Source organism: Deinococcus depolymerans, assembly GCF_039522025.1.
GTDB classification, from domain to species: Bacteria; Deinococcota; Deinococci; order Deinococcales; family Deinococcaceae; genus Deinococcus; species Deinococcus depolymerans.
The window spans coordinates 1-56,335 of the sequence record NZ_BAAADB010000030.1; the positions used below are offsets into that span (position 1 = coordinate 1).

Sequence of the window (56,335 nt, forward strand, 5' to 3'; positions counted from 1 at the left end):
CGCACAACGGCAGGCAGCTCAGAATGCTGAAAAGTACGTCCTGACCGGGATGGAGCAGGACGGACTCCTGCTTAAGGCCGCGTGACACGACATCGGCAGGGAAGTGGAAACTCTTGATCCGAGCGGATGCGACTCGTAGAGCTGCTTCGCAGAGCAGGAGAAAAACGGGTTCCGGGCGTGGAGCTGGCAATCCGGTGAACTTCCGGATTGTCGGCGAAACAGACGGAATCCGTATGAACTGGTCCATCCGGGTTCTTTTCATGAGTCCCGCCGGCGTTCGGGGATGCGGGACGTGGTCTGTGCGGCTGCCGGGCCACCTGACCTGCCGCTCATCCGGGTAGCCCGGGGTGAATGAATATTCAGCGGGACCGCCCCGCCGGGTGACCGGGTCCGGCGCACGGGTATGTCAGGCGTGGGTCAGGCGGGCTGAGCCGCGTGAGAAGACCTGTTTACAGGTGAAACATTCCCCGCATCGCTGGGCGGTGACTGAAAGGTAAATTAAGAGTGTCTACCCGGGTACATGAAAAAAATGACGTCGGGTTTGTGTTTTTCTTGACCTGAACTAGGCCAGTCCATATATTGACCTCGCTGGAAACCCATTCAACCCAACGCGACGACCACGGCCCCCCAGCCGGATCGTTGCTGTTTTCCAGAACCACCCGGAGGAACCCATGAAGAAAGTCCTGACCCTTGCCCTTGCCCTGACGGTCGGTAGCGCCGCCGCCCAGACCGCCTTCGTCTGGCCCGCCGCCTGGACCGGCGAGCAGAACACCGCCAACAAGCGTGGCGGCGAACTGCGCCTGTCCGCCATCAGCGACTTCAAGACCATGAACCCCTTCACCAGCTCCGAGGCGGACAGCATTCCCACCCGCATGGGCACCGGCAGCGGCCTCTTCACCCAGGACCCCCGCAACGACGAGTTCATTCCCTACATGGCCGCCGGCCCCGCCGTGGTCAGCAACAACAACAAGCGCTTCGTGGTCAAGATCCGCCAGGGCATGAAGTTCAGCGACGGTCAGGCCATCACCGCCGACGACTGGGTCACCACCCACAAGATCCACACCGACGACAAGGTCGGCAGCAACAGCCGCGACACCTTCTTCCTGATCGGCAAGCCCATCACGGTCAAGAAGCTCGACACCTACACCCTGCAGTTCGACTTCCCCCAGCCCAGCGCCAGCGCCCTGAGCATCCTGAGCTACACCCCCTGGCCTGACCACGTGTTCGGCAAGGCCTACCGCGAAGGTGGCGCCGACGCCATCCGCAAGATGTGGGGCCTGGCCACCCCGGCCAGCCAGATCGTCACGCCCGGCATGTGGGTGCTCGACAGCTACCGCGCCGGCGAGCGCACCGTGTTCAAGAAGAACACCTACTGGGGCGACTGGAACAAGGACAGCCGCGGTCAGGAACTGCCCTACCTGAACAACCTCTCCGTGCGCATCGTCGCCGACGCCAACGCCTCGCTCGCCGCGTTCCTGGCCGGCCAGATCGACACGGTCCCCATGCGCAACGCCGACGACCTCGCCCAGACCAAGAAGGCCATCGACGCCGGCAACCTCAAGGCCTTCCTGAAGGCCAACGTGAGCCCCCAGGCCACCAGCCAGTGGATCACCTTCAACTGGAACAAGGCCAGCGACCCCGCCAAGCAGAAGCTGTTCCGTGACGTGCGCTTCCGCCGCGCCATGAGCCACATCGCCAACCGTCAGGCCATGGTGCAGCTCGCCCTGGGCGGCCTGGGCAGCGAGACGTACTTCAGCACCTACCCGATCTTCAAGCAGCAGATCGAAGCGGGCCTCGCCGCCGGCGCCCCCACCTACAAGTACAACCTCGCCGAGGCCAGCCGCCTGCTCGGCCAGCTCGGGTACACCAAGAAGAACGCCCAGGGTTACCTGGTCGACAAGGCCGGCAAGGTCCTCGAATTCAACCTGAGCACCAACGCCGGCAACACCGTCCGCGAGCAGCTCGGCCGCATCTTCACCGACGAGGCCAAGAAGGTCGGCGTGAAGGTCAACTTCACCCCCATCGACTTCAACTCCCTGGTCGGCCAGCTGACCTCCAAGGGCGAGAACCGTCCCTTCGACGCCATCCTGCTGGGCCTGTCCGGCGGCAGCAACATCTGGAGCTTCGGCAGCAACGTCGTGCCCTGCGGCACCAACCTGCACTCCTACAACAACCCCACCGACGGCAAGTGCGCCACCAGCCAGGAACAGCTGATGACCAAGCTGTACTACCAAGGCGACGCCGAACTGAACGACGCCAAGCGCCGCGCCATCGGCGGGCAGCTCATGAAGGTCGAGGGCGAACTGCAGCCCGTCATCTACCTCGTGGGCGGCAACTACCACGTGGCGTACAACGAGCGTCTCGGCGGCGAGTTCACGCCCAGCATGATGGACGCCTACTACGGTCACCGCTTCCAGGCCCTGACCTTCATCAAGTAAGGCCCGGAGTTCTTCCCTGCTCCCACCGGGGGGTGGTCCGCCCGCGCGGACTGCCCCCCACACCCATGACGCCCACGGAGTACCCGCATGATCCCATTCCTGCTGCGCCGCGTAGTGCAGTCCATTCCCACCCTGTTCCTGGCCAGCCTGCTGATCTTCTTCGTGATCCAGCTCGCCCCCGGTGACTTCCTGACCCCCGCCAAACTCAACCCGAACATCAGCCCCGAGCAGCTCGCCGCCCTGGAACGCAACTTCGGCCTGGACCGCCACCCTGTCGAGCAGTACCTGCTGTGGATGAAGAACATGATCTTCAACCAGGACTTCGGGCTGTCCTTCCAGTACCAGCAGCCCGTGCTGGACGTCGCCGTCCCCCGCGTCCTGAACTCGCTGTGGCTGGTGCTGCTGAACCTGATCTTCTTCTACGCCATCGCCATTCCGCTGGGCGTGTTCGGCGCGGTGCGGCAGAACTCGCTGGGCGACAAGGCCGTGAACGTGGTCCTGTACTTCCTGCTGGGGTTCCCCAGCTTCTTCCTGGCATTGATCGTCATCTACTTCATCCTGCAGATCCGCAACGCGACCGGCTGGGACATTCCCATCAACGGCATGACCAGCAACGACTTCGACACCATGGCCCCGCTGGAAAAGGTCTGGGACGTCCTCAAGCACCTGCTGATCCCCGCGCTGGTCCTGGCGATCAGTGACGCCGCCGGCCTGACCCGCGTCATCCGCGGCCTGATGCTGGAAGTCATGCGCTCGGACTACATCCGCACCGCACGCGCCAAGGGTGTCAGCGAACACAGCGCCATCTGGAAGCACACCTTCCGCAACGCCATCCTGCCCATCGTGGCCAGCATCGGCGGCCTGCTGCCGGCCGCCATCAGCGGCGCCGGCCTGACCGAGGTCGTGTTCGCGTACCCCGGCATCACGCCCATGATCTTGGACGCCATCAACGCGCAGGACCTCTACCTGATCGCCGGTTTCACGGTGCTGGGCACCGTCCTGCTGGTCATCGGCAACGCCCTGAGCGACATTCTCCTCGCGGTCGTTGATCCGCGCATCAAGGTCGGGTGACCCGCGTGACCACCGTTCCCACCTCCACCCCCGCCAAGACCTCCGCCCGCTCTCAGTCCCAGCTGTCCGTCGCGTGGGGGCAGTTCCGCAAGAACCGCCTCGCGCAGGTCGGCGGAACGATGATCATCCTGCTGTACCTGATGGCGATCTTCGCGCCGTTCCTGGCACCGGACGGCCTGTCGAACTACTCGACGAGCAACATCACCCGCTTCCACCCCCCCACGCCGCTCCACTTCCGCGACCCGGAAACCGGCGCCCTGGGGCGCCCCTTCGTGTTCAAGTACACCCAGCAGCTGAACATGGACACCTTCGTGAACGAGTTCAAACCCAGCGCCGAGAAGTGCCCCATCTACTTCGGCGTGCGCGGTGACAGCTACCGGCTCCTGGGCCTGATTCCCGGGAACCTGCACCTGTTCGGCACCGGCAAGGAAGACTGCCAGGCGTACCTGTTCGGCGGCGAGGACCTGGGGCGCGACCTGCTCAGCCGCACCCTGTACGCCTCGCAGATCAGCCTGACCATCGGCGTGGCCGCCGTGCTGATCAGCACCGTGATCGGCCTGTTCATGGGGGCCATGGCCGCCTACTTCGGCGGCATCGTGGACACCCTGATCATGCGTCTCGTCGAGGTGCTGGCCTCCATTCCCACGCTGTTCCTGCTGATCCTGCTGCGCTCGGTGTTCCCCAAGGAGATCAACCCCATCTTCGCGCTGTACGTGATCCTGGGCATTCTGGCCTTCATCAACTGGGGCGGCCTGGCCCGCGTCACCCGCGGGCAGCTGCTCAGCGTGCGTGAACAGGACTTCGTGTCGGCCGCCAAGAGCCTGGGCGCCAGCGACAACCGCATCATGATCCGGCACATGCTGCCCACCATGACCACCTACGTCATCGTGACCACCTCGCTCGCCATTCCCGCCACCATCCTCACCGAGTCCGGCCTGAGCTTCCTGGGCATCGGCGCGGTGGAACCCTACGCCTCCTGGGGCAGCCTGCTCAAGCAGGCGCAGGACGGCGGCCTGAGCAGCCTGAACTCCCGCCCGTGGGTGCTGATTCCCGGGTTCTTCATCGTGTTCACCGTCATGTGCTTCCAGCTACTCGGCGACGGCCTGCGCGACGCCTTCGACCCCAAAAAGCGCTCCTGAGCTGGCCCGGGCGCGCCGCCCCGTGTGGCCGGATTCCCTGGCCGCACCCACCCATCAGCCCGAACCCCGCATCCCTGAACGGTTGTATGATGCGCTACGTGTTTAAATCGGAGGAACCATGACCCATCAGGGTGAAGTCCTGCTGGCCGTGAACGGTCTCAAGACGTACTTCAGTACCGACGACGGTGTCGTCAAGAGCGTGGACGGCGTGACCTTCCACATCAACAAGGGCGAGACGCTGGCCGTCGTCGGCGAGTCCGGCTCGGGCAAGAGCGTCACCAGCCTGTCCGTCATGCGCCTGATTCCCACGCCGCCCGGCAAGATCGTCGAGGGCGAGATTCTGTTCACCGGCAAGGACGGCGTGCAGAAGGACATCGTGAAGATGAGCGAAGCCGAGATGCGCAAGATCCGCGGCAACGACATCAGCATGATCTTCCAGGAACCCATGACCAGCCTCAACCCGGTCTACACCGTCGGCGACCAGATCGCCGAGGCGGTCATGCTGCACCAGGGCAAGAACAAGAAAGAGGCCATGGGCGTCGCCACCGACATGCTGAAGTTCGTGGGCATCCCCGCCCCCGAAAAGCGCGTGAACGAATACCCGCACCAGATGTCCGGCGGGATGCGTCAGCGCGTCATGATCGCCATGGCGCTGTCGTGCAACCCCGCCCTGCTGATCGCCGACGAGCCCACCACCGCGCTCGACGTGACCATCCAGGCGCAGATCCTGGACCTGATGCGCAAACTGCAGAAGGACATCGGCATGAGCATCCTGTTCATCACGCACAACCTGGGCGTCGTGGCCGAGATGGCCGACCGCGTCGTCGTGATGTACGGCGGCCGCGTGGTCGAGGAAGGCGACGTCATCGAGATCTTCAAGGCGCCCCGCCACCCCTACACCATGGGCCTGCTCAACTCCATCCCACGCCCCGGCGAGGCGCACGAACCCGGCCAGCCCAAGGGCCGCCTGGAAGCCATTCCCGGCAACGTCCCCAACCCGCTGAACCTGCCGCCCGGCTGCGCCTTCGAGCCGCGCTGCAAGTTCGCCGTTCCCGACTGCACCAAAGCCGTCCCGGCCCTCGAGGACACCGGGCACGGCCACATGGCCCGTTGCATCCGCTGGCGTGACTTCGCGCAGGCCCAGACCGAGGTGACTGCATGACCGCCACCACCGCACAGACCCGCCGCACCATGCCCGCCACGGGCGACACGCTGCTCGAAGTCAACAACCTCGAGAAGTACTTCCCCATCCGCGGGGGCCTGCTCTCCCGCGTCGTCGGGAACGTCAAGGCCGTCAACGACGTGTCCTTCAAGATCGGCCGCGGCGAAGTGGTCGGCCTCGTGGGCGAATCCGGTTCCGGCAAGACCACCGCCGGCCGCGCCATCCTGCGCCTGATCGAACCGACCGGCGGCCAGGTGCTGTTCAACGGCACCGACATCACCAAGCTGTCCAAGGGGCAGATGCGTGACTACCGCCGCGAGATGCAGATCATCTTCCAGGATCCCTTCGCCAGCCTGAACCCCCGCATGACCGTCAGCGACATCATCGGCGAGGCCATGCAGATCCACAACCTGCACCCCGGCAAGGGCCGCATCGACCGCATCGCCGAACTGCTGCAGAAGGTCGGCCTGCGCCCCGAGCACATGCGCCGCTACCCGCACGAGTTCTCCGGCGGCCAGCGCCAGCGCATCGGGATCGCCCGCGCCCTCGCCGTGGACCCCGCGTTCATCGTGGCCGACGAGCCCGTCTCGGCGCTCGACGTGTCGATCCAGGCGCAGGTCGTGAACCTGCTGCAGGACCTGCAGGAAGAACTGGGCCTGACCGTGCTGTTCATCGCGCACGACCTCGCGGTCGTGGAGTACATCTGCGACCGGATCATCGTGATGTACCTGGGCCGCGTCATGGAGATCGCGCCCAGCCGCCAGCTGAACACCAACCCCAAGCACCCGTACACCGAGGCGCTCCTCTCGGCCGCGCCCGTGCCGGACCCCACCATCAAGCGCCAGCGCATCATCCTGGAAGGCGACATTCCCAGCCCGATCAACCCGCCCAGCGGTTGCGTGTTCCGCACCCGTTGCCGCTACGCGATCGCGGACTGCGCGAACATCGTCCCGGAACTGCGTGAAGTCAGCCCCGGCCACTTCAAGGCCTGCATCCGCGACGACATCCTGTAAGCGCCGCGCAGCACACCCGTCCGCGCAGAACGGACAGCCCGCCAACCCCACCGGGAAGGCGGGTTTTTCTGTTCCTATTCTGACGGGCACTCTCACATCTCATAATGAGTGCCGGGTCACCATGCAGGCATGACCAAAGCGTTCCCGGCCGTCCTGCCCACCCTCGCCGCCCTCGCCCTCGGGAGCGCCGGCGCCACCGACCTGCGCATCTACCCCAGCTTCACCGAGGTCCGCCAGCCCGTCACGGCCACCGGCACCAGCCTGAACGTCACGCTGCCCCAGTCCGCCTGGGAAAGCGTGCTGCCCGGCAGCCTCGACCTCGAAGGACTGCCGTTCAGCAGCGCCGCCCAGACCCTCCAGAGCAACTGGCTGAGCAGCCTCGAAGGCCAGACCGTGTTCCTGCGCCGCGGCGACACCACCGAACCCGTCACCCTCGTGCGCGCCCGCGACCTGCTCGTCCGGGACGCCCAGGGCCGCTTCTTCAACGTCCGCTTCGAGGACCTGTCCTTCAGCGCCGCGCCCCCCCTGAACCCCCAGAGCCCCAGCCAGACCCTGACCTACACCCTGCCCCGCGCCGGAACCGGCACCCTGACGTACCTGACCCGCGCCGTCAGCTGGAGCCCCCGCTACACCCTGAACGCCAGCACCGCCGGCGCGAACCTGAACGCCCTGGCCGACCTGCGCAACAGCACCGACCTCGCCTACGACGTGCAGAACACCGAACTGTACGCCGGAGACGTCACCGTGCAGGCCAACCCGCAGGCCGAGGCTGGATTCGCCGCCGACATGGTCATGCGCGCCGTCCCCTCCGCGGTCGCCCCCGCCCCCAAGATCCAGACCCAGGGTGAACTGCGCGGCCTGACCCGCTACGACCTGACCACGCCCTTCACGCTGCCCGCCAACTCCGTCATCACCCTGCCGTTCCTCACGCCCAAACTCAGCCGATTCGAACGTTACGCCGGCCTGAACACCTACTTCGGCACCGACACCCGCACCGGCACCCTCAACCGCTCGTACCGCCTGGAAGCCGACCAGCGCCTCCCCGCCGGCCCCCTCACCGTCCGCGAGGACGGCCGCCTCGTCGGCCAGACCACCCTTCCCGACACCCGCAAGGGCGGCACCATCGAACTGAGCCTCGGCGAGGACCCCGACATCGAGTACACCCGCACCGTCCAGCAGACCGCGCAGGTGAAAGACGCCAAGGGCAACGTCACCAAGACCACCTACCGCGTCACCTACGCCCTGGAAAGCAGCAAGGACCGCGCCGTCCGCGCCGAGGTCACCGAACGCATCGGCGGGCGCGTGATCATCATCGACACCGGCACCCCCGTCCGCAACCAGGGCGCCGCCAACCTGCGCGTGGACGTGCCCGCCAACGGCAAGGTCAGCAAGAGCTTCACCGTCGTGATCGACAACAGCTGAAGCCTTAGCGGAGTCTGGACCTTCGGGGTGTTCCTCGGGGGTCCTTTTCGTTGGCGGCCCCACCCCCCAGCCCCCTACCCCAGAGGGGCAGGGGGGGCTTACGTTGGCACTGGGCAAGAGTTTTGATTGGCGCGGCGTGTTTGTGTCGGGCGGTGACGTGTCCGGCTTCGACGCCATCCTCCGCCCCCTTCGCAGGCCCGCGCGCTGCGCGCACGACGGCCGGTGGCAGTCGGCGGTCAGGTGAGCGGTGGGACGCTTCGCGTCGCTGATCGACTTTCTTTGAGCCTTGCTCCTCCCCCTTGAGGGGGGAGGCCGGGTGGGGGTGGTTCACAGCCCACTCGTTCAGAGGATGCCGCCCAGGTACTCCAGCACGTTCACCTTCACGGGCATGAAGTACGCGTGCTGCTCCCGCTGACGGGCGAAGGCCAGGAGGTCACGGGCGAACGCGCGGTTGCAGTCCAGGGTGGGCGTGAACGTCCGGGGGAACACCGCGTGGTTCCGGGCACGCCAGTAGTTGAAACTGGCCTCCGTGAGGATGCTCGTCGCGCCCCACCACACGTCCGTGCCGTCCGGCAGGAGGTCCGCCCAGGTGTCCAGCAGGCGCAGGTCGAAGAACGGCTGCGTGAAGAACCCGGCCGCGCCCGCGTCCAGCTTGCGCTCCAGGTAATCACGTTCGCGCACGAACGACTGCCGGTAAGGGTCCAGCCCCGCGTACACGCGCAGGTGCGGCGCGTCGCGGTTCAGGCGGCGGATCAGGTCCACGGCGTCCTGGTCGTACACCCGCGCGCTCATGTCGATCGGGGCGTCCCCGGTCACGACGAGCACCTCGCGGATACCCTGCGCCTCCAGCAGCGGCAGGAACGGCAGCGGCTCACGCGGGTTGAAGTCCACGGCCCGCAGGTGCGGAATCGCCGCGAACCCCGGCCGGGCGAAGCCACACCCCACCCAGGACCGCAGCGAGTACCGCGTCAGGTCCGGCACGTTCACGGTATCCACGCCGCTCAACGCGCCCGCCACCTCCGCGATCTCCGCACGCAGACCCGAACGGGACCGCGGCACCAGCTCCACGGACACGCGGGTCACTGGCCGCCTCCGGCGGCAGTCGATGGTTGATGGGTGACGGTTGATCGGTGTTGTCTTTCAACCATCAACTGTTCACCATCAACACCCGCAGGGTCGTACGCGAGGATCGGCCCCAGCCAGCGTTCGGTCTCCTCGATGCTCTGGCCCTTGCGGCGGGCGTAGTCCAGGGTCTGGTCGCGGCCGATGCGACCCACGGCGAGGTAGCGGGCCTCGGGGTGCGCGAAGTACAGGCCGGACACGGCGGCGGCGGGCCACATGGCGCAGGATTCCGTGAGTTCCAGGCCGATCTCGGCGGCGTTCAGCAGGGCGAACAGGGTGCGTTTCTCGGTGTGGTCGGGCTGCGCGGGGTAGCCGGGTGCCGGGCGGATGCCCTGGTAGCGCTCGCGGATCAGGTCGTCGTTCCCCAGCGTTTCCTCGGGCGCGTACCCCCAGTGCCGCACGCGGACGTCCCGGTGGAGTTTCTCCGCGAAGGCCTCGGCCAGCCGGTCGGCGATCGCCTTGACCAGAATGGCGTTGTAATCGTCGTGCTGCGCCTCGAAGGCGGCCGCGAGCTCCTCCGCGCCGTGAATCGCCACCGCGAACGCGCCGATGTGATCCCCGTCCGGCAGGATGAAGTCCGCCAGCGCCGCGTTCGGCGTGGCCTGGTCGCGCTGCTGGCGCAGGGTGTGGAGGCGCGCGGCAGGCGGATGGCTGATCGCGGATGGCTGCCCACCTGCCATCTGCCATCTGCTATCTGCTGCAACCACGATGTCGTCCCCGTCGCGCGTGGCGGGCCACAGGCCGATCACGCCGCGTGCCGTCAGGAGGTTCTCGTCGATCACGCGGCGCAGCAGCTCCTGCGCGTCGGCGAACAACTTGCGGGCTTCCTCGCCGCGCAGGGGGTCGGTGAGGATGTTCGGGTAGATGCCCTTCATCTCCCAGGCGATGAAGAACGGTGTCCAGTCGATGAAGTCCAGCAGCTCGGCGATGGGCTGCTCGATGATCTGACGGCCCGGTTCGCGCGGGGCGGGGGCAGGGGTGGGGGAGACCTGGGGTGCGCGGGCGCGGGCCTCCCCGATGGGAATGAGGCGCACCTGCCGCCCGCCGTGCCGTTCGCGCAGCGCGTCGTACTCCTCGCGCACGCGGTCCTGCACGCCTGCCGGGTCGGCCAGCAGGTCGGCGGTGGTCGTCACGGCGCGGCTGGCGTCCAGCACGTGCACCACGGGGCCTGGGTAGGCGGGGTCGATCTTCACGGCGGTGTGCGCGCGGCTGGTGGTGGCCCCGCCGATCAGCAGGGGCAGGGTCAGGCCGCGTCGGGTCATCTCGCGGGCCACGGTGACCATCTCGTCCAGGCTGGGGGTGATCAGGCCGCTCAGGCCGATGACGTCCGCGCCGATCCGCTCGGCCTCGTCGAGGATCCTCTCGGTGGGGACCATCACGCCCAGGTCCGTGACCTGATAGCCGTTGCAGGCCAGCACCACCCCGACGATGTTCTTGCCGATGTCGTGCACGTCGCCCTTCACGGTCGCCAGCAGGACCTTGCCCTTGCCGCCGGCCTCCTGCTTCTCGGCCTCCATGTACGGCGTGAGGTACGCCACGGCGCGTTTCATCACGCGGGCGGACTTCACGACCTGCGGCAGGAACATCTTCCCGGCCCCGAACAGGTCGCCGACGACGTTCATGCCGTCCATCAGCGGCCCCTCGATGACCTTCAGCGGCGACCCGAGTTCCTGGTATGCCTCCTCGGCGTCCGCGTCGACGAAGTCCGCGATGCCCTGCACGAGCGCGTGCTTCAGGCGCTCCTGCACCGGCAGGTCCCGCCAGGGGCTGCCCGCGCCGACCTCACGCTTCACGCCCTTGTAGCGGTCGGCGAGTTCCAGCAGGCGTTCGGTGGCATCACTGCGGCGGGCCAGGATCACGTCCTCCACGGCGTCGCGCAGCTCGGGTTCGATGTCCTCGTACACGGCGAGCATCCCGGCGTTCACGATGCCCATGTCCAGCCCCGCACGGATCGCGTGGTACAGGAACACCGCGTGCATCGCCTCGCGCACGTGGTTGTTGCCCCGGAAGGAGAACGACACGTTGCTGATCCCGCCCGACACCAGCGCGCCCGGCAGGTTCGCCTTGATCCAGCGGGTCGCCTCGATGAAGTCGATGGCGTAGCGGTCGTGCTCCTCGATGCCGGTCGCGACCGTCAGGACGTTCGGGTCGAAGATGATGTCCTGAGGCGGGAAGCCCACCTGTTCGGTCAGCAGTCGGTAGGCGCGGGAGGTGATCTCGATGCGCCGCGCGAGGTTGTCCGCCTGCCCCTGCTCGTCGAAGGCCATCACGACCGCCGCCGCGCCGTAGCGCCGCAGCAGGCGGGCGCGTTCCAGGAACTTCGCCTCGCCGTCCTTCAGCGAGATCGAGTTCACGACCGCCTTGCCCTGCACGCGCTTGAGGCCCGCCTCCAGGATCTCCCACTTGGAGCTGTCGAGCATCAGCGGCACGCGGCTGATGTCGGGCTCCCCGGCCAGGAGGTTCAGGAACTTCACCATGGCGGCCTCGCCGTCCAGCATGCCCTCGTCGAAGTTCACGTCCACGATCTGCGCGCCGTTCTCGACCTGCTGCCGCGCGATCTTCAGGCCCGCGTCGAAATCCCCGGCCAGGATCGCCTTGGCGAACCTGGGGCTGCCGGTCACGTTGGTGCGCTCGCCGACGTTCACGAAGTTCAGTTCCGGCGTGACGTTCAGCGGCTCCAGGCCGCTCAGGCGCAGCACGGCAGGCTGCTCGGGGGCGGTGCGTGGTGTGATCCCGCGCACCGCCTCGGCAATCGCGCGGATGTGCTCGGGTGTGGTGCCGCAGCACCCACCCACGATGTTCACGAGGCCCTCGCGGGCGAAGTCGGCCAGCACGCTCGCCGTGTGCTCCGGCGTCTCGTCGTACTCGCCGAAGGCGTTCGGCAGACCGGCGTTCGGGTGGACGGACACCAGCGCGTCCGTGTTCGCGGCGATCTCGCGCAGGTGCGGGCGCAGCAGGTCGGCGCCCAGCGCGCAGTTCAGGCCCAGGCTGAACAGGTTCGCGTGACTGGTGCTGATCGCGAAGGCCTCCGGCGTCTGCCCGCTCAGCGTGCGCCCGGAGGCGTCCGTGATCGTGCCGGACAGCATGACCGGCAGGGTCTTGCCGGTGCGGGCGAAGGCCTCCTCACAGGCGAACAGCGCCGCCTTGGCGTTCAGCGTGTCGAACACCGTCTCCAGCAGCAGCAGGTCCGCGCCACCCGCGATCAGGCCCTCGGCGGCCTCCGTGTACGCCGCGACCAGATCGTCGTAGGTCACGTTGCGGAACTCCGGGCGTTCCACGTCCGGCGAGAGGGTCGCCGTGCGGTTCGTCGGGCCGATGCTCCCGGCCACCCAGCGGGGCCGCCCGTCGCGGGCCGTGAACCCGTCGGCCACCTCGCGGGCCAGCCGGGCGCCCTGCACGTTCATCTCGTAGGCCATGGCTTCCGTGCCGTAGTCCGCCTGACTGATCGTCGTGGAGTTGAAGGTGTTCGTGCTGGCGATGTCCGCGCCCGCCTCGAAGTACGCGCGGTGCACGGCGCGGATCACGTCGGGCTTCGTCAGTTGCAGCAGGTCGAAGTTCCCCCGGTACATCCGCAGCGGGTCCGCCCCGTCCCACCTGAAATCGGCCTCGGTCAGCCCGGCCTGCTGGAGCTGCGTGCCCCACGCCCCGTCCAGAATCAAGATCCGCTTGCGCGCCTCGGCGCGAATATCCGTGCTCATGGTCCACCCCTGTCTCAAAACAGAGGCCGCCCGGCGGCGGCCTCGAAAGTCGTTTCACGCGCGAATGCTGCGCCGCTCCTGGGCCATCGTCCCCGCTCGCGCCATCGTCGGCGCACCCACGCAGGTCTTCTCTGAAAGCACCGCTGCCGCAATGAGGGCCGGTTGCCACGCCATCACAGGGCAGAAAATTCCCTCCGGCGACTCTGGATGACCACGCCCGGCGGGCGCGGTTCCCGGCAGGATACCGCACCCCCACCACCGGAAAAGGGGGGTGGGGTGGACAGGCCCACACGCCGGCCGGCGCTACCCGACCGTGCCCTGCGCCGCCGGGTACGACCCGATGATCTTCGCGTAACTCGCCTTGCGCAGCACCCCCGCCAGCGCCTGCGCCACCCGCGGATCACGGGCGTCCCCCTCGATGTCCACGTACATCAGGTAACTCCAGGCGCGGTCGCGGCGCGGGCGGCTCTCGATGCGGCTCAGGTTCAGGCCGCGCAGCTCGTTCAGCGTCTCCACCAGGAAGCCCGGCGTGTGCCGCACCGCGAACACCAGACTCGTCTTGTGCGGCGCGTCGCTCGGCGTGGGCTCGGCGCGCGACAGCACCATGAAGCGCGTGAAGTTGTACGGCTCGTCCTCGATCTCGCGTTGCAGCACGTTCAGGCCGTACAGTTCCGCCGCGCGGCTGCTGGCGATCGCCGCGAGGTCCCGCTCGCCGCTCTGCGCGAGGTTCTTGGCGCTGCCGGCCGTGTCGTGCGCCGCGACCGGCTGCCACCCGTGCCGGCGGATCAGGACCGTGCACTGGTCCAGCGCCGGCTGCTGGCTCGCCACGCGCCGGATGTCCTCGAGCGCCACGCCGGGCAGCGCCATCAGGCAGTGAGACACCCTCACCACGACCTCGCCGGACACGTGCAGGTCCGTTTCGGTCAGCACGTCGATCGCCTGGTGAATGGCGCCCATCAGGCTGTTCTCGACCGGCAGCACCCCGAAGTCCGCCTCGCCCGTCTCGACGGCCCGCGCGACCTCATGGAAGGTGGGATACCCGCGCGTCTCCACGTCACGGCCCTCGCCCAGGGCGTTCAGCGCGGCGATCTCACCGTAGGAACCGGGGTTTCCCTGAAAGGCGACGGTCAGGCGGGCAGCGTGGTCACTCATGCGCCCGAGGCTACCGCACCGCGTCCCAACCTACCCTCCGGGCCGATAGACGTGGATACAGTGAAGGGCGTGACCCTGACCATGCCCGACCCGATCCTCGATCTGGACGCCTGCTCCCTGGCCGCCGCGACCCGCCGCGGCGACCTGACCGCCAGCGAGGTGACGCAGACGTACCTGACCCGCCTGCACGCCCTGAACCCGCGCCTGCGGGCCGTCATCACCGTGAACGGGGCCGCGCAGCGTGACGCGGACACCCTGGACGCCCTGCCGGTCGAGCGGCGCGGCCCGCTGCACGGCGTGCCCCTGCTGATCAAGGACAACATCGACGTGGCGGGCCTGCCCACCACCGCCGGCAGCCTGCTGCTGCGCCAGCACGTGCCGGAGCGGGACGCGCCGCTCGTCGCGCGGTTACGCGCGGCCGGCGCCGTGATCCTGGGCAAGGCGAACATGACCGAATGGGCGAACTTCATGACGCTCGGCATGACCAACGGGTACTCCAGCGCCGGCGGTCAGACCGTCAACCCCTGGGAGGACGGACGCGACACGGGCGGCAGCAGCAGCGGCAGCGGCGTGGCCGTCGCCGCGCGCCTGTGCGCCGCCGCGATCGGCACCGAGACCAGCGGCAGCATCGTCAGCCCCGCCCACCAGAACGGCGTGATCGGCCTGAAACCCACCCTGGGCCTCGTGCCCCGCACCGGCATCGTGCCCATCAGCCACAGCCAGGACACCGCCGGACCCATCACCCGCAGCGCCCGCGACGCCGCACTGATCCTGGGCGTGATCGCCGGACCCGACCCGCAGGACGAGGCCAGCCGGCGACTGCCGGTCCCGGACCTGCGCCTGCGCGACGGCGTGCTCGGAGACGCGCACGTCGGCATCATCCGTGACGAACCGCACGTCAGCCCGGCCGAGCAGGCGGCCCTCGCCCACCTGTGCGGGCGACTGGAAACCCTGGGCGTCACCCGGCGCGACGTGACCTTCCCCACCCGTCCGGAACTCACGGCGGGCGGCTGGACCATGGAAGTGCTGGAGTACGAGTTCAAGGGCGACCTGAACGCCTACCTGAGCGGGGTCACGGACGGCCCGCGGTCCCTGCAGGACGTCATTGAGGCGAACGACCGCGACCCGGACCGCCTGCTGCGCTACGGCCAGACCCTGCTGCACGCCGCGCAGGGCACCCGCGGGGACGCCGGCGAACAGAATTACCGCCGCGCCCGCCAGCGAGACCTGGACCTGACGCGCACGCGCGGCTTCGACCAGCTGTTCGCGCGGGGCCTGGACCTGCTGGTCTTCCCGGGCATTCACGGCTGCGGCCTGGCTGCCAAGGCCGGGTATCCCAGCCTCGCGCTGCCCGTCACGCCGCCCGACCAGGACGGCGCACCCGGAGGCGTCCTGCTGGTCGCGCCGGCCGGTCAGGACGGCCGTCTGCTGTCCCTGGCAGCCGCGATCAACCGCGAACTGGGCGGCGTGCGCTTCCCGGCGGTGTAGAGCCCTTCTCCGGATGGAGGCCTCGGAAGTCTGTTTCTCCGAGGCCTCCATTCCCTGCTTCGCCGCTGTGCCAGTCCGTCCGGCCCGTCCACACCCGCCATCCGCCATCCGCCTACTTCTGGGTGTCGATCTGGATGACCCCGCCGTGCAGGCGGGCGATCTCGGCGGTGGGCTGATCGTCCCGGTGGCGCATGTTGCTCAGGCTGCTGCCTTCGGGCGCGCGGGCGACGGCCTCACCGATGCGGATCTGGGTGCTGGCAATCGGCCGCGCCCACACGATGGCGTCCCCGTGCCCGCCGCTGCCGGCATGTGCCACTCCGCGCAGCGCCCCGATCACGATCACGTCGCCGCCCGCCACGATTTCCGCGCCGGGATTCACGTCCCCCAGCACGATCACGCTGCCCGGATACTCCCCCCGGAACCCGGCGCGCAGGGTGTTCGGGACGATCACGGTCCGCGCTGGCGGCAGGGGTGGCCGGGCGGCCTCCGCGGCGGGCGCGGGGGCGGTCACGGTCACGCGCGGCGCACGCACCCGGCCCGGCGTGCCGCCCGCCGCGCGAATCCGGTTCAGCGCGGCTTCCAGCGCCTGCGGGTCGGCGTCGCCCTGCACTTCCAGCGTGACGTTCGTGGCCAGCAGTTCGGCGCGCACGGCCAGCGCCTCGTTCACGGCGTCGGCCGTGTCACCGGGTTCAAGCAGGAGGTTCATGCCGCCAAGCGTGCCGCGCAACTTCATGAGACCCAATCTAGAGCATGTGCGTGGACCGGTCCGTGGGAGCGGCGGGGACCCTGCACGGCACCGGCGCCGGCCACAAGGCGCGGATGGCGTGCAGGCCGCGCCGGGCCACCCCTTCCTGAGAGGCAGGCAGGGGCGTTCCTTCACGCTTGCGGCCGTGAGGTGGGCGGGGGCGGCGCACGGGTGCGGGGGATGGTGTACCATGAGCCTCATGCTTTTCAAGGAGAACACCTTTGGTGCAGCTTGATTCCGGCGCGGTCGTGGAGGGCCGCGTGACGCGCGTGACCGACTTCGGCGCGTTCATTCAGTTCGAGAACGGCGAGACGGGCCTCGTGCACATCTCGCAGATCGCTCACTCGTTCGTGCGCAACATTCACGACCACGTCCGCGAAGGCGAGAACGTGGAAGTGAAGGTTCTCGGACGGGACGAGCGGGGCCGACTCGATCTTTCGATCAAGGAACTGCTCGAGGAGCCCGAGGAGGTGCCCCGCCCCCGCGCCATCGGACGGCAGAGCCCTCAGTTCGAGGCCAAGCTCCGTTCCTTCATGCGTGACGCCAAGGAACGCACCACCGCAGGTGGTGGCAAGAAACCCGCCGGCAAACGCAAGAAGTAACCCGCATCCCGGCCCCCCGCCGGACACCCCGCAGAGGCCGCCCCTGTCCACCCGGACGGGAGGCGGCTTTCGCTGACCGGTCTTCCAGGGAACGCCAGGGCCCTTTTTTAACCGGCCTGTAACCACCTGCCGGCACAATGCGCGCATGAAACGCTCCCTGTCCATGCTGGCCCTGACCGGAACCCTCGCCGTCGGTGGATTGATCGGGTACGAACTGAACGCCCGCACGGCCCCCGCCCCGGTGGTCACGCAGGCCGCGCCGGACGCCAACCTCAGCGCCGGCAGCCGCACGCAGGGCCAGATGGTGCCCGCCGCCAGCAGCACCTACGACGGGGGCCGCGCCCGCACGGAATCCGAGGCGAACACCGTGCAGGTCGTCAAGGACCGCCAGGCCGGCCTGGTGTACGTGAGCGTCAGGGAAAGCAGTGCCAGCAGCGCCCAGGCGCAACTGCGGCAGCGCCTGCAACAGCAGTTGCCGTTCAGTCTCCCCGACGACGGCAGCGGTCAGGCGCAGACCGGCACCGGCAGCGGCTTCTTCGTGACCGGCAGCGGCGACATCATCACCAACAACCACGTCGTGGAGGGTGCCAGCGAGATCACCGTCCGCCTGCACGGCGACAAGACCGAGTACCGGGCGAAAGTGGTGGCCCGCGCCCCGGACTTCGACCTGGCCCTGATCCGCGCCGAGGGCCTGCCCGCCGGGGCCGCCAGACCCATCCCGCTGGGCGACAGCGACAACCTCGACGTGGGCCTGAAAGCCGTCGCGATGGGCGCTCCCTTCGGCCTGGAGTTCAGTGTGTCCGAGGGAATCATCAGCAGCCTGGAACGCCGCGTGCCGGTCGGCACCAGGGGCGTGCAGCAGAGCGTCATCCAGACCGACGCCGCCATCAACCCCGGTAACAGCGGCGGGCCGCTGCTGGACAGCGCCGGGCAGGTCATCGGCGTGAACACCCAGATCCTGACCGGCGGCACCGGCCAGAGCGCCGGGGTGGGCTTCGCGATTCCCGTGAACACCGTCAAGAAACTCCTCCCGCAGCTGCAGGCTGGCAAGGGCGGCGTGATCCAGACCCCCACCCTGGGCGTGCAGTTCACGGACCTGAGCGTCCTGAGCGCCGCGCAGCGTAAACAGGCGGGCCTCCCCGCCCAGGGCGCCCTGATCCAGGAGGTCGCGCCGGACAGCCCCGCCGCCGCCGCCGGACTCCGGGGCGGCACCACCTCGAAGCTGCAACTGGACGGACCGTCCGGCACGCAGGGCAACGCGGACACCCTGAACACCGACGGGGACATCATCACCGCCGTGGACGGCCAGCCCATCAGCGAGGGCGACGACCTGCGCCGCGCCATCATCGGCAAACGCATCGGCGACCGCGTGAACCTCACCGTGCAGCGCGCCGGGAAGACCCGCAGCGTCGACGTGACCCTCAGCGCCTTCAGCTTCCCCACCAGCAACCAGTAAGCGGCGCGTGGACCGGGACGCGGCCCACTCCTGTCATGGGGGTGGGCCGCGCCGGTTCGCTGTCCTGCCTGCGTTACCCGAACAGGGGGCCGAGGTCGGTCATCACGCCGGTCGCCTGGGCGGGCGTGAACACGTACGATCCGAACACCGCGTGGAATTCGTCGTGGGTCAGGTGACGGGTCTGGCCGCTGGGGCCGGTCGCCTGCACCTGTTCGCCACGCGCGGTCAGGCGGTACTCGCCGAGTTCGCGGACGCTGGCTTTCTTGCCGCGCCCGGCGCGGAGCAGGGCGGTCACGCGGTGCTCGCAGCCGCCTTTGACGCTCAGGAATTCCAGGAGTTCGGCCGGGGTCAACATCGGCTGGGAAGCATAGCACCCCCGCCCGCTCAGGCGGGAGAGGGTGCTATGGGAGAAATCCGGTTTACGAGACGACGGTGCCCGCTCCGCCGAGCGCGGCGCTGACGGGTTCCCCGGCGCGGGCGTCGCCGAAGATCACGCGCTTCACGCCGCCCTGCACGGCTTCGGCGGCGCCCAGGACTTTCTTCTTCATGCGGTCCTGCGCGAATTCCAGGTAGGACTCCACGTCGGCGGCGGGAATCTCGCGGATCAGGCTGCTCTCGTCTGGGTAGGCGCGCAGCAGGCCCGGCACGTTCGAGAGCAGCAGCAGCGCGTCGGCTTTCAGGGCGACGGCCAGCGCGGCGGCGGCGCGGTCGCCGTCCACGTTGATGGCCACGCCCTCGTAGGAACTGGCGGGGGGCGTGAGGACCGGCAGGTAGCCCGCGCCGAGCAGCAGGTCGATCAGGCCGGTGTTCACTTTCTCGACGGTGCCGGTGTGGTCGCCGCGCAGGATCTTCGTCTTGCCGTCCTCGACGATCCGGACGGAGTCCTTGTGGCGGCCCTCGAAGATGCGGCCGTCGAGGCCGGACAGGCCGACGGCGTTCACGCCGAGGCGTTGCAGGCGTTCCACGATGCCCTTGTTCATCTTGCCGCAGTACACCATCTCGAAGATTTCGAGGGTCTGGCGGTCCGTGAAGCGACTGGTGTACCCGCTGGGGCTGGTGACGAAGCGGGGGGGGTGGCCCAGGGCCTCGGCGACGCGGTTGGTCTCGCCGCTGCCGCCGTGCACGAGGATCAGTTTCTCTCCGGCTTTCCAGCGCCGGGCGAGGTCCGCGCAGACGGCGTCGTAATCGATTCCGGCGCTTCCGCCGACCTTCACTACTATCATGCCGGGTATCCTAGCGCATGACAGGAATGAAGGTCAAATGATTTTCAATTGATAGGGGGAGGGTGGAGGCGGCTCAGATCCAGACGACCAGCGCCAGCAGCGCCGCCCACGCTGCAGCCCACCACAGGCAGATTCCCCGGAAGACCCGCTGGTACGCCACCTTACGGGTCTTGTGCCGGAAGACCTGCTGCGCCGCCCACGATCCGGCCCAGCCGCCCAGCCGCTCGAAACGGTGCAGCGTCGCCTCCGGCAGGCGGCCCTCGCGGGACTGCGCCAGTTGCTTGTCCCGCCACACCGCCACGAACGCCACCAGCCCCCACACGACCTGCCACGCCACGAAGACCCGGAACAGCGTATCCAGCAGGGCCGGGACGTTCAGCGGCCAGTCACTGCCCACCCGGCCTCCACGCGGCAGGGCCGCCCGTCGCCGCGCCCCGCATGACCGCGCCCCTCACTGCAGGGTGCGGGGCAGCGCCTGCGTGGGCAGGATCTTCTTCGGCTCGCGGAACTCGATGTTCTCCCACTCGCCCTCCTCGATGACCTGCAGCGCCGGGTTCAGCGCCCGGAAGTGCGCCACGACCGCCTGCACCAGATCGTCCGGCGTGCTGGCCGCGCTCGTGATCCCCACCGAGCGTACGCCCGCAAAGTCCACGCCCGCGAGGTCCGCCGCCGTTTCCAGCCGCACGGAACGCCCGCACTCGGCCTCCGCGAGTTCCAGCAGGCGCATGCCGTTGCTGGAATGCGTGCTGGTCAGCACCAGGAACAGGTCCACCTGCGGCGCAATTGATTTCACGGCGTCCTGGCGGTTCTTGGTGGCGTAGCACAGGTCCTCGCTGGGCGGCACCACCAGCGCCGGGAAGCGCCCACGCAGGATCTCCACCGTGCGGCGCGTGTCGTCCACGCTGAGGGTCGTCTGGGTCAGCACCACCAGCTTCTGCGGGTCCGGCACCTGCACCGTGTGCGGGTCGTGCAGGCCCTCGCCGGTCTTGCCGAGCACGCCCACCAGGATGGTGCTGTCCGGCGCCTCGCCCTGCGTGCCGATGACCTCCTGATGCCGGGCGCTGTCCCCGATCAGCAGGATCGTGTAGCCCTCACGGGCGTACTTCTTCGCCTCGGTGTGCACCTTGGTCACCAGCGGGCAGGTCGCGTCGATGGTCGCCAGTCCCAGCGCCCGCGCCCGCTCGCGCACCGCCGGGCTGATGCCGTGCGCGCTGAACACGACCGTCTCGCCCCCCTGCGGAAGGGCGTCCACGCCGTCCAGGTCCTCCACGAAATGCACGCCGTACCCGGCCTGCAGGCGGTCCACGACCGTGTGGTTGTGCACGATGGAGTGGTACACCGTCACCGGTTTCGACTCGGTCTGCGCGGCCTTCTCGACCGCCTGGATCGCCATGACGACCCCCGCGCAGAACCCGCGCGGCTTGGCAAGGTGAAGGCGCTCAACCACGCGCGACCACCGGAGGGACACAGGAGACGGAAGGAACGAACGACGTCATGCCCGACAGTGTAATGCCCGCCTGCCGCGCAGACCGTGCCCCAGCCGGCACCCTGCCGCCCGGTCAGGGGGCGCCCACCGGGATGCGCCCGAGCCACCACTCGGGCGGCACCGACCGGCTCGACGACCGCCACGCCGCCTCGAAGACCTGCGTCTGCTCGGCCACGGCCTGCCCATCCGACGTCGCGAGCGCCGCCTCCGCCAGCCCCCACAGCCCCCACGCGCTGAAATGAAAGTTCATGCTGCCCGCCACGACCACCGACCCGTCCACGACCAGCGCCTTGGTGTGCATGGGGAACGTCGTGTACCGCGCCTCGAAACGGTCCTCCAGCCCGCGCCGCCGCAACTCACGGCGCAGCAACGCCACCGCCGAGCGGTTCGGAACGGCCCCCACCCCGTAGTCCACCAGCAGGAGCCGCACGCGCACGCCCCGCTCCAGCGCCGCGAGGACCGCCCCGAAGTACGGCGGCTGATCCTCCGCCCGGCAGGGATCGGGCCGCAGGAACGCGAACCAGCAGCCCAGCGACGGCCCGAAATCCGCCTGCATCAGGTCCAGTGATGTCCGCGCCGCGCCGATCAGCGCCAGGTGCGCCCGGTCCGCCTGGGACTCCCCGCCGGGCCGCCGGTACAGCAGGAACGCCCGCGCCCCGCCTGCCCGGACGGCCTCCCGCGCCGCCGGCGGGTGGGTCACCGGGTCCGCCTCGCCCCGCACGCACGCGGCGTTCACGGCGTCCGGCGCGACCAGCGGCGGGCAGCGCAACTGCCACGAGTGCCGCCACAGGTCATCGAAGGCCGCCACGCCCGCCTGCGCCACCGGCCCCCGCAGCCGCAGGCCCTGATCCCGCAGCGACCAGGCGCCCGGCACCGGGTCCGGCCCGTCTTCCGGCAGGTGCCAGGGCGAGAAGTTGAAGCCCGCCACCGTCAGGTCCGTTCCGTCGATCACGTGAAGTTTCACGTGACTGTGCGGCAGGAACCGGAAATTCAGGACCGACACCCGCCAGCCCAGGCCCGCGTCTTCCAGCGGCACGCCCAGCACGCGCAGGTCCCGCACCAGCGCCCGCGCCTGCCCGGTGCCGTCCGGGTCCAGCGGGTCCGGGTAGCCGCCCAGCAGTACCCGCACCGCTACGCCCTGCGGGTACTCGCCCGGCGCGGCCCGCACCCGCGCGTGCAGGTCCCGCACAGCCCGCGCGAACGTCCAGCCCGGCATGCCCGGCCCGGCCCGCCACTCCATGGAGGTCAGCAGCACCTCCGAGCGCGCCCCGACCACCTGCTGCGCGATCCGGTCGAAGGCGTCCACCGGCGTGTCCTGGTCACGGGGCGTGCGCAGGAACTCCACGAACGCGTTCCCGCACGACAGGTCCGAGCCGCCCGGCGTGCGTGTCGCCTCCCACAGCGCCCGTTCCAGCCGGTCCACCGGGGCTGCACACGCGCCCGCCGCTGCGGCCGGGGGCCAGCCCGCCACCGCCGCCGGCCGCGCCGGTCCCAGCCACAGCGGCAGCTCGGCCGCCCGTCCCCCGGCCCCGAGGAAGGCCAGCAGGACCAGCCCCCGCCGCCACACCCTCCCCCCGGCACGCCGCATCTGCCCCGCAGCATAGGGCGCGGCCCGCCCGGTTTCCTGCCGACCTGCAGGCCCGCGCCTCCATCAATCGTTCAGGGACGGCCCATGCAGGAGGGGCCGGCCCCCCCAGGCCGGAACGCGGCCGGTCAGTCGACAACCTCGAAGCCCAGTTTCGCGGCCTGATCCACGAAGAAGTTGATGTTCTCGGTCAGCGTCTGCGGCCCCAGGCTCTTGCGCCAGTGCTCGCCGGTCGCGGCGATGATCAGCGTCTCGGCCAGGCAGGCGGGCACCTGACCCTCCCCGAACTGCAGGTCGATGTTGCTGGTCATGCCGCCGGGGGGCCGCACCACGCCGCCGGGAATGACGCGCACGCCGGGAATGGCGGCCACGCTCTCGTCCACGTCGGCGGGGCGGCCCTCGTCGAAGATCCACGCGCCGCTCTTCACGTGCTGCGGGAAGATCACGGGGTTCGGGTCGCTGGTCGCCGTGAAGATCAGGTCCGCTTCCTTCAGGGTGTCGTAACTGGTCGTCGTGACGATCTCGGTGTCCTTCGACGCGCGGCGCAGCGTGGCGGCGCTGCGGTCCAGGCGTTCCAGGTCACGGCCCACCATGATGACTTTGCCCACCTGCGGCGCGATGGTCCGCGCGATGCCGAACGCGACCACGCCGTTGGCCCCCACCACGGCCGCCGTCGCCCGTTTCAGGTCGCGGCCCTCGGCGGCGAAGTGCGCCAGGATGCCCGGAATGGCCGCCTTGATGGTCCCGGACGTGTACGCGCCGCCGTTCGTGATGGTGATGTCCGGCACGGCGGCCTGCACGTCCACACCCTTGTTGCCCACCACGGACCAGAACGCGCCCAGCCCGAACACCTCCGCGCCCAGTTCCTGCGCGAGCCGCGCGCCCTCGATGGCGCGGCGCGTGGCGAGCTCCGGGTTGTCACGGAACACGTCCGGCAGCAGCGGACTGGACAGCAGGTAACAGCGGATGCTCTTGCCGTCCGTGGTGCGGATGCCCTGCAACTCCCCGACCTTCATGGGCCGCAGGCTCTCGGCCATCTGCCGCACGCCCGCCTCGCTGATCAGCCCCTTTTCCACCAGGGGACGCAGCCACGCGAAGCGCCGCGCACTCCAGAAGTTCTCCAGGGTCATGGGGTGAATCATGAACGCCGCGACCACCTCGTCCTGCCGGCGTCCCGCCAGCGGCACCGCCTCGCCCAGGCGCGGCTCGGTGCCGTCCAGCATGCGGCCCAGGTTCTCCTTGAAACGCCAGCCGGCCGCGACCAGCAGCGCCAGCGCCCCCAGTTTCGCGGCCGGACCGAGCGGCAGGCCCGCGACGGCCAGCGCGAAGGCCAGCAGCCCTGCCAGGGTCGCGGCCGTCACGTACCCCCAGAAGCCCGCCACGCCCGCGTACACCACGACCGGCAGGGCCGCCACCCACAGCGGCGCGGCGCCCGTCACGGCCAGTCCCGCCATGACGCCCAGCAGGACCAGGTTCCCGCGGCCGCGCGGCGGCGTCTGCCCGTACAGCGCCCGCGGCGGATTCAGGTGCCCCAGGTACGCGGCGAGGCCCGACAGGACCGTCACCTCGGGCGCGCCCAGGCTGGAGGCCATCAGGACAGCCAGGAATCCCTTGGTGGCGTCCAGCGCGGCGGTCGCGGCGGCCAGACCCGGCCCGACCCGGTACAGGACGTTCTCGACCCCCAGGTTGTGCGCGTTCGTGACGCGCACGTTCACGCCCGAGCGCGACAGGACCGCGTGCCCGATCGGGACACTGCCCACCAGGAACGCCACGAGCAACAGCAGGGCCGACAGAAACAACATGCCGGTCATTCTAGAGCAGAGCCCGCATCCTGACGGAGCGGCCGGTCAGCGAGCGGCGGCAGGGGACGGAACCGGGCGTTCAGGGCAGGTGCTTCTGCTCCCAGACCAGATCCCGCAGCACCCAGCCGCTGCCCGGAAAACGCAGTCCCAGCCGCAGTTCTCCCAGCAGGTAGTCCCGCACGTCGTTCAGGGGCGTGCCGACCGACACGGCGTCCCCCAGGGTCCGTTCACCGTCCAGGACGCGCGCCACCGGGTGCAGCGCGGCCCGCTGCCGGGTCGGCATCAGCCGCAGGCGGAACCACTCGAACCGGTCCTGCGGCTGCAGACGCCCGTCCCGGACGGCCTGCGCGACCATCTGCGCCACCTGGAACAGCGGCACCTCCGCCTCACGCGCCGCCGCCCGCACCGAGCGGCCCTCCGGCACGTCGAACAGCGGCAGCTGCCCCCGGAACACCCGGCTGGGACTGCCGATCACCTCGCACACCTGCCCCCACTCGTCACTGATGCGCGCCCAGTCGGTCGAGAAGTGCCCGTACGCGCCCAGCGGCGTGCCCGTCACGGCGCGCGGCTCGAAGGTGAACATGCCGGATTCCGGCAGCATCGGACTGGCGTGCAGCGCCTCGCTGCCCAGCCAGTCGAGAATGCCGCCCGACACGATCTCGCCGTTCAGGAACGCGACCGTGAACGGCACGTCCGCCTGAACCTCCAGCACCCCCGTCTGGCGGGTCGTGTGAATCAGTTCCAGTACTCCCAGCAGGGGGAGGTCACTCAGCAGGCCTTGCATGGATGCAAGCACCGTATCACCTCCGGGCACACGAACAGTCAGGGAAAATTCACGCCGGACGGGTGGGATCAGGGGGGGGTGACAGCGCCCCCTGCAGGTCCAGCCAGGCCTGACCGAGTTCCAGCGCGGTGTCCGAGGCACTCAGGCCGTACCCGTGCCGTGCGGCGGCCCGCTCACCCGCCCGGGCGTGCAGGCGCACGCCAGCCACCGCCGCGTCCGGCGCCGCGAGACCCTGACCGAGCAGCGCGGCCAGCACGCCCGACAGGGTGTCGCCCATGCCGCCGCTGGCCATGCCCGGATGCCCGCCGCGCGACACGCTGAGCCCCCCCGCGTGCGCCACGACGCTCGGACCGCCCTTCAGGACCACCACGCCACCCAGCCGCTCCTGCAGGGCGCCGGCAGCCCCCAGCGGATCGCGGGTCACGTCCCGGGCGCTGGTGCCCAGCAGCCGCGCGGCCTCGCCGGGATGCGGCGTCCAGATGCAGGCGTCGTGCCCGCACCCGGCCAGTTCAGGCTGCAGGGCGTCGGCGTCCAGCACCGTCGGGATCTGCCAGCGCAGCAGCCCGCGGGCCAGCGCGGCGGCGTCCGGCCCCAGGCCCATGCCGACCGCCACGGCGTCCGGCCGCCCCGACGCTGGCGTGCCAGACAGCGCCGCGCCCAGGTCCGCGTGCCGGTGAACCATCAGTTCCGGCATCAGCAGCGGCACCTCCGCCGCCGAGTGCACCGTGACCAGACCCGCCCCGGCCCGCAGCGCCCCCACGCCCGCCATGCCCGCCGCGCCCACCGTGCCGGGATGCCCGCCCACGATCCACACGCGGCCCGCCACGCCCTTGTGCGCGTCCGCGCGCCGCGCCGGCAGCAGCGCAGCCACCTGCGCGTCGGTCGGCTGCTCCGCGACGGCCTGCGCCTGCACCCAGTCGCCAGGCACCCGCAGCGGCACCAGCTGCACCCGCCCCGAGTGCCCGGCCGCCGCCCCGAACAGCAGCGCGGCCTTCAGGCCCATGAACGTCACGGTCAGGTCCGCCCCGGCCGTGCCCGGCAGGCCGTCCGGGCCGTCCGGCACCCACGCCGAACCCTCGACCAGTCCGCTGGGCAGGTCGATCGCCACGACCGGCGTACCGCGCGAGCGCACCGCCGCCAGCGCCGCGATCACCCCGCCCAGCGCGGGTCGCAGCGGCGGCCGGAATCCGGTGCCCAGCAGGCCGTCCACGACCACGCCCGCCCCCGGCGCGCGGTGAGACAGGGCGCCGGCACTCAGGGGCCGGGTCACGCCGCCCACCGCCCGCCAGCGCCGCCGGTTCAGGCGCGTCAGCGGATGCCGGGACGGCAGGGCCAGCACCAGCGCCTCGCGCCCCAGCGCCCGCAGGTGCCGGGCCGCCACGAAGGCGTCCCCGCCGTTCGCGCCGCCGCCCGCCAGCAGCAGCGCCACCCCCCGCGGCGCCAGGGCCTGCGCGGCGTCCGCCACGGCCCGCCCGGCTTCTTCCATCGCCAGGTCCAGCAGTCCCGCCCCGTCCAGCCGCGCGTCGACTGCCCGCGCACCCTCGCCGTTCAGGACCCAGGGCATCTCAGCCGACGCCGCGCACGGCCAGGAACACGATCAGCGCGGCCACCGCCAGCAGCACCCAGCGCAGGTTCCGCATCGCCGGACTCCGCGCGAACTGCTCTTTCATCTCGGCCTCCGTGTCGGTCTTTGAGCGTTTCATGCTCAGCCGCTGACCCTGCCGGATGGAGCGGACCCCCTCGGCCACCCGGCCCTGACGCCGCAACGCCACACCCAGGTTGTGATGCCCGCCGTCGTACTCGGGGTTCAGGATCAGCACCCGCCGGTAGATCGCCTCGGCCTGCGCGTACCGTCCGGCCTCCATGTCCAGGTTGCCCAGGTTCGTCAGGGCGCGGTAATGACCGGGATCGGCCTGCAGCGCCGCTTCCAGCACCTCCCGCGCCCGGTCCGGTTCGCCCAGCACCGCCAGCAGCACGCCCTGCTGGTTCAGCGCCTCGGCGCGGGTGGCCGGCAGGGCCAGCGCGCCGGCCAGCGCGGCGGCCATGGCGTCCGGTTCCGTGATCTTCTGGGAGCGTTCAAGCGCCTCCACCGCCACCGACAGCGCCGGCGCGTCCAGCGCCGCCCGCAGGGCCACGCCCTCCTCGCCGGTCAGCAGCGGCAGCAGCCTCGTCAGGTCGGCCAGGGCGCGCCGCACCGCCGGGTAGCGCCGCGCCCGCAACTCGTCCCGGAAGGCCAGCGCGGCGTCCAGCGCCTCCTCCAGGTCCAGCGGCGCGCCCTGGGCGCGTGCCGCGCCGCGCGCCCGCGACCAGTCACCCGCCCCGATCAGTTCCACGAGCGAGACCGGCCGGTCGGTGGGCACCGCCGGGCCGCTCACGCGGCACTCCCGGCGCGGGAGCGTGCAGGCAGGGGCCGTTCACGCAGGCGGGTGACACTCGGACGGGACGAAACACTCACCCGACGAGTATACTGACGCGTTGCAGACCCCGTCTCCGGCCCGCGTGCCCCGCTCCGTGCGGGCGCGCGGGCCGGGAACGCGGGGTTCAGCCCCCCCCGCCGGCCCCCTCCCAGACGCCCGCCCCTGCCCCGCGCAGGACCGGCCCCGCCCCAGCCGTCACCGCCCCCCGCGACGACCCGCCGGACGCGGCTTGCGCCACGCACCCCGCCGCCGGCGCCGGCAGCCCCCACCGGAGTAACCTTGAACGACCCAGCCCCCCACCCCCACGCCGGCACGCCCACCGCCCCGCTGTACTCACCGGCCCGCGTGCGCGAACTCCTGACCCGCCACGGCCTGAAACCCACCAAGAGCCTCGGGCAGAACTTCCTGATCGACGGGAACATCCTGCGCGCCATCGCCGAGGCCGGCGGGGCCGCGCCCGGCGTGCCCGTCCTGGAAATCGGCCCCGGCCTGGGCGTCCTGACCCGCGAGATCCACTCGCGCGGCGCGCAGGTCACCACCCTGGAAAAGGACGAGCGGCTGCGCGCCGTGCTGGCCGAGACGCTGGGCGACACCGACGTGCAGATCATCTGGGGCGACGCCCTGGACTTCGATTACGCTGGCCTGCCGGCCGGCACGCGCGTGATCGCCAACCTGCCGTACTACATCACGGGCCTGCTGCTCTCACGCTTCATGCGCGCCCCGGGCATCGTGTCCGCAACCGTGCTGGTGCAGAAGGAGGTCGGGCAGCGCCTCGCCGCGAAACCCGGCACCGACAACTACGGCTTCCTGAGCGCCATCGCCGCGCTGTACGGCAGCGTCCGGCACGTGCGTGACGTGCCCAAGGGCGCGTTCCTGCCCGCCCCGGACGTCACCAGCAGCGTCATCCGCCTGGACTTCGACCGCACCCGCCCCGCCCCGGAACCCGAATTCCTGAAGTTCATCGAGGCGGCCCTGCACCACCGCCGCAAGACGCTGCGCAACAACCTGCGCATGATCGGCCACGACGGCGGGGCCATCGACGCCGCGCTCGCCGCCCTGAACATCCGCCCCGACGTGCGCGCCGAGGACGTCGCGCTGGGTGACCTGCGTGACATGGCTGTGAAACTCGGCGTGATACGGTAAGCGCAGCGTTTCCGCACCCCCAAGCCCCACCCGAATGTCCACTGACAAGGGCCGCCCGTACGCCCTGGAGGTACCCCCGTGAAGTTCTACGTTATCGGCGACGTGACCGTTGACCACCTCTACCACCTTGACCGCCTGCCCGTCCCGGGCGAGGAAGTCACGCCGAAACAGGCCAGCATGAAACCCGGCGGGGCCGGCGGCACCATCAGCGTCACCCTGGCCCGCCTGGGCCACAGCGTGACCCTGGCCGCCCGCGTCGGGGACGATCCCTTCGCCGAGTACGCCCTGAGCCGCGTGCGCGAGAGCGGCGTCAGCGAGAGCGCCATCCAGCGCGACCCGGAACGCCTGACCAGCACCATCACGGTCATGCAGACCGGCGCGGGCGAACGCGCCATGATCAGCGACGGCGCCGCCAACCGCCAGCTCGACCCGGCCAAGCTGAAGGCCAAGGACATCGAGTCGGCCGACGCGCTGATCATCAACGCCTACGCCATGATCGAGGGCCCCCAGCGCGAGTACGCCCTGAAGGCCATCGAGGCCGCCCGCGGCGCCAAGACCCGCGTGCCGGTCTTCATCGACCTCGGCACCGGCGCCGTGAACAAGGCCGGCACCAGCCTGAAAGCCGACGTGCTGGGCGCCGACTACCTGATGCTCAACCAGCACGAACTGCAGGCCCTCACCGGCACGAGTTCCATCAGCGCCGCCCTGGCGCAGCTCGGCGAGGCCGGCGCGCAGCAGGTCGTCGTGAAGGTCGGCAAGATGGGCTCGATCACCTGGACGCCCACCGAGACCGAACTCGTCGACGCCGTGCGTCCCGAGGGCAAGGTCATCGACTCGACCGGCGCGGGCGACACCTTCACCGCCGCCTTCGCGCACGCCATCCTGGGCGGCGCGAGCATGGCCGGCGCCGCCCGCGCCGCCAACGCCGCCGGGGCGCTCGCCGCGACCGGCATCGGCGCGCAGGAACGCCCGATCACGGCCGCCGACCTTGCCGGCGTGGTGCCGGGCATGGCCGCCCCCACGCCCGACGCCCCCGCCCCGACCCCCGCCGCGCCGGCGCGCACCACCCGCGCCCGCAAGTCCAGCGCCAGCTGATACGGACTCGGATTGAAGGGGCTGCAAAGATCCTTCGATCCGAGTCCGTATGAGAGCTCTGCCCCGCCTGCTCACCCCCGCGCGGCCCGCCTGTCCAGACTGGACGGCGGGCCGCGCCCTATGCTGGGGGCATGACCGAGCGCCCCCCCACTGCCCCCGACCGGCCCCTGACCCGCGCGCTGCACGCGGCGGCAGCCAGACGGGGCCTGCGAGGAGGCGACACCCTACCGGACGTGCCGGAACTGTTCGCGCTCGTGCGGGACATGCCGTACGCCCGCGCCGACACGCACGAACCGGCCGGGATCATCGCCGGGTGGCGCGGCACCTGCTCGACCAAACACGAACTGCTGGCCGCGCTGCTGGCCGAGGCGGGCCTGCGCAGCACCGTCATGGCCTGCACGCAGGAGATCCGCCCGCCCGCAGGCGCCCCGGCCGAACTGCTGGCCCTGAGCGGCGGGCAGGCCGTCGTGGACGTCCACACCTACCTCGTGGTGCACGCCCCGCAGGGCGACATGACCGTGGACGCCACCTGGCCGCTCGCGGCCGCCGCCGCCGGCCTGCCCGTGAACGCCGCGTGGGAGTGGGGGCAGGATCAGGGGATCGCCTGCACCCCCCTGGAGACCTGGGCCGTGCCGGAAGGGGAGAGCGTGGCGGCCTTCAAGGACCGCGCGTTGCGTGCCCGCTACACCCCGCAGGAACTCGAGCGGCGCGAGGCGTTCATCCAGGGCGTGGGCCGCCTGTTCCTCGCGCAGTCCCGGTAACCTCCCCGGTAGTTTCCCCGGCAGTCTCCAGCGCGGCGCCCCCGGATGCGTTAGCCTGCGGGCCGTGACATACAACCCCGATTTCCCCACCGTGCGCCGCCCCGTGTACGCCCGGCGCGGCATGGTGGCCACCAGTCAGCCGCTCGCCGCGCAGGCCGGACTGCGCGTCCTTCAGGAGGGTGGGAACGCCGTGGACGCCGCCATCGCGACCGCCGCCGCCCTGACGGTCGTGGAACCCACCAGCAACGGCATCGGCGGGGACCTGTTCGCGCTGGTATGGGCCGGCGGAGAGCTGCACGGCCTGAACGCCAGCGGCGCCGCGCCCGCCGCCCTGAGCCTGGACGCCCTGCACGGGCGGCACGCGGGCGAGATGCCCCGCCACGGCTGGACGCCCGTCACGGTGCCCGGCGCGGTGCGCGGCTGGGCCGACCTGCACGCCCGCTTCGGACGGTTGGACTTCGCGCAGGTGCTCGCGCCGGCCATCGCCTACGCCGCGGAGGGCTACCCGCTCTCGCCGGTCCTCGCGGCGAACTGGGCGCGGGCCACTCAGATCTACCGCCGCCTGAACCTGCCGGAGATGGACGAATGGTTCCGCACCTTCGCCCCGGACGGCTTCACGCCCCGCCCCGGCGCCCTGTGGCGCAGCGAGGGGCACGCCCGCACCCTGCGCGACATCGCCGCCACGCAGGGCCGCTCGTTCTACGAAGGTGACCTCGCCGCACGCATCGACGCGCACGCGCGGGCCGGCGGGGGGCTGCTGCGCGCCGACGATCTGGCCGCGCACCGCAGCGAGTGGGTCACGCCCATCCACACCGACCACGCCGGCCACCGCGTGTACGAGATCCCCCCGAACGGGCAGGGCGTCGCCGCGCTGATCGCCCTGAACGTCCTGCGCGGCCAGCCGCTCCCGGAACGCCGCGACGACCCGCTCGGCCTGCACCTCCAGATCGAGGCCATGAAACGCGGCTTCCACGACGCGCACGCCTTCGTCGCGGACCCGCGCCACACCCCGGTGGACGTGACCCACCTGCTGTCCGAGGCGAACGCGCAGGCGCACCGCGCTCGCCTGGGCGAACGCGCCCACGACCCGCAGACCCGCGCGCCCAGCACCGGCGGCACCGTGTACCTCGCGGCCGCCGACGACGGGGGGCAGATGGTCAGCCTGATCCAGAGCAACTACATGGGCTTCGGCAGCGGCGTGGTCGTGCCCGGCACCGGCGTCGCGCTGCACAACCGCGGGCACAACTTCCACACGGACCCCGCCCACCCGAACGCCCTGGCGCCCGGCAAACGCCCGTACCACACCATCATCCCCGGCTTCCTGGGCCGCACGGACGGCACCCCGGTCGGCCCCTTCGGCGTGATGGGCGGTTTCATGCAGCCGCAGGGTCACCTGCAGGTCGTGCTGAACACCGTCACGCACGGCATGAATCCCCAGCAGGCGCTCGACGCGCCGCGCTGGCAGTGGCTGGACGGCACCCGCATCGAGGTCGAGGCCAGCCTGGGCGCCGACCTGACCCGCGAACTGATCCGCCTGGGCCACTCGGTCACGCTGCAGACCGACCCCGGCTCCTTCGGGCGCGGCCAGATGATCCGCCGCGACCCCGCGACCGGCGTGCTGGAGGGCGGCACCGAGAGCCGCACCGACGGTCACATCGCCGTGTGGTGAGGGGCGGTCTGCCCGGCCGGGCGGTTACAGCGCCCGCGTGCTGAACACCATCACGTCGCTGCCGGCCTCCAGCGGGCCGCCCTGGAACGAGCCGGTCACGCGCGGACTCTCGAAGCCCGCGAAGCGCAGCAGCCACTCGACCTCGTACCGGGTGTAGTAGCGCTGCGTCAGGGTGTAGTGGCGGCGTTTCAGGGTGCCGTCCGCGTGCGTGGTGTCCACGTGGTACTCGGTCGTGATGTGCTGCCGGGGCCGGTCGTGCCGCTGGACCAGGAACACGTCGGTGCGGCTTCCGTCCGGTGCGTGGAAGGTCTCGCCCTCGTGCCGCACGGTGTTCGCCTTCCCGAAGCGCGGCACGTACAGGTCGAACACGAAACTGCCGCCGGTCTTCAGGTGCGCGTGGATGTTCTCCAGGCCCTGCAACTGCTCGTTCGGGGTGTACAGGTGCATCAGCGCGTTGAACGGCGCGATCACCGTCTCGAAGCGTTCATCCAGGCGGAAGGTCCGCACGTCGCCCTGCACGAAGCGCATGGTCAGGCCGTCCTTCGCGGCGCGTTCCCGGGCGCGTTCGATCATGCGGGCGCTGGGTTCCAGACCCGTGACGGTCACGCCGCGCCGCGCCAGGAACGACGTGACCCGCCCGGTGCCCGCCCCGACTTCCAGCACCGGGCCGCCCGCGCGTTCCCCCACCCCGCCGTAGAAGTGCAGGTCGTCGCGGTACACGTCGTACTGGTGGTCGTACAGGTCGGCGAACTCGTCGTAATTCACGCCGCCCAGCGTAGCGCGGGCCTGGCAATCACGTCGCCTGCGGTGGCGCGTGCCGGTGCCTGCGGCGTTACTGCGGCGCCTCGCCGTACCGCCGCAGGAAGTCCTCGCGGCTCAGGACGCTCAGTTTCGGTTCCTGCGCCGGCGCGCGGCTGCCGTACGCGCGGCGCAGCACGTTCGCCCAGACACGCAGGCGGCGGCCCGTGGCGGGCGGCAGGTCGTGCGTCTCGAACCCCAGCCGCTCCAGGATGGGCGTGACCGCCGACTGGCAGTACACGGCCTGCGCCCCGCGCAGTTCCGGGCGGCGCTGCAGGTCGGCCGCCACCCGCCGGAAGTCCTGCCGGGCCACCCGCACCGTGCCGACCGGACCCAGCTGCGACATCAGCGCGTTGTTCGCGTGGTACTCGGCCGCCGGGACGCCCGCGCGCAGGGTCAGGCCGCCGCCCGGTGCAGGGCCGCGCAGCGTCAGGTCCGGCCCCGGAAAACGGGTGGGGGAGACCCGCAGGATCGAGTCCCTCAGGCCCCCGGCCGGCTCGGTGCGGGTGAGGCGGTCCAGCAGGCGGTCCAGGGCGCCCATCAGGCGGGGCGGGAGGTCGGCGGGCCGTTCCGCACGCAGGCCCTCCAGCCGCGCGAGGCTGGTCGCGGCGTACCCACGCGCCTTCAGGTCCGCCAGCACGCCGGGCAGGGCCGGCACGGTGACGCGCGCGCCGGGCCCCGCGTCGTGCAGCACGATGACCGCGCCCGGTTGCAGCGCGCGGCGCAGGTGGGCGCGCAGGCCCGCCGGGGTCTGCCCGGCCCGCCAGTCCTGCCCTTCCAGGCTCCAGTGCGCGCCGGTCAGCCCGGCGGCCCGCTGACCCAGCCACGTGAACAGGCTGTACGCGCCGTGCGGCGGGCGGTGCAGCGTCACGGGCTGCGTGCCGCCCACCTGCCGGATGACCGCGCCGATGCGTGCGGCCGCGTCTCCCGGATCACGGTACGCGCCCCAGGGGGTTCGCAGCCACGCGTGCCGGTGCTGCACGGCGTGCGCCTGCACCTCGTGCCCCTCGCGCAGCATCCGCGCGATCAGGTGCGGATGCGCCCCCGCCTGCGCGGCCAGCACGAAGAACGTGGCGTGCGCGCCCGCCGCGCCCAGGGCGTCCAGCACCGCCGGGGTGCTGCGGGGGTCCGGGCCGTCGTCGAAGGTCAGGGCCACCACCCGGCGCGTCTGCGGCCCGGCGCGCAGCAGGCCCAGGTTCGCGCGCTGCCACAGCAGGAACGGCCCGCCGATCACCAGCAGGCCCGCCGCCGCGACGCCCAGCGCCGCGCGGTTCAGGGTGGACTTCACGCGCGCCCCAGGCGACCCAGCACCGCCTGCGCCACCCGGTCGGCGGCGTCCGGGATGCCCAGGCGGCGCGCGGCGGCGCTCATGGCGGCGTGCGTGTCGGGATCCAGGGCGCGCAGCACGGCGGGGCGCACCTCACGCAGTTGCCGCGCCCAGATCGCCGCGCCGTGGCGCTGGAGCAGGTCGGCGTTGTGTTCCTCCTGCCCCGGAATGGGTTCGTGAATGACCATCGGGACGCCCAGCGTGGTCGCCTCGGCCACCGTCAGCCCGCCCGCCTTGCCGACCACCAGATCGGAGGCGGCCAGCAGTTCCGGAAAGTCGGTCGTGAAGCCCAGCCGGTGAACGGTCGCGCCCCCCACCCGCTCCACGCCCTGCCCGTCCGCGCCGGCCAGCACGAGGACCTGCACGGGCCGCCCCAGGTTCGACAGTTCGTTCAGGACGCCACGCAGCGCCCGGAACGTGCCGGTCCCGCCGCCCGAGATCAGGATCACCGGCTGGTCGGGCCGCAGGCCGTGGCGTTCCCGCAGCGCCGCCCGGTCCGCGCCGATCAGGGTGCGGAACACCGGCGCGATGGGAATGCCGGTCACGACCACCCGCTCCGGCGGGATCTTCCAGTCGGCCATCTGTCCGGCCGCCTCGGGCGTCGCGACCATCAGCAGGTCCGCCTCGGGCCGCGCCCAGTGGTGATGCACGCGGTAGTCCGTGACGATCAGGGCGTTCAGGAAGTCCAGCCGCAGGCGCGTCCGGGCCGCCGCCGCCGCCGCCACCGGAATCGGGTAGGAACTCACGACCGCCTCGGGGTTCACGGCGCGCACGTCGCGCAGGGTGCCGCGCAGCCCCATGTGGTGAAAGGTGCCCACCACGGCGCGCGGTTCGCTCTCGCGGTCCGTCCAGTTGTAGAACGCCCGGTAGATGCCCGGCGCGTACCGCAGCCACAGGTCGTACGTGCCGGCCGTGACGGTCCGCTCGACCGGGTTCAGGTACGTCAGGAAATCCGCGTGCCGGGCGTGCAGGTTCACGCCGCGCGCCCGCAGCGCCGTGTCCAGCGCCCGGTTCGCCTGATGGTGCCCGCGCCCGAAACCGGTGGACATGATCAGCGTCCGCAGGACCGGCCCGGCCGGGGGGACGGGCGGCGGGGTGGGTGCGTTCAAGTGCGCCTCAGCTGCCACAGGCCCGCCCCGGCGAACAGCACGTTCGCCAGCCACACGCCCGCCTCGGGGAAGGCCGGGATCAGGCCCGCCACGGTCAGGCCCACGAAGAACAGCAGGTAGTACGCCACGGCGATCATCAGCGCGACGCCCAGACTGACGCCCAGCGTCCGCCCGAAGCGCAGCGCGAACGGCAGGGCCGCCAGGACCAGCACCAGGTTCGCGAACGGCAGCGCCAGCTTGCGGTTCAGGTTCACGCGGGCCCCGGCGCGGTCGGCGGCGCTCACGCCCGGCGCGGTCAGCTTGGTGATCAGTTCGGGCCAGCCCTCGGCGTCCGCGCCGATCGCGTCGGCGTACTGCGCGAGCGTCTGCTTGCGGCTCAGGCCGGTATCCACGTTCAGGGTGTCCGTGCTCTTCTCGGGCACGACCACGCTGGGGAACACGTCCTGCACCGCCGCGCGGAAGGCGGCCGGGTCATTCTCGGGCACGCGGGTCAGGGCGGCGACCGCGCCGTAATTCACCACGAACGTCGAGTACCCGCTGAGGCTCAGGCGGTTGTTCTCGAAGGTGCCGCGCTCGGCCAGGATGACCGTTCCGCGCCCCGCCGGGCCCGGCTGCCACTTCTGCACGCGCACGTCCCGCAATTCCCTTTTCGCGGCGTCGTAGCCGCCCATGGAGAGCGTCAGGTTGTTGCCCAGGTCCACGGTCTTGCCGACCAGCTGCGACAGGCCCGCGCCGGTCAGGGCGTCCCAGTACAGGCCGCGCGTCTCCACGTTCGCGCGCGGCGCCACCCACAGGCTCAGCCACACCGACAGCGCCGTGACGAGCAGCGCCAGGGCCGCCGCCGGACGCGCCACGCGGCCCAGGCTGATCCCGCCGCCCTGCACCGCCACGAGTTCCCGCTCGGTGCTCATGCGGCCGAACGCCACGACCGTCATCAGCACCACCGCCATCGGGAAGACCTTCACCAGCGTGTCCGGCATCTGGTACCCGATCCAGCGGGCGATCAGGCCCACCGGCACCCCACTGAGCCACTGACTGGAGATGAAGAAGTACCCGAAGCTCAGGACCGCCGTGAACAGCAGCGTGCCGGCCAGCAGCGGCGGCAGCAGTTCCGCCGTCACGTAGCGGGTCAGGCGCGTCACGCCGCGCTCCCCTGAGGCGCGCGCGCCACGCTCACCCCTGCGCGACCGCGAACAGGATGGTCGCCTCGGCCACCACCACGCCGTCCACCTCGGCGCGGCAGGTGGTCTTGCCCAGGCCCCGGCGCAGGAACTCCAGTTTCGCGTGCAGGTGCAGCTGATCGCCGGGAATCACCTTGCGCCTGAAGCGCGCGCCCTCGATCCCGGCGAGGTACCCGACCGTGCCGGGTTCCAGCTGCCCGTGCAGGCAGAACATGCTGGCCTGCGCCAGCGCCTCGGTGATCAGCACGCCGGGCATCACGGGTTCCTGAGGAAAGTGACCGGGGAAGAACGGTTCGTTGACGGTCACGTTCTTGATGGCGTGCACCGCGCCGCCTTCGATGGACAGCACGCGGTCCACCATCACGAACGGAAAGCGGTGCGGCAGGGTCTTCAGAACGTCCTGGATCAGGATGGGGTCCATGGGGGTCTCCTTGAGGGGGAAAGGCAGGAAGGAAAGAGGATGGGAGAGGCTTTGCCGTCTCCCATCCATTCCCGGAAAAGCGCCACGCGCCGGGCGTCCCGAATGTGTCAGCGGCGCAGGTAGTTGTCGCTGGACACCAGCGAGTCGCCCAGCACCGGGATCATTTCGAGCGCCATGCCGGTGCCGACCGCGACGGCCTCGACGGCGTTCTCGGCCACCGCGACCGGAATGCCGGTCGTCTGGCGCAGCAGTTCGTCGAAGTTGCGCAGCAGCGACCCGCCGCCGGTCATCACGATGCCCCGGTCGATGATGTCGCTCACCAGTTCTGGCGGGGTGATTTCCAGCACGCGCTTGACGCCGTCCACGATCTTCGTGACGGGCTCCGAGAGGGCCTCGACCACGTCGGTGCTGTCCAGGCTGATGGTCTTGGGCAGGCCGTTCACGAGGTCACGGCCGCGCACCTCGGCGGTCAGGTTCTCGGCGTCGTCGAGCAGCATGGCCGCCCCGACCTTCACCTTGATCTCCTCGGCGGTGCGTTCACCGATCAGCACGTTGTGCTTGCGCCGCACGTACCGGATGATGCTCTCGTCGAATTCGTTGCCAGCCACGCGCATGCTCTCGCTGACGACGATGCCGCCCAGCGAGATCACGGCCACGTCCGTGCTGCCCCCGCCGATGTCCACGACCATCGACCCGATGGGTTCGGCGATCTTCAGGCCGGCCCCGATCGCGGCGGCCAGCGGTTCCTCGATCAGGAAGGCGCGCTTGGCGTTGCTGTTCAGCGCGGCGCGCAGCACGGCGCGTTTTTCCACGTCGCTGACGTTGCTGGGCACGCCCACCATCAGCTGCGGTTTGAAGCCGAACAGGCGACCCGCGCTGCCCTGCACCTTCTGCAGGAACATGGTGATCATCTTCTCGGTCAGGCCCTCGTCGGCGATCACGCCGTCCTTGATGGGCCGCACCGCGACGATCCCGCCGGGGGTGCGCCCGATCATGCGGTAGGCTTCCTCGCCGACCGCCTTCACCTGTTTGCTGTCGCGGGCCATGGCGATCACGCTGGGTTCCTGGAGTACCAGGCCGCGGCTCTTGCTGTAAATCAGGAACGTCGCCGTTCCAAGGTCAATTCCAATGTCTTCTGACAGCCTCACACTCACCCTCCGGTCAAAACGTCCCAATCGTAGCACGGTGCATGAGGCGCGCTTAAACCATTCCTCATGCGCGCGGCGTTCAGGCGCGTGGTTTCAGGAAGGTGGCGAGCGCCGCGCACAGACTCGTGAGGACCATCAGGGACAGCGCCTGCCCCACGCCACTCAAACTCCGGAGACCGGTCACCCCGGCCAGGGTGCTCTCCAGGCCTCCCAGGGACCGCAGCCACAGCGGGCCGCTGCCCGCCAGTGAGGCAAACGTGCCCAGCGACAGCAGCGCCAGGCCCAGCGTCACGGCAAACAGCAGCAGGCTCAGCAGCCAGCCAAGGACTCTCAAGGTCGTCCTCCGCAGGGGTCCGGGCGTGGCCGCGCGGCCCGGCGGGGAACGGGGGATCGTGACGGGGCGGTCATCCGGCGCATTCTAGTGATGCCTGCGCCACGCGCCGTGAGGATTTTCACATCCGGCAGGACCGGGCGGCGCCCAGGGCCGGGGCGGGACGCTATGCTGCGCCCGTGAACCTGCCTGCCCGCGTGAGAGTGACCCGCCCCCTCCTGCCCCTGGCCCCGGCCCTGCGCGCCGCCGCCGAGCGCCTGTGCCCGGACGCGCCGCACGGCGCCCTGAGCGGCGCGGCGCTCGCGATTGCCGGTGGCAGCGTGATCGGCGCGCACCTGCGCTGGGACGGGGGAGAGGTCGCGAACGTCGAGACCGGCTGGCGCGGGCGCGGCATCGAGGAAGCGCTGGCGCAGGCCGTCTCGGCCTGACCTGCCCGGGGGGCCGGTCCGCCACGCAGGACGCCCGCCTAACAACCGTTTGGTAGCCTGAGTCCATGACCGCCACCGCCGACCCCGCCACCGGCCTCTCCTTCGCCCTCAGCGACGAGCAGCGCATGATCGTGCAGCACGTCCGCGAGTACGCCCGCGCCGAGATCGCCCCCCACGCCGCCGCCTTCGACCGCAGCGGCGAGTACCCCCGCGCGCAGCTGCGCGGCCTGGCCGAACTGGGCCTGATGGGCGCCACCGTCCCCGAACAGTGGGGCGGCGCGGGTCTCGACTCGGTCACGTACGCCCTGTGCCTCGAGGAGATCGCCGCCGCCGACGCCAGCGTCGCCGTGATCGTCAGCGTGCAGAACGGCCTGCCCGAACAGATGATCCTGCGCTACGGCACCGACGACCAGAAGGCCACGTTCCTGCGGCCCCTCGCCAGCGGCGAACACATCGGCGCGTTCTGCCTCACCGAGGCGCAGGCCGGCAGTGACGCCGCCAGCCTCACCCTGAAAGCCACCCGCGACGGCGACCACTGGGTCCTGAACGGCACCAAGGCCTGGATCACCAGCGGCGGACAGGCCGACACGTACCTCGTCATGGCCCGCACGGGCGGACCCGGGGCGCGCGGCGTCAGCTGCTTCATCGTGCCCGCCGCCACGCCGGGCCTGAGCTGCGGCCGCCCCGAGGAGAAACTCGGCCTGCACGCCAGCCACACCACCACCGTCACCTTCGAGGACGTCCGCGTGCCGCAGGCGAACATGGTCGGCGAGGAAGGCCAGGGCCTGATCATCGCCCTGGCCAGCCTGGACGCCGGGCGCATCGGCATCGCCATGCAGGCCCTCGGCATCGCCCGCGCCGCCCTGGAACACGCCACCCGCTACGCCAGCGAACGCGAGCAGTTCGGCAAGAAACTCCGCGAATTCGAGGGCGTGTCCTTCAAGGTCGCCCGCATGGCCGCCCGCATCGAGAGCACCCGCCTGGTCGCCCTGAAGGCCGCGTGGCTCAAGGACCAGGGCCAGCCGTACGGCAAGGAGGCCAGCATCGCCAAACTCCTGGCCAGCGAGGCGGCCGTGGACGCCACCCGCGACGCCATCCAGATCTTCGGTGGCAACGGCTACAGCCGAGAGTACCCGGTCGAGCGCCTCTACCGCGACGCCAAGGTCACGGAGATCTACGAGGGCACCAGCGAAATCCAGCAGCTCGTGATCAGCCGCGCCGTGTTCAGCGAACTGACCTGATACGGACTGGCGTTTGTTTCGTTAACAGATCGGAACACCACTGATACGGATTCCGTTTGTTTCGCCAACAATCCGCACCTTCACCGGATTGCCGGCTCCACGCCCGGAACCCGTTTTTCTCCCACTCACCTCGCTCGGATGGAACGGTTGACCAACCCCGTTCCATCCGGGCGGAAACGCCTCGGAGACCTGCCCCGCAGAGGAGAAGCCGGGCGGACGGACAGCCGTGGCGTTGGCCACCCGGTGGTGTTCCGGGGCGCCAACGAGACAGACGGCCGTCCGTGGGAGCGCCCGCCCCCCCACGCGCCACAACCCTTCAGGGACCCGCAAGGCCGCCTGCCGGCACGCCGGCCAGCGGGCCACCACAATACGGAACGATGATCCGGCAACTGTTGTGGATACCCGGGGCCCTGCTGGTACTCGCCGTGCTCGGCGACCTGATCGTCACCTGCCTGCAGTCCGGGGAGGGCCGCCTCAGCCGCGCCGTCCACCGACCGCTGTACGCGCTGCTCACGGCCCTCACGCGCGCCACCGGGCACCGCCCGCTGCTGTCATGGAGTACCCCGCTGCTGATCATGGGCACCCTGACCACCTGGACGGTCCTGTGCTGGCTCGGCTGGACCCTCGTGTTCTGGTCGGAGCCCGGCAGCCTGCTGGGCTCCGACAGCGGGCAGCCCGCCACCTTCGCCGGCACCCTGTACTTCGTCGGGTACACCATCAGCACCCTGGGCCTCGGCGAGATCACCGCCCCACAGCCCTTCTGGCGGATCCTGACCGCCGTGGCGTCCATCAACGGCTTCTTCCTGCTGACCTTCGCCATCACCTTCGTCGTGCCGATCGCGCAGGCCCGCGGGGACCGGCGCCGCCTCGCGCTGCACCTGCACCGCGCCGGTCCGGGCGCGCAGGCCCTGATCCTGAACGCCCACACCGACCACGACCGCGGCCTGCTGAGCCTCACGACCGACCTGCACAGCATGCTCAACGACGTGGACGCCGCGCACCTGACCTCCCCGTACCTGCACCGCTTCCACGACCACGACCGGCAGGACGCCCTGGACCTGCACCTGCCGGCGCTGGGCGAGGCCCTGCTGATCCTGCAGGGCACCCTGAGCGGCCCCTGCCCCCAGGGACTGGGGCGCGCCCTGGCCAGCATCGACTCGCTGAGCCGCACCTTCGGGCAGGTCCACCGGCACCCCGACCCACCCACCCCGCCGCCCCCGGACCTGACACGCCTGCGGGACGCCGGGCTGAACCTGAAACCCGAAGCGGAATTCCTCGCGTTCCTGCACACCCACGCCGCCCTGCGCCGCCGCCTGCAGGCCATGGCGCACGCCGGCCAGTGGCGCTGGGATCAGGTGGCCGAGCCGACGGAGCATTGACCGGCCGCACGGCCGCCCGGGTCTGGCGCATGGGCGGGTGGAGGGCGAAACGCACGGAATCCGTCAGCTCACCTGATGGTGGCCGAACACGTGCCCACCACGTCGTCACGGACCATCAGCCTGCCGCTGAACACCGTTCCATCCGGATCGAATGGTCGCACGAGGCACATGTACGGAACGCCTGCACCCTCCGCGTCCTGGCCCCGCCACACGAAACGCAACACCTTCTCGCTGCTGTTCAGGGTCACGGCCGGGTCACGCGAGCCATTCAAGGCACCCAGGATCCCCAGAACGTCCGAACTGCTGTACACACCCGGATTCGGGTTGAGGAGACCTTTCACCATGACCTGAGCGGTCGTCCGGGCCGTCCCGGCGACACCCGTCACGTCCCACACCTGCCCCGCTACCAGCGGAAGGGCGTCGGACGACGACAGGCTGGGCGCACAGCCCGCGAGAACGGCAAGGCACGGAAGACTCCAGATGCGGTGTTTCATGAAGGTGCACTCTAGCCTGCCCGGACCACCGTCCGCGGCGCACATGCCGCTCCGGGCCTCCGTGACAGCACCCGTCCCTCACCTCCACACGTCCTGCCGGGGCAGGGGCCGCTCACTGGTGTGCCGCGTGACCACCGGGTCCTGCCACAGCTCCACGCAGGCATCCAGGTCGTCGGCCCGGTGCGGGCGCAGGGTCAGGCGCGGGGTGGTCAGAATGGGGGCGTGCATGACGTCACCGTACCGCACCGCCCAGATGGCACAGGGGCCGCCCACCCCGAGGTGCAGCGGCCCTGGTCGTTCACGCCCGGAGAGGCGGAAGGCGGCGGGTCGTTCAGTCGGTGTACGCGCCCACCGACGCGCTGCTGACCAGCTTGGCGTACTTGGCGAGCACGCCGCGCCTGTAGCGCGGTTCGGGTTGCACCCAGGCGGCGCGGCGGCGGGCCAGTTCGGTTTCCGGGACGTGCAGGGTGAGCTTCAGGGTTTCGGCGTCCAGTTCGATGGTGTCACCCTCGTGCACCAGGGCGATGGTGCCGCCCACGAACGCCTCGGGCGCGACGTGCCCCACCACCAGACCGAAGGTGCCGCCACTGAAGCGTCCGTCGGTGATCAGGCCGACGGAGTCGCCCAGGCCCTTGCCGATGATGGCGCTGGTGGGGGAGAGCATCTCGCGCATGCCGGGGCCGCCCTTCGGGCCCTCGTAACGGATGACGAGCACGTCCCCGGCGCGGATGCGGTCACCCATGATCGCCTCCATGCATTCCTCCTCGGAGTCGAACACGCGGGCCGGGCCGGTGATCTTGATGCTCTTCAGGCCGCTGATCTTGGCCACCGAGCCTTCCTCGGCGAGGTTGCCGCGCAGGATGGCGAGGTGCCCCTCGGTGTACAGCGGGTCGCTGAAGGCGCGGATGACGTCCTGCCCCTCGCTGGGCGCATCGGGTTCGTCCGCGAGGTTCTCGGCGACGGTCCGGCCGGTGACGGTCAGGCAGTCGCCGTGCAGCAGGCCTTCTTTCAGCAGCATCTTCATGACGCGCGGGATACCGCCGACCACGTGCAGGTCGGTGGCCACATACTTCCCGCTGGGTTTCAGGTCGCAGAAGACCGGGGTGCGTTCGCGGATGCGTTCGAAGTCCGCCAGGGTCAGGTCGATGTCGCAGGCGTGCGCGATGGCCATCAGGTGCAGCACGGCGTTGGTGCTGCCGCCGACGGCCATGATGACGGTGATGGCGTTCTCGAAGGCCTCCTTCGTCAGGATGTCCAGCGGGCGGATGTCCTGCTCGACGAGGTTCAGAAGCGCGCGGGCACTGTCGGCGCTCGACACGGCCTTCTCGGCGTCCACGGCGCTCATGGTGCTGGAGTACGGGAGGCTCATGCCCATCGCCTCGAAGGCGCTGCTCATGGTGTTCGCGGTGTACATCCCGCCGCACGAGCCGTTGCCGGGGCAGGCGCGTTTCTCGATCTCGGTGAAGTCCTCGCGGCTGATCTTGCCCGCCCCGAACGCGCCGACCGCCTCGAACACGCTGACGATGGTCAGGTCCTTGCCGTCGTAGTGGCCGGGTTTGATGGTCCCGCCGTACACGAAGATCGCGGGGATATTCAGGCGGGCGATGCCGATCATGGCGCCCGGCATGTTCTTGTCGCAGCCGCCCACGACGATCACGCCGTCATGGCTCTGCCCGCGCGACACGGTCTCGATGGAATCCGCGATCACCTCGCGGCTGACCAGCGAGCACTTCATGCCCTCGGTGCCCATGCTGATGCCGTCCGACACGGTGATCGTGCCGTAGACCTGCGGCATCCCGCCCCCCTCGCGGATGGCCCCGGTGATGTGGTCGGCCAGTTCGCCCAGGCCGTTGTTGCACGGCGTGATGTTGCTCTGCGCGTGCGCCACGCCGATGATGGGCTTCTCGAAATCGCCGTCCTCGAAGCCCACGGCGCGCAGCATGGCGCGGTTCGGGGCGCGCTCATCGCCCTGCGTGATGTGGTGGCTGTTCCAGTTCAGTTTCCGCTTCTGCGCCGTGTCGGTCATGCCTCACCCTACGCCCGGCCGCGCCCGCCTGCATGCAGAGGCACAGACAGGCGCACCCGGCCCGCGTTAGCGTGCCGCATGACCCGCCCGCACCTGCTGTTCGTCTACAACGCCGACGGCGGCCCCCTGAACGCCCTGAAGGACCTGTGGCACAAGACGGTCTCGCCCGCCACGTACGACTGCCAGCTGTGCGCGGTCACGTACGGCCCGCTCGGCATGCGCCGCGAGTGGCGGGCGTTCGTGCGGTCCCTCGCGGCCGATGTGACCTTCCTGCACCGCGACGAACTGGCCGCGCAGCACGGGGTGCAGGGAGTCCCGCTCCCGGCGGCGTTCGTGCTGGACGGCACGCAGGTGCGCCCCTGGCTGAGTGCCGCGGCTGTCAGGGAGGCGCGCACCCTGGACGACCTGATGTCCCTGGTACGCGCCTCCCTACCCATGACCGGGCCGACCCTCCGGCCGGATGGGGCCACGCGGCCCACCTGACCGGGCCTACCTGACTGACCGGGGCGGTGGTCAGCCGATGTTCAGGCCGACGTCGAACGTCGCCGCGTACCCCTTTACCGGGTCGCCCCTGACGTTCAGCAGGAGCTGGCTGCCGCCGTTACGGTAGATGCCGTCCTGCGCGTTGGGCGTGTCGGCCCTCGTGCCGTGCGCGTTGTACGGCGCGCGGGCGAACACGGCGCTGTTCACGCTTTCCGGGAAGAACAGTTGCGACGTGAACTCGCCCGTGGCCTTCCCGCTGGCGTCCAGGGGCCGCAGCTTGAAGTGAATGTGCACGGCCCGCCCACGGTACCAGCCGGGGTAGATGGTCGTGAATTTCGCGCGGCCCTGCGCGTCCGTGACCTGCGAACCGCGCAGGAAATCCCCGGTGTTGCCCTGCACGTCCGAGTACACGCCCTGCGCGTCGCAGTGCCACACGTCGATCAGCACCTGCCCGCGCGGCGTGCAGCCGCCCACCGCGACCCGGCTGACCTCGAAGTTCAGGGTCAGGGGCACCCCGGCGCTCAGCCTGCCGGTCGTGGTGTCGCGGCGGAGGTCGCTGCGGCGCGGTTCGCTCTCCACGAAGTACGGCCCCTCGGTCATGGCGGGCCGCACCACGCAGCCGGGCAGGCCACTGGCGGCGCTCGCCTGCCCCGCCCCGCCGCCCCGCTGGGCCAGCACCCCCCCGGCACCCAGGGCGGCCGCCCCGGCTCCCAGGCCCAGCAGGCGCAGGGCGCGGCGGCGACTCAGGAGCGTGCCGATCATCTCGTCGTCGTTGTCCCCCTCGGGGGTGTGGGCGGGGGCGCTCAGGTTCGGGCGGTGCGGGTCGTGCGGCATGGGGTGTCCTCCGGTTCCCGGGCCGGCGCCTGTCTGACGCGCCCGGTCAGGCATCCTCACCCGCCGCGGTTAAGGGACGGTTGACGTCGGCCCGTCCCGCCACCCCTGATACGGACTGCCGTTTGTTTCGCCGGCAATCCGGAACTTCACCGGATTGCCAGCTGCACGTCCGGAACCCGCGTTACTTGTCGGCGGGCGCGGCGGGTGCGACGGTCACGACAGCCGGGAACGACTCGGTGTTCAGGCGGGCGATCTGCGCGTCGAGGTACTTCTGCGCGGCGTCCTTGCTCAGCTGGTCGCGGATCAGCGGCGCGGCGTCCGCCAGGGGCAGCGTGCCCGCCTCGGTGCGCTTGGTGACGGTCAGGACGTGCCAGCCGAACTGCGACTGCACGGTCTGCACCTTCCCGACCGGTCCGCTGAAGCTGGCGCGGTCAAAGGTCTCGACCATCTCGCCCGGCCCGAAGCAGCCCAGGTCGCCGCCCTGCGCGGCGCTGCCCGGATCCTGGCTTTTCTGCCCGGCGAGTTTCGCGAAGTCCGCGCCGCCCGCGAGTTCCTTCGTGAGGGCCTGCGCCTCGGCCTGGGTGGGCACCAGGATGTGCTTCACGCACGCCTGGGCGTCCTGCATGAAGTCGGCGCGGTGCAGGTTGTAGTACCCGGCGACCAGGGCGTCCCCGAACGTGAAGCGCTTCTGGATGCCCTGCAGGTAGGCGCCCACCACGCTCTGCCGTTCCAGTTCGCGCCGCAGGTCGGCGGCGTCCGCGTATCCGGTGGCGTTCAGGGCGTTCCGGAATTCCCCGTCGGATTCGAAGTCGCTGCGGGCGTCCGCGAGCTGCTGGTCCAGGGCGGCGGCGTCCGCCTTGTTGCCCGCGCGGGCCAGCTGGTACACGGCCCGGTCCCGCAGGAACTGCTTGAGGAACCCGGGACGGGCGGCCACGAACTCGCTGAGGTAGGACTCCTCGAACGGCACGCCCTGGGCGTTCACGACCCGCGCGGCCGCCAGGCGGAAGGCGCGGTCGAACTCGCCGAGCGTCAGGGTTTCCCGGCCGACCCGGCCGACGGGCGTGCTGGGATCCTGCGCGGCCGCGGGAACAGTGGGCGCCGGGGCAGTGGGCGTCGGGGCAGTGGGCGCCGGGGTGGCAGGCGCGGTCTGGGCACCGGCCATCTGGAAGGCGACGCCGCTCAGCAGCGCTGCGGTCAGGAGCAGTTGTTTCACGTCCTGCACTCTAGCGTCCCGCGCGGCGCTGTCCATGACAGTCTCCTGTGACCGGCGCGGGGCGGGGCCTGCTACAATCCCCCCCGTGCGCCTGAGCCTAGTAGAAACCACCGATCCGCGCGTGTACGACGACGCCGTGCGGAACCTGCCCATCACCAGCGCCCTGCAGGGCTGGGGGTACGGCGAGGCGCGGCGAACGCTGGGGCAGACCCCGGCCCGCTACCTGATCACGCAGGACGGCCGCACCGTCGGCGCCGTGCAGCTGCTGCGCAAACGCCTCGTGCCGGGCTTCAGTACCCTGTACGCCCCGCGCGGCCCGGCCCTGGAAACCCTGGACCTGCTGCCCGCCTTCGCGGAGGCCGTCCGGCGCGTCGCGCGGCCCACCGACGCCCTGCTGAAGGTCGAGCCGCCCGTGCCGTTCCTGGCGGACGACAGCGTGACCCTCCCCGAGGCGTACGGCCCGCTGCGCCGCGCCGAGACCGAGCAGCCGGAACACACCATCGTCGCGGACCTCACCCGCAGCGAGCAGGACATGATGGCGGGCCTGTCCAGCATGGCCCGGCGGAACGTCCGCACCGCCGAGAAACTCGGCGTGGTCGCCGGCCGCGACGACGACTTCGACGCGTTCTGGGACATCTTCACCGCCACGAACGAACGCGCCAGGCTGGGGGCCTTCCCCCGCGCGTACTACGAGACCATGCTCCGCGAGGGCAACGCCCACGGCGGCGAGGCGTACATCGTCCTGTCGCGCTACCAGGGCCGGGCGCTGGCCGGCGGGTTCTTCCTGGCAATGGGCAAGGGCACGTACTACCTGTTCGGCGGCAGTGTCCGCGACGACCGCGTCGACGGCCAGGGCAGCCCCCTCAAGGACGCCAAGGCCCCGGACGCCTTCTACTGGAACGCCATGCTGGACGCCAAGCGCCGCGGCTACGAACTGTTCGACTTCTGGGGCATCCCGCGTGTACTCGACGAGAGCAAGCACTCGTACGGGGTGTTCAAGATGAAACTCAAGTTCAGTGAGCAGCGCGTGTGGTACCCCGCCTACGACCTGAACCTGAACCCGGCGGCGCCTGCCATCGTCCGGGCGCTCCGCTGGCGCAAGACGCAGAACAACCTGCGCAAGCGCGGCAGCGCCGACGACGTGCTGTGACGGCTGGGCCGGAATCGGGATCATACGGACTCCGATTGAATGGGCTGCTAAGCCCGTTCAATCCGAGCGGATGCGACTCGTAGAGCTGCGCCGCACAGCAGGAGAAAAACGCCCCTCCGGACGTGGAGTCGGCAATCCGGCGAAGTTCCGGATTGTCGGCGAAACAAACGGCAGTCCGTATCAGTTCAGGATTCTGGCCTCGCCCGGCACGAGGCCCAGCAGCCGCTCCAGCCGCTCGAGCAGCGTGACGGCCCGCAGGGCGTCCTCACGCTGCTCCGGACTGGCAGGCAGCAGTGTCGCCGCGAAACTCGCCATCAGCAGCGGGTCGCTGGGGGCCGCCTCCCGCAGCTCGTCGGCGTTGCCGGGCCGCAGGCGCAGCAGCGCCGTGAGCAGCTGCGCCGCCGCGCCGCGCGCCGCCTCGGCGGCCAGCCCGGCGTCCAGCGGGTCCGGTTCCAGCGGCCAGACGGTCACGTCCGCCGACAGGTAGGGCCGTTCCAGGTAAAAGGCGTCCACCTGGAAGCGGTCCCCGCCCACCACCAGGACGGTGCTGGTGCCGTCCTCGTGCGGACTGGCCTGCCGCAGGTGCGCCAGGGTGCCCACCCGCGACACCCGCTCGTGAAAGGGACGGTCTGACGTTTCGGAGGACTCCACGATGCGCACGATCCCGAAGGGTTGCCCGCTGGCCTGCACGTCGGCCAGCAGTTCACGGTAACGGGGTTCGAAAACGTACAGGGGAAGGACCACGCCCGGGAACAGCACCAGTTGAGGCAGGGGAAACAGTGGAACGCGCATACCCGGCCATGGTGCGCCCATCCGCGCCCGGCAACTTGAGCGAACCCCACAGTAGACGCGGGGCAGCGGGGGAGGCGGCGCGGCGGCAGAGGGGGGCCCAGGTCGCGCCCTACCGCTGCGGCGGTCAGGAACCGGGCGAGGGGTCCGGGTCGGCCGGGCGGGGCCGTTTGCGGCGTTTCGGGCGGGGTGGTGGGGGCGCACCCCAGGCCTGCAACTGCTCCGGCGTGGCGCCCAGCGCTCCCAGGGTGACAGTGTCGGCAGGGGTCAGCGGGGCGCTGACCAGCAGGTCCGGGCGGCGGGCCAGCGTCCGCGCCAGCGCCTGCCCGCGCCGCCACGCGGCCACCGCGCCGTGATTCCCGCCGCGCAGCACCTCCGGAACGCCCTGACCATGCCACTCGGGGGGGCGGGTGTACTCGGGGTAGTCCAGCAGCCCCGAACTGAAACTGTCCGCCTGATGCGACTCGGGGTCACCGATCACACCCGGAACCAGCCGCGCCACCGCCTCGAGCACGCACGCGGCGGCCGCCTCGCCGCCCATCATCACGAAGTCCCCGATGCTCAGCTCGCGGGTCACGAGGCCCTCGGTGCGGGCGTCGAAGCCCTCGTAGCGCCCACACAGGAACACCAGGTGGCGGCGTTCGGCGAGTTCCTCCGCGACCGCCTGCGTGAACGGCTGCCCGGCCGGACTGAACAGGATCACCTCGTCGGCCGGGGGCAGGCTCGCCAGGGCGCGCTCGGCGACGTCCACGCGGATCACCATGCCCGCCCCGCCCCCGTAGGGCGTGTCGTCCACCTTGTGATGCCGGTTCCCGGCGAAGTCGCGCATGTTCACGAGCTGCACGTCCAGCAGGCCGCGCTCGCGGGCCTTCCCGACAATCGCCTCGGCCGCGAACGGCGCGAGCAGTTCCGGGAACAGCGTCAGGAACGAGAAGGTCAACTGCGGAGACAGACCGGTCATTCGGCCCGGCCCGCCTCTTCGGCCCCGTCCGGGTCAAGCAGGCCCGCCGGGGCGTCCCCGGTGAGGGTCAGTGATGCGGGCCGGCGCCGGGGCCCGAGGTTCACGGTCACGTACGGCGCCTGCAGCGGCACGAACGCCTCGCCCGCCGCGTGGCGCACCACCAGCAGATCCTGATGCCCGGCGTCCAGCACGTCCACGACCTCGCCCAGCACCTCGCCGGCCGGGCCGTTCAGGGTCAGGCCGCGCAGTTCGTGGTAGTAGTACACGCCGTCTTCGGGTTCCGGCAGGTCGGCGTCGGCGGCGTACACGTTCAGGCCGCGCAGGTCCTCGGCCCCCTCGCGCGTCACGACGCCCGCCAGGTGCAGCGCCACGCCCGGCGCGAGCATCTCGGCGCGGCGGACCTTCAGCCAGCCGCGTTTCTCGACGTACACGCGGCCCAGCGCGGCCAGTTGCGTCGGGTCACCCAGCACGAACACCTTCACGCCGCCCTTCACGCCGTGCGGTCCCAGGAAGTACCCCAGGCGCGTCCGGTCCTGCCCGCCCCCGGCAGTGGAAGCTGCGCCGGTCACGCTTTGCGGGGGGCGTCCAGGTCGACGTTCAGGCGGTCACGGGGGTCGCTCGCGGCGCGGACCAGGGTGCGGATCGCCTGGATCACGCGGCCCTGCCGGCCGATCAGGCGGCCTTCCTCGCCCGCTCCGACCCGCACGACCACGGTCGGTCCCCGGCGGGACACGCGCACCAGCGACGGCTGATCCACCACGCTCTGGGCCAGGAACAGGGTCAGGTCTACAGGATCGGTCTTCATGCCGGGCATTCTAGAGCATCCGGAACGCCGGGCGCCCGTGCGCTGCGTCCAGACCGCACAATCCTGCCCTGCTGGCCGCTCGGGCGACATGAAAAAAGGCCCCACGTGGGGGCCTGTCAGGGGGTGTGGACGCTCAGGCGACCTTGACGCCCTGGCTCTTGAGCAGGCGGCGGGCCGTCTGCGTGGGCTGGGCGCCCTGGGCGATCCAGTAGGCGGCGCGCTCGGCGTTGACCTTCAGGTACGTCTCGGTGGTCTTGCGGGGATCGTAGTGGCCGAGGCTCTCGATGTAGCCACCGTCACGGGGACGGCGGGCATCGGTCACGACGATACGGTAGTGGGGGTTGTGGGTAGCACCGAAACGGGACAGGCGAATCTTGACCATGATGGAAACCTCGGGTTGATCGGGTGATTGAGGGTACAGCTCCCGCTAGGATCACGGGGTTCATGCGCCCGTCAGCAGCCAACCGGGGTGCGCACCGAACAAGAGTATCAGCCGCGCCGCCACTCGGCAAGAGGGCGCACGCCGCCTAGAAGCCCGGCGGGACCGGCACGCCGCCCCGCCGCAACTGGAAGGCCATGCTGTCCGGCCCGATGATCGAACTGCCCCCCACCGTCCCGACCGGCGTGCCGCGCCCCACGCGGTTGCCCACGCTAACCAGCGGGTCCCGCAGCCCGAAGTACGCCGTGACGCTCGACCCGTGATCCACCAGCACCACCCACCCCAGCGACGCGTAGTACGTGACCGCCAGCACGTTGCCCTCCTGCGCCGCGACCGCCTGCGCCCCACCGCTGAGAACCACCCACGGCGACCCGCCCGTCCCGTACGGGGACTGCACCCGCCCGCCCGGCAGCGGGAACCCCAGCGGGCCACTCAGGTTCGGCAGGGGCAGCAGCTGCTGCTCGACCTGCACCTGCGCCTGCTGCACCTGCTCGCTGCGCTGCTGCAGCGCCTGCTGCTCGCGCTGCACCTGCGCCTCCCGCTGCGCCTGGGCGGCCTGCTGCGCGGCGCGCAGCCGGGCAGCCTGCGCGTCGGCCCGCTGCTGCGCCACCCGCGCCTGCTCGGCCCGCAGCCGCGCCAGCCGCAGCGCCTCCTGGCGGGCGCGTTCCTGCGCCTCACGGATCCGCCGGGCCTCCGCCTCACGCCGCCGACGTTCCTCCTCCAGGCGGCGCTGCCGCTCGGCCTCCAGCCGCGACCGCTCGGCCACGACCTGCCCGACCAGCTGATCGATGGTCTGCGCGGCGAGCGCCTGCTCAGCCTGCCGCTGCGTCGCCAGGATCCGCTTGCCGGCCTCGCTGGACCGCAACTGCGCCAGGAGGCGGCCCTGCTCGGCCCGCTGCGCGGTCAGGGTCTGCAGCGCCGCCGTGCGCCGCGCCTGCAGGGTCCTCAGGTCGCGGGCCTGCCGGGTCTGCTGCGCGCGCTGCTCCGCCAGGACCTTCACCTCGCCGGACAGGGACGCGATCACGCGCGTGTTGTACTCGCCCGCCATGTTCGCGTAGCGCAGGCGGATCAGCAGGTCCGAGAGGCTGCGCGACTGCGAGAGCAGCTGCAGGTAGCGGCCGCTGCGGTCCCGGTACTGCAGCAGCAGCACCTCGCGCACGTCGCCCTGCAGGCGTTCCACGCGGGCCTGCGTGACCTTCAGCTGCGCGGTCGTGTCGGCCAGCGCCCGCTCGGCCAGCGCCACCCGCGCCGTGACGACCGAGACCTCGTTCTCCAGCCGCGAGGCGCTGGCCGCCAGCGCGTCCAGCCGCGAGAGCGTGACCTTCTGCTGCGCACTGAGACTCTGGATGCTGCGCCTGAGCGTCTCCAGTTCCCGCGCCTTGTCCGCACTCAGCTGCCGCTGCTGCTGCAACTCCCGCTGCAGCTGCTCGAGCCGCTGACTGGTACTGAGATCCGGGGCGTCACCGGTCCGGGCGCTGCCCTGCGCCTGCGCGGCCCACCCGGTCCCACCCGGCAGCGCGGTCAGCAGCGCGGCGCTCAGCAGCGCCGCCCGACCCCGCGACCCGCCCGCCCTCATTCCAGCTCCAGCAGGTACCGGCGCGTGGCGAACAGACTGCCCAGCAGTCCGATCAGCACGCCCAGCAGCGCCACCCCACCCAGCAGCGGCACCAGCGTCCCGGCGTCCTGCACGACCGGAAACACCGGCGCGAGCTGCTGCACGCGCCGCGCCAGCCCCAGGTACGACGGCACCAGGATCGCCAGCGACACCCCGGCCGCCAGCAGACCCACCAGCAGCCCCTCGATCACGTGCGGCATGCGGATGAAGCCGCGCGTCGCCCCCAGCAGACGCATCACGCTGATCTCGTCCCGGCGGGCGTACATCGCCACACGCACCGCGTTCAGGATGTTGAACAGCGTTCCCAGCAGCAGCAGACCCACCAGCGCGTACCCCGCGCCGCGCACGGCCGTCAGGGTCTTCACGGTCGGGTCCACGTACCCCGCGCCGTACTCGACGTCATCCACGCCCGGCAGGGCCGAGACGGCCGCCGCGACCGTGCGCGAGTCCTGCACGCGGCTGACCCGCAGGCGCAGCGTGTCCGGGAAGGGATTGCCGACCAGCGCCGCCGCGTCCCGCGTGTACGGGGAGTCCTGCGTCATCTCGGCCAGCACCTGCTCACTGGTCACCAGCGACGCCTCGCGCACCTGCGGCAGGGCCCGCACCTGGGTCAGCAGCGCCTCGCCCGGCGCGCCGGGCTGCAGGAACGCCGCCACCTCCACCTGCGATTCCAGCTGCGAGAGCGTGCGGTTGACATTCAGGGTCAGCAGCAGCACGAAGCCCAGCATCAGCAGGGTCAGGGTCATGGTCATCAGGGTCGCCAGGGTCGCCGTGACGTTCCCGCGCATCGCCAGCAGCGCCTGCCGGAAGTGGTAGTTCACAGCGCGTACCCGCCGTAGGGGTCATCCCGCACCAGCTTGCCCTTGCGCAGCGTCAGCGTGCGGTGCCGGAAGGTCTCGACCAGGTCGCGGGCGTGCGTGGCGACCACCACGGTCGTGCCGCGCAGGTTCACGTTCTGCAGCACCTTCAGCACCTCGCGGCTGTTGTCCGGGTCGAGGTTCCCGGTCGGTTCGTCCGCCAGCAGCAGCGGCGGGTCGCTCACGATGGCCCGCGCGATCGCCACGCGCTGCTGCTCACCCTGCGACAGCTGCAGCGGCAGCGCGTACTTCTTGTGTTCCAGGCCCACGGTCCGCAGGGCCGTCGTCACGCGCGGCGCCCACTCCCGCTGCGGCACGCCGGTCACGCGCAGCGCGAACGCCACGTTGTCGAAGGCGTTCAGGTGAGGGAGCAGCAGGTTGTCCTGAAACACCGTGCCCATGCGGCGGCGCAGCAGCGCCGTGCGGCGCCCCCGGTAGCGGGCCAGCGGTTCGCCCGCCACGCGCACCTCGCCCCGGCTGGGCAGCGCCCGCTTGAGCACCAGACTCATGAAACTGCTCTTCCCGGCGCCGGAATGCCCGACCAGGTACACGAATTCCCCCTTTCCGATCTGAAGGGACACGTCATCCAGCGCCAGCGTCCGGGTCACGGGGTACTCCAGTGAGACGTTCTTGAAATCAATCACGCGGACCACCCTGACAGGGCGGACAGCGACGGAAGGAAAGGACCTGTCATGCTCGCGGCACAGCATAGCCCAGCGCCGTCCCCCGCAGCATGAAGACTCCCGCAACGCCGCCGGCGCCAGGCGAACGGGATGAATTCCTCAAACGCACTTCACTTCCCGGCACTATCCTGACCGGGTGAACGCCAAACGCCTGACCACCGTCGGGGTTGCCCTGTCCGCCACCGCCGCTGTCGCCTACGCGCAGCTCGGCGGGTACACCCAGGCGAACCTCAGCAGCACCGCCACCGGCAAGACCTTCTTGCAGGTCATCAACGACCTGAACCGCCTGTACCTGTACCCGGTCGACCAGGAAAAACTGCTGCGTGGCGCCATCACCGGCGCGGTCGGCAGCCTGAACGACGAGTTCACGTACTACAGCCAGCCCGAGGACAACGCCATCGACGCCGAGAACCTCAACGGCGAGTTCTACGGCATCGGCGTGCAGCTCGTCGCGGCCAACCCCGACGGGACCGGCGGCAAGATCGACAACGTCTTCCGGACCGGCGCGGCCAGCACGGCCGGCGTGCAGATCGGCGACGTGTTCGTGAAGATCGACGACAAGGACGTCACCAGCGCCAAACTGAACGAGATCGTGCGCCTCGTGCGCGGCCAGAAGGGCACCGCCGTGAACGTCACCTTCGCCCGCGACGGCAAACCCTACACCGTCCGGATGGAACGCCAGCCCGTCACGATCGTCAGCGTCGAACAGACCGTCCTGCCCGGCAACATCGGCTACATCGCCCTGAACACCTTCTACAACGAGAAGGCCAGCGAGCAGTTCAACGCCGCCGTCGCCGACATGAAAAAGAAGAACGTCAGCGGCCTGATCCTCGACCTGCGCGACAACGGCGGCGGCCTCCTGAGCGCCGGACACGACGTCGCCGACCAGTTCCTGCAGAGTGGCCCCATCGTCAGCCTGCGGGACCGCAACAAACGGGTCCAGGTGTACGGCGGGAACGCCACCAACAGGGCCAGCGACTACACCGGCAAACTGATGGTGCTGGTGAACAAGAACAGCGCCAGCGCCAGCGAGGTCGTCTCCGGCGCGCTGCAGGACACGGGCCGCGCCACCATCATCGGTGAGCAGACCTTCGGCAAGGGCGTCGCCCAGATTCCCGAAACGCTGCCCGACGGTGGCAAGATCGCCATCGTCGCCAACGAGTGGCTGACGCCCAAGGGCCGACAGATCCACAAGAAGGGCATCACGCCCGACGTGGTCGTCAAGGACACCCGCTACACCACCCCGCCCAACCTGACCGGCAGCGGCGTCACGCCCGGCGCGAAGATCACCCTGACCATCGAGGGCAAACCCGTGACCATCACCGCCGACAAGGACGGAAAGTTCAGCTACACCGGCGAGATCAAGCGCCCCAGCCGCAGCGCCGCGCAGGGCGAGGCCGTCGTGGACCTCCAGACCGACGCCATCCTGAAAAAGGCCGTCGAACTGCTCGGCAAGTAAGCCGCTTCATCTCCGGCGGGCCGCCCCTGAACGACGGGGGCGGCCCGCCTGTTGGGGCACGTCACACGGACTGCCGTTTGTCTCGCCGACCATCCGGAAGTTCACCGGACTGCCAGCTCCAAGTCCGGAGGGGCGTGCTGCTCCCACTCTGCGGAGCAGCCCTCCGGGTCGCTTCGCTCGGACCCAGCGGGCTTTGCAGCCCCTTCAATCGGAGTCCGTATCAGTCCCAGTCCCAGTCGCGCCAGTCGCTGGCCCTCGCCCCGGCTGCGCCGGTGACAGGGGGCGTCTTCGTGCTGCCCGGCTGGCTGCCGGGCGCCGGGTACCAGTCATACGTGGCGGCCAGGGCTGTGTCCAGCCGCTCGCGCAGCAAGCCGGTCAGCCGCGTGCGTTCAGGGTCGCTCAGGCGGCCGAGTTCGCGGGCCAGCCGGTCAAGCGCGGCGTCCAGGGCCGGCAGGTACGGTTCGCGGGCCTTGCGCACCGCGCCGCGCCGCAGCGGCCCGGGGTGAATGACCGGCACGAACGACGCGGCGGCCGTCTCCAGCAGCAGGGCGCGGCGTTGCTCGCGCGTCTCGCGGGCGCGGGCGGCGCGGTCGCGGGCGTCGGCGGCGCGCGCCTGCGCGGCCAGGAAATCGTCGCGGCGTTCCACGTCCAGCACGCGTTCCTCGGCGTACAGTTTCACGGGCGGCAGGCG

At 70.7% G+C, this 56,335-nt stretch carries 54 protein-coding genes (1 of these 54 cut by a window edge); 19 read left to right on the forward strand and 35 right to left on the reverse strand.

The features are described from left to right. Nucleotides 1–262: hypothetical protein (locus ABDZ66_RS14590; protein WP_343760346.1), on the reverse strand; the 262-nt coding region annotated here is incomplete at its 3' end. A 409-nt stretch (nucleotides 263–671) separates the two neighbouring features. Between ABDZ66_RS14590 and ABDZ66_RS14595 the strand changes: the two genes are divergently transcribed. From ABDZ66_RS14595 to ABDZ66_RS14620, 6 genes are all read left to right on the forward strand, one after another. Then, nucleotides 672–2,438: an ABC transporter substrate-binding protein gene (locus ABDZ66_RS14595; protein ID WP_343760351.1), complete on the forward strand. Its 1,767-nt coding sequence runs from the start codon at nucleotides 672–674 to the stop codon at nucleotides 2,436–2,438. A gap of 87 nt (nucleotides 2,439–2,525) precedes the next feature. Further along, nucleotides 2,526–3,509, forward strand: coding sequence for an ABC transporter permease (locus tag ABDZ66_RS14600; RefSeq protein WP_343760355.1), 984 nt, complete (start codon nucleotides 2,526–2,528; stop codon nucleotides 3,507–3,509). Nucleotides 3,510–3,514: 5 nt separating this feature from the next. Then, nucleotides 3,515–4,648, forward strand: coding sequence for an ABC transporter permease (locus tag ABDZ66_RS14605; RefSeq protein WP_343760359.1), 1,134 nt, complete (start codon nucleotides 3,515–3,517; stop codon nucleotides 4,646–4,648). Nucleotides 4,649–4,766: 118 nt separating this feature from the next. Continuing rightward, entirely contained in the window at nucleotides 4,767–5,810 is a 1,044-nt protein-coding gene (locus ABDZ66_RS14610) for an ABC transporter ATP-binding protein (protein WP_343760362.1), read from the forward strand. Next, on the forward strand, nucleotides 5,807–6,823 hold the full coding sequence (locus ABDZ66_RS14615) for an ABC transporter ATP-binding protein (RefSeq protein WP_343760365.1): 1,017 nt from the start codon (nucleotides 5,807–5,809) through the stop codon (nucleotides 6,821–6,823). Before ABDZ66_RS14610 ends, ABDZ66_RS14615 begins: the two co-directional genes overlap by 4 nt. Nucleotides 6,824–6,952: 129 nt before the next feature. Further along, the gene (locus ABDZ66_RS14620; protein WP_343760368.1) at nucleotides 6,953–8,245 is read left to right on the forward strand and encodes a DUF4139 domain-containing protein; all 1,293 of its coding nucleotides are present in this window, start codon (nucleotides 6,953–6,955) and stop codon (nucleotides 8,243–8,245) included. A 342-nt stretch (nucleotides 8,246–8,587) separates the two neighbouring features. On the opposite strand, the gene ABDZ66_RS14625 is transcribed toward ABDZ66_RS14620, so the two are convergent. From ABDZ66_RS14625 to ABDZ66_RS14635, 3 genes are all read right to left on the reverse strand, one after another. Next, complete coding sequence (locus ABDZ66_RS14625; RefSeq protein ID WP_343760370.1) at nucleotides 8,588–9,328, reverse strand: methylenetetrahydrofolate reductase; 741 nt, start codon at nucleotides 9,326–9,328, stop codon at nucleotides 8,588–8,590. Beyond that, nucleotides 9,325–13,065, reverse strand: a complete 3,741-nt coding sequence (gene metH, locus ABDZ66_RS14630) for a methionine synthase (protein WP_343760372.1) — start codon at nucleotides 13,063–13,065, stop codon at nucleotides 9,325–9,327. Before metH ends, ABDZ66_RS14625 begins: the two co-directional genes overlap by 4 nt. A 303-nt stretch (nucleotides 13,066–13,368) precedes the next feature. Then, nucleotides 13,369–14,217: a prephenate dehydratase gene (locus ABDZ66_RS14635; RefSeq protein WP_343760375.1), complete on the reverse strand. Its 849-nt coding sequence runs from the start codon at nucleotides 14,215–14,217 to the stop codon at nucleotides 13,369–13,371. Nucleotides 14,218–14,298: 81 nt separating this feature from the next. Between ABDZ66_RS14635 and ABDZ66_RS14640 the strand changes: the two genes are divergently transcribed. Continuing rightward, a complete protein-coding gene (locus ABDZ66_RS14640; RefSeq protein WP_343761051.1) occupies nucleotides 14,299–15,705 on the forward strand; it encodes an amidase family protein in 1,407 nt (468 codons plus the stop codon). A 112-nt stretch (nucleotides 15,706–15,817) separates the two neighbouring features. On the opposite strand, the gene ABDZ66_RS14645 is transcribed toward ABDZ66_RS14640, so the two are convergent. Next, nucleotides 15,818–16,411 (reverse strand): septum site-determining protein MinC, encoded by a 594-nt coding sequence (locus ABDZ66_RS14645; RefSeq protein WP_486187837.1) that lies wholly within the window; start codon nucleotides 16,409–16,411, stop codon nucleotides 15,818–15,820. 260 nt (nucleotides 16,412–16,671) lie between these two features. Between ABDZ66_RS14645 and ABDZ66_RS14650 the strand changes: the two genes are divergently transcribed. Together ABDZ66_RS14650 and ABDZ66_RS14655 are read left to right on the forward strand one after the other, a co-directional pair. Next, a complete protein-coding gene (locus ABDZ66_RS14650; protein ID WP_055362658.1) occupies nucleotides 16,672–17,052 on the forward strand; it encodes a S1 RNA-binding domain-containing protein in 381 nt (126 codons plus the stop codon). Nucleotides 17,053–17,197: 145 nt separating this feature from the next. Next, nucleotides 17,198–18,508: a S1C family serine protease gene (locus ABDZ66_RS14655; protein ID WP_343760390.1), complete on the forward strand. Its 1,311-nt coding sequence runs from the start codon at nucleotides 17,198–17,200 to the stop codon at nucleotides 18,506–18,508. 73 nt (nucleotides 18,509–18,581) lie between these two features. Here ABDZ66_RS14655 and ABDZ66_RS14660 read toward each other — a convergent pair whose 3' ends face one another. From ABDZ66_RS14660 to ABDZ66_RS14700, 9 genes are all read right to left on the reverse strand, one after another. Further along, nucleotides 18,582–18,863 (reverse strand): hypothetical protein, encoded by a 282-nt coding sequence (locus tag ABDZ66_RS14660; protein WP_343760393.1) that lies wholly within the window; start codon nucleotides 18,861–18,863, stop codon nucleotides 18,582–18,584. A 64-nt stretch (nucleotides 18,864–18,927) separates the two neighbouring features. Then, on the reverse strand, nucleotides 18,928–19,731 hold the full coding sequence (locus ABDZ66_RS14665) for a [LysW]-aminoadipate kinase (protein WP_343760395.1): 804 nt from the start codon (nucleotides 19,729–19,731) through the stop codon (nucleotides 18,928–18,930). A 73-nt stretch (nucleotides 19,732–19,804) separates the two neighbouring features. Then, nucleotides 19,805–20,128 (reverse strand): DUF1294 domain-containing protein, encoded by a 324-nt coding sequence (locus ABDZ66_RS14670; protein ID WP_343760397.1) that lies wholly within the window; start codon nucleotides 20,126–20,128, stop codon nucleotides 19,805–19,807. Nucleotides 20,129–20,182: 54 nt separating this feature from the next. Then, nucleotides 20,183–21,178, reverse strand: a complete 996-nt coding sequence (gene ispH, locus ABDZ66_RS14675; protein WP_343760401.1) for a 4-hydroxy-3-methylbut-2-enyl diphosphate reductase — start codon at nucleotides 21,176–21,178, stop codon at nucleotides 20,183–20,185. A 112-nt stretch (nucleotides 21,179–21,290) separates the two neighbouring features. Next, the gene (locus ABDZ66_RS14680; RefSeq protein ID WP_343760407.1) at nucleotides 21,291–22,805 is read right to left on the reverse strand and encodes a phospholipase D-like domain-containing protein; all 1,515 of its coding nucleotides are present in this window, start codon (nucleotides 22,803–22,805) and stop codon (nucleotides 21,291–21,293) included. A gap of 125 nt (nucleotides 22,806–22,930) precedes the next feature. Continuing rightward, nucleotides 22,931–24,604 carry a glycerol-3-phosphate acyltransferase gene (locus ABDZ66_RS14685; protein WP_343760409.1) on the reverse strand — a complete coding sequence of 558 codons (1,674 nt, stop codon included), beginning with the start codon at nucleotides 24,602–24,604 and terminating at the stop codon, nucleotides 22,931–22,933. A gap of 79 nt (nucleotides 24,605–24,683) precedes the next feature. Next, nucleotides 24,684–25,388, reverse strand: a complete 705-nt coding sequence (locus ABDZ66_RS14690; RefSeq protein WP_343760411.1) for a DUF4388 domain-containing protein — start codon at nucleotides 25,386–25,388, stop codon at nucleotides 24,684–24,686. Nucleotides 25,389–25,437: 49 nt separating this feature from the next. Then, nucleotides 25,438–26,952, reverse strand: coding sequence for an NAD(P)H-hydrate dehydratase (locus ABDZ66_RS14695; RefSeq protein ID WP_343760415.1), 1,515 nt, complete (start codon nucleotides 26,950–26,952; stop codon nucleotides 25,438–25,440). A 1-nt stretch (nucleotide 26,953) separates the two neighbouring features. Continuing rightward, nucleotides 26,954–27,763, reverse strand: coding sequence for a tetratricopeptide repeat protein (locus tag ABDZ66_RS14700; RefSeq protein WP_343760417.1), 810 nt, complete (start codon nucleotides 27,761–27,763; stop codon nucleotides 26,954–26,956). A 321-nt stretch (nucleotides 27,764–28,084) separates the two neighbouring features. On the opposite strand from ABDZ66_RS14700, the gene rsmA reads away from it, so the two are divergent. From rsmA to ABDZ66_RS14720, 4 genes are all read left to right on the forward strand, one after another. Then, complete coding sequence (gene rsmA / locus ABDZ66_RS14705) at nucleotides 28,085–28,948, forward strand: 16S rRNA (adenine(1518)-N(6)/adenine(1519)-N(6))-dimethyltransferase RsmA (protein ID WP_343760420.1); 864 nt, start codon at nucleotides 28,085–28,087, stop codon at nucleotides 28,946–28,948. 78 nt (nucleotides 28,949–29,026) lie between these two features. Beyond that, entirely contained in the window at nucleotides 29,027–30,043 is a 1,017-nt protein-coding gene (locus ABDZ66_RS14710) for a carbohydrate kinase family protein (protein ID WP_343760422.1), read from the forward strand. A 131-nt stretch (nucleotides 30,044–30,174) separates the two neighbouring features. Next, entirely contained in the window at nucleotides 30,175–30,804 is a 630-nt protein-coding gene (locus ABDZ66_RS14715) for a hypothetical protein (RefSeq protein WP_343760424.1), read from the forward strand. A gap of 121 nt (nucleotides 30,805–30,925) precedes the next feature. Further along, on the forward strand, nucleotides 30,926–32,473 hold the full coding sequence (locus tag ABDZ66_RS14720; RefSeq protein ID WP_343761054.1) for a gamma-glutamyltransferase family protein: 1,548 nt from the start codon (nucleotides 30,926–30,928) through the stop codon (nucleotides 32,471–32,473). 24 nt (nucleotides 32,474–32,497) lie between these two features. Here the strand turns inward: ABDZ66_RS14720 and ABDZ66_RS14725 are convergent, their stop codons facing one another. From ABDZ66_RS14725 to ABDZ66_RS14755, 7 genes are all read right to left on the reverse strand, one after another. Next, entirely contained in the window at nucleotides 32,498–33,238 is a 741-nt protein-coding gene (locus tag ABDZ66_RS14725) for a class I SAM-dependent methyltransferase (RefSeq protein ID WP_343760428.1), read from the reverse strand. A gap of 67 nt (nucleotides 33,239–33,305) precedes the next feature. Next, complete coding sequence (locus tag ABDZ66_RS14730; RefSeq protein ID WP_343760431.1) at nucleotides 33,306–34,559, reverse strand: polysaccharide deacetylase family protein; 1,254 nt, start codon at nucleotides 34,557–34,559, stop codon at nucleotides 33,306–33,308. After that, on the reverse strand, nucleotides 34,556–35,707 hold the full coding sequence (locus tag ABDZ66_RS14735) for an MGDG synthase family glycosyltransferase (RefSeq protein WP_343760433.1): 1,152 nt from the start codon (nucleotides 35,705–35,707) through the stop codon (nucleotides 34,556–34,558). Before ABDZ66_RS14735 ends, ABDZ66_RS14730 begins: the two co-directional genes overlap by 4 nt. Beyond that, nucleotides 35,704–36,849 (reverse strand): LptF/LptG family permease, encoded by a 1,146-nt coding sequence (locus tag ABDZ66_RS14740; protein ID WP_343760435.1) that lies wholly within the window; start codon nucleotides 36,847–36,849, stop codon nucleotides 35,704–35,706. Before ABDZ66_RS14740 ends, ABDZ66_RS14735 begins: the two co-directional genes overlap by 4 nt. 31 nt (nucleotides 36,850–36,880) lie before the next feature. Continuing rightward, a complete protein-coding gene (gene fabZ / locus ABDZ66_RS14745; protein WP_343760437.1) occupies nucleotides 36,881–37,309 on the reverse strand; it encodes a 3-hydroxyacyl-ACP dehydratase FabZ in 429 nt (142 codons plus the stop codon). 107 nt (nucleotides 37,310–37,416) lie between these two features. Next, nucleotides 37,417–38,457 (reverse strand): rod shape-determining protein, encoded by a 1,041-nt coding sequence (mreB, locus tag ABDZ66_RS14750; protein WP_343760439.1) that lies wholly within the window; start codon nucleotides 38,455–38,457, stop codon nucleotides 37,417–37,419. A gap of 79 nt (nucleotides 38,458–38,536) precedes the next feature. Next, the gene (locus ABDZ66_RS14755) at nucleotides 38,537–38,791 is read right to left on the reverse strand and encodes a hypothetical protein (protein ID WP_343760441.1); all 255 of its coding nucleotides are present in this window, start codon (nucleotides 38,789–38,791) and stop codon (nucleotides 38,537–38,539) included. A 176-nt stretch (nucleotides 38,792–38,967) separates the two neighbouring features. Here ABDZ66_RS14755 and ABDZ66_RS14760 point away from each other — a divergent pair, with 176 nt between their 5' ends. The 3 genes from ABDZ66_RS14760 (at nucleotide 38,968) to ABDZ66_RS14770 (ending at nucleotide 41,836) form a co-directional block, all read left to right on the forward strand. Next, nucleotides 38,968–39,216 (forward strand): hypothetical protein, encoded by a 249-nt coding sequence (locus ABDZ66_RS14760; protein WP_343760444.1) that lies wholly within the window; start codon nucleotides 38,968–38,970, stop codon nucleotides 39,214–39,216. A 65-nt stretch (nucleotides 39,217–39,281) separates the two neighbouring features. After that, nucleotides 39,282–40,457 carry an acyl-CoA dehydrogenase gene (locus ABDZ66_RS14765; RefSeq protein ID WP_343760446.1) on the forward strand — a complete coding sequence of 392 codons (1,176 nt, stop codon included), beginning with the start codon at nucleotides 39,282–39,284 and terminating at the stop codon, nucleotides 40,455–40,457. Between the two features lie 377 nt (nucleotides 40,458–40,834). Beyond that, on the forward strand, nucleotides 40,835–41,836 hold the full coding sequence (locus tag ABDZ66_RS14770; RefSeq protein WP_343760448.1) for a potassium channel family protein: 1,002 nt from the start codon (nucleotides 40,835–40,837) through the stop codon (nucleotides 41,834–41,836). Nucleotides 41,837–41,904: 68 nt separating this feature from the next. Here ABDZ66_RS14770 and ABDZ66_RS14775 read toward each other — a convergent pair whose 3' ends face one another. The 3 genes from ABDZ66_RS14775 to ilvD form a co-directional block, all read right to left on the reverse strand. Further along, entirely contained in the window at nucleotides 41,905–42,330 is a 426-nt protein-coding gene (locus tag ABDZ66_RS14775) for a hypothetical protein (RefSeq protein WP_343760451.1), read from the reverse strand. A gap of 78 nt (nucleotides 42,331–42,408) precedes the next feature. Beyond that, nucleotides 42,409–42,558 carry a GNAT family N-acetyltransferase gene (locus ABDZ66_RS14780; RefSeq protein ID WP_343760454.1) on the reverse strand — a complete coding sequence of 50 codons (150 nt, stop codon included), beginning with the start codon at nucleotides 42,556–42,558 and terminating at the stop codon, nucleotides 42,409–42,411. A 103-nt stretch (nucleotides 42,559–42,661) separates the two neighbouring features. Beyond that, nucleotides 42,662–44,356, reverse strand: a complete 1,695-nt coding sequence (gene ilvD / locus ABDZ66_RS14785) for a dihydroxy-acid dehydratase (RefSeq protein ID WP_343760456.1) — start codon at nucleotides 44,354–44,356, stop codon at nucleotides 42,662–42,664. 78 nt (nucleotides 44,357–44,434) lie between these two features. On the opposite strand from ilvD, the gene ABDZ66_RS14790 reads away from it, so the two are divergent. Continuing rightward, entirely contained in the window at nucleotides 44,435–44,839 is a 405-nt protein-coding gene (locus tag ABDZ66_RS14790) for a hypothetical protein (RefSeq protein WP_343760459.1), read from the forward strand. 30 nt (nucleotides 44,840–44,869) lie between these two features. Here ABDZ66_RS14790 and ABDZ66_RS14795 read toward each other — a convergent pair whose 3' ends face one another. After that, entirely contained in the window at nucleotides 44,870–45,673 is an 804-nt protein-coding gene (locus ABDZ66_RS14795) for an intradiol ring-cleavage dioxygenase (RefSeq protein ID WP_343760461.1), read from the reverse strand. A 181-nt stretch (nucleotides 45,674–45,854) separates the two neighbouring features. Next, nucleotides 45,855–46,886, reverse strand: coding sequence for a peptidylprolyl isomerase (locus ABDZ66_RS14800; protein ID WP_343760463.1), 1,032 nt, complete (start codon nucleotides 46,884–46,886; stop codon nucleotides 45,855–45,857). A gap of 85 nt (nucleotides 46,887–46,971) precedes the next feature. On the opposite strand from ABDZ66_RS14800, the gene ABDZ66_RS14805 reads away from it, so the two are divergent. Beyond that, nucleotides 46,972–48,036, forward strand: coding sequence for a lipid II:glycine glycyltransferase FemX (locus ABDZ66_RS14805; protein WP_343760465.1), 1,065 nt, complete (start codon nucleotides 46,972–46,974; stop codon nucleotides 48,034–48,036). A 180-nt stretch (nucleotides 48,037–48,216) separates the two neighbouring features. On the opposite strand, the gene ABDZ66_RS14810 is transcribed toward ABDZ66_RS14805, so the two are convergent. The 8 genes from ABDZ66_RS14810 to ftsE form a co-directional block, all read right to left on the reverse strand. Continuing rightward, complete coding sequence (locus tag ABDZ66_RS14810) at nucleotides 48,217–48,828, reverse strand: LON peptidase substrate-binding domain-containing protein (protein WP_343760467.1); 612 nt, start codon at nucleotides 48,826–48,828, stop codon at nucleotides 48,217–48,219. Nucleotides 48,829–48,952: 124 nt separating this feature from the next. Then, nucleotides 48,953–49,786, reverse strand: a complete 834-nt coding sequence (gene trmD, locus ABDZ66_RS14815) for a tRNA (guanosine(37)-N1)-methyltransferase TrmD (RefSeq protein ID WP_343760469.1) — start codon at nucleotides 49,784–49,786, stop codon at nucleotides 48,953–48,955. Further along, nucleotides 49,783–50,355: a ribosome maturation factor RimM gene (rimM, locus tag ABDZ66_RS14820; RefSeq protein WP_343760471.1), complete on the reverse strand. Its 573-nt coding sequence runs from the start codon at nucleotides 50,353–50,355 to the stop codon at nucleotides 49,783–49,785. The genes trmD and rimM overlap by 4 nt, the downstream gene beginning before the upstream one ends. Continuing rightward, entirely contained in the window at nucleotides 50,352–50,591 is a 240-nt protein-coding gene (locus ABDZ66_RS14825; protein ID WP_078305021.1) for a KH domain-containing protein, read from the reverse strand. Before ABDZ66_RS14825 ends, rimM begins: the two co-directional genes overlap by 4 nt. Before the next feature lie 133 nt (nucleotides 50,592–50,724). Beyond that, the gene (gene rpsP / locus ABDZ66_RS14830) at nucleotides 50,725–50,973 is read right to left on the reverse strand and encodes a 30S ribosomal protein S16 (RefSeq protein WP_343760478.1); all 249 of its coding nucleotides are present in this window, start codon (nucleotides 50,971–50,973) and stop codon (nucleotides 50,725–50,727) included. Between the two features lie 145 nt (nucleotides 50,974–51,118). Continuing rightward, a complete protein-coding gene (locus ABDZ66_RS14835; RefSeq protein ID WP_343760482.1) occupies nucleotides 51,119–52,606 on the reverse strand; it encodes a murein hydrolase activator EnvC family protein in 1,488 nt (495 codons plus the stop codon). Next, nucleotides 52,603–53,466, reverse strand: coding sequence for a cell division protein FtsX (locus tag ABDZ66_RS14840; protein ID WP_343760487.1), 864 nt, complete (start codon nucleotides 53,464–53,466; stop codon nucleotides 52,603–52,605). Before ABDZ66_RS14840 ends, ABDZ66_RS14835 begins: the two co-directional genes overlap by 4 nt. Then, complete coding sequence (gene ftsE / locus ABDZ66_RS14845) at nucleotides 53,463–54,146, reverse strand: cell division ATP-binding protein FtsE (protein WP_343760489.1); 684 nt, start codon at nucleotides 54,144–54,146, stop codon at nucleotides 53,463–53,465. Before ftsE ends, ABDZ66_RS14840 begins: the two co-directional genes overlap by 4 nt. Before the next feature lie 175 nt (nucleotides 54,147–54,321). On the opposite strand from ftsE, the gene ABDZ66_RS14850 reads away from it, so the two are divergent. Then, entirely contained in the window at nucleotides 54,322–55,644 is a 1,323-nt protein-coding gene (locus ABDZ66_RS14850; RefSeq protein ID WP_343760491.1) for a S41 family peptidase, read from the forward strand. 220 nt (nucleotides 55,645–55,864) lie between these two features. Here ABDZ66_RS14850 and ABDZ66_RS14855 read toward each other — a convergent pair whose 3' ends face one another. Beyond that, nucleotides 55,865–56,335, reverse strand: the 3' portion of a protein-coding gene (locus ABDZ66_RS14855) for a hypothetical protein (RefSeq protein ID WP_343760493.1). It continues 165 nt past the right edge of the window; 471 of the gene's 636 nt are visible here — the last part of the coding sequence; its start codon lies off the right edge, out of view — the gene reads right to left on this strand; the stop codon is at nucleotides 55,865–55,867.

Coding starts and splice junctions, on each gene's coding strand:
- ABDZ66_RS14595 (WP_343760351.1), top strand. CDS start 672: ATGAAGAAAGTCCTGACCCTTGCCCTTGCCCTGACGGTCGGTAGCGCC.
- ABDZ66_RS14600 (WP_343760355.1), top strand. CDS start 2,526: ATGATCCCATTCCTGCTGCGCCGCGTAGTGCAGTCCATTCCCACCCTG.
- ABDZ66_RS14610 (WP_343760362.1), top strand. CDS start 4,767: ATGACCCATCAGGGTGAAGTCCTGCTGGCCGTGAACGGTCTCAAGACG.
- ABDZ66_RS14615 (WP_343760365.1), top strand. CDS start 5,807: ATGACCGCCACCACCGCACAGACCCGCCGCACCATGCCCGCCACGGGC.
- ABDZ66_RS14620 (WP_343760368.1), top strand. CDS start 6,953: ATGACCAAAGCGTTCCCGGCCGTCCTGCCCACCCTCGCCGCCCTCGCC.
- metH (WP_343760372.1), bottom strand. CDS start 13,065: ATGAGCACGGATATTCGCGCCGAGGCGCGCAAGCGGATCTTGATTCTG.
- ABDZ66_RS14635 (WP_343760375.1), bottom strand. CDS start 14,217: ATGAGTGACCACGCTGCCCGCCTGACCGTCGCCTTTCAGGGAAACCCC.
- ABDZ66_RS14640 (WP_343761051.1), top strand. CDS start 14,299: ATGCCCGACCCGATCCTCGATCTGGACGCCTGCTCCCTGGCCGCCGCG.
- ABDZ66_RS14645 (WP_486187837.1), bottom strand. CDS start 16,411: ATGAACCTCCTGCTTGAACCCGGTGACACGGCCGACGCCGTGAACGAG.
- ABDZ66_RS14655 (WP_343760390.1), top strand. CDS start 17,198: ATGAAACGCTCCCTGTCCATGCTGGCCCTGACCGGAACCCTCGCCGTC.
- ABDZ66_RS14660 (WP_343760393.1), bottom strand. CDS start 18,863: ATGTTGACCCCGGCCGAACTCCTGGAATTCCTGAGCGTCAAAGGCGGC.
- ABDZ66_RS14665 (WP_343760395.1), bottom strand. CDS start 19,731: ATGATAGTAGTGAAGGTCGGCGGAAGCGCCGGAATCGATTACGACGCC.
- ABDZ66_RS14680 (WP_343760407.1), bottom strand. CDS start 22,805: ATGCGGCGTGCCGGGGGGAGGGTGTGGCGGCGGGGGCTGGTCCTGCTG.
- ABDZ66_RS14685 (WP_343760409.1), bottom strand. CDS start 24,604: ATGTTGTTTCTGTCGGCCCTGCTGTTGCTCGTGGCGTTCCTGGTGGGC.
- ABDZ66_RS14690 (WP_343760411.1), bottom strand. CDS start 25,388: ATGCAAGGCCTGCTGAGTGACCTCCCCCTGCTGGGAGTACTGGAACTG.
- ABDZ66_RS14695 (WP_343760415.1), bottom strand. CDS start 26,952: ATGCCCTGGGTCCTGAACGGCGAGGGTGCGCGGGCAGTCGACGCGCGG.
- ABDZ66_RS14715 (WP_343760424.1), top strand. CDS start 30,175: ATGACCGAGCGCCCCCCCACTGCCCCCGACCGGCCCCTGACCCGCGCG.
- ABDZ66_RS14720 (WP_343761054.1), top strand. CDS start 30,926: ATGGTGGCCACCAGTCAGCCGCTCGCCGCGCAGGCCGGACTGCGCGTC.
- fabZ (WP_343760437.1), bottom strand. CDS start 37,309: ATGGACCCCATCCTGATCCAGGACGTTCTGAAGACCCTGCCGCACCGC.
- ABDZ66_RS14765 (WP_343760446.1), top strand. CDS start 39,282: ATGACCGCCACCGCCGACCCCGCCACCGGCCTCTCCTTCGCCCTCAGC.
- ABDZ66_RS14770 (WP_343760448.1), top strand. CDS start 40,835: ATGATCCGGCAACTGTTGTGGATACCCGGGGCCCTGCTGGTACTCGCC.
- ABDZ66_RS14775 (WP_343760451.1), bottom strand. CDS start 42,330: ATGAAACACCGCATCTGGAGTCTTCCGTGCCTTGCCGTTCTCGCGGGC.
- ABDZ66_RS14780 (WP_343760454.1), bottom strand. CDS start 42,558: ATGCACGCCCCCATTCTGACCACCCCGCGCCTGACCCTGCGCCCGCAC.
- ilvD (WP_343760456.1), bottom strand. CDS start 44,356: ATGACCGACACGGCGCAGAAGCGGAAACTGAACTGGAACAGCCACCAC.
- ABDZ66_RS14790 (WP_343760459.1), top strand. CDS start 44,435: ATGACCCGCCCGCACCTGCTGTTCGTCTACAACGCCGACGGCGGCCCC.
- ABDZ66_RS14795 (WP_343760461.1), bottom strand. CDS start 45,673: ATGCCGCACGACCCGCACCGCCCGAACCTGAGCGCCCCCGCCCACACC.
- ABDZ66_RS14810 (WP_343760467.1), bottom strand. CDS start 48,828: ATGCGCGTTCCACTGTTTCCCCTGCCTCAACTGGTGCTGTTCCCGGGC.
- trmD (WP_343760469.1), bottom strand. CDS start 49,786: ATGACCGGTCTGTCTCCGCAGTTGACCTTCTCGTTCCTGACGCTGTTC.
- ABDZ66_RS14825 (WP_078305021.1), bottom strand. CDS start 50,591: ATGAAGACCGATCCTGTAGACCTGACCCTGTTCCTGGCCCAGAGCGTG.
- rpsP (WP_343760478.1), bottom strand. CDS start 50,973: ATGGTCAAGATTCGCCTGTCCCGTTTCGGTGCTACCCACAACCCCCAC.
- ABDZ66_RS14835 (WP_343760482.1), bottom strand. CDS start 52,606: ATGAGGGCGGGCGGGTCGCGGGGTCGGGCGGCGCTGCTGAGCGCCGCG.